General features: G+C 66.5%; 38 protein-coding genes and 1 pseudogene. 26 read left to right on the forward strand and 13 right to left on the reverse strand.

Annotation, left to right across the window (positions count from 1 at the left end):
* Window positions 1–98: 98 nt before the first annotated feature.
* Window positions 99–1,406, forward strand: a complete 1,308-nt coding sequence (gene ltrA / locus ACIGKQ_RS22510; RefSeq protein WP_396575011.1) for a group II intron reverse transcriptase/maturase — start codon at window positions 99–101, stop codon at window positions 1,404–1,406.
* 227 nt (window positions 1,407–1,633) lie between these two features.
* On the opposite strand, the gene ACIGKQ_RS22515 is transcribed toward ltrA, so the two are convergent.
* On the reverse strand, window positions 1,634–2,326 hold the full coding sequence (locus ACIGKQ_RS22515; RefSeq protein ID WP_235723476.1) for a TetR/AcrR family transcriptional regulator: 693 nt from the start codon (window positions 2,324–2,326) through the stop codon (window positions 1,634–1,636).
* Between the two features lie 110 nt (window positions 2,327–2,436).
* On the opposite strand from ACIGKQ_RS22515, the gene ACIGKQ_RS22520 reads away from it, so the two are divergent.
* A complete protein-coding gene (locus ACIGKQ_RS22520; protein WP_266061671.1) occupies window positions 2,437–3,900 on the forward strand; it encodes an MFS transporter in 1,464 nt (487 codons plus the stop codon).
* A 55-nt stretch (window positions 3,901–3,955) separates the two neighbouring features.
* Here ACIGKQ_RS22520 and ACIGKQ_RS22525 read toward each other — a convergent pair whose 3' ends face one another.
* The 4 genes from ACIGKQ_RS22525 to ACIGKQ_RS22540 all read right to left on the reverse strand — a co-directional run bounded on the left by ACIGKQ_RS22525 (window position 3,956) and on the right by ACIGKQ_RS22540 (window position 7,796).
* Window positions 3,956–4,846 carry an ATP-binding protein gene (locus tag ACIGKQ_RS22525; protein ID WP_266061670.1) on the reverse strand — a complete coding sequence of 297 codons (891 nt, stop codon included), beginning with the start codon at window positions 4,844–4,846 and terminating at the stop codon, window positions 3,956–3,958.
* A gap of 26 nt (window positions 4,847–4,872) precedes the next feature.
* Window positions 4,873–6,015: an amidohydrolase family protein gene (locus tag ACIGKQ_RS22530; RefSeq protein ID WP_396575012.1), complete on the reverse strand. Its 1,143-nt coding sequence runs from the start codon at window positions 6,013–6,015 to the stop codon at window positions 4,873–4,875.
* Between the two features lie 4 nt (window positions 6,016–6,019).
* Window positions 6,020–7,357 (reverse strand): glutamine synthetase, encoded by a 1,338-nt coding sequence (locus ACIGKQ_RS22535; protein WP_396575013.1) that lies wholly within the window; start codon window positions 7,355–7,357, stop codon window positions 6,020–6,022.
* A 64-nt stretch (window positions 7,358–7,421) separates the two neighbouring features.
* Window positions 7,422–7,796: a VOC family protein gene (locus ACIGKQ_RS22540; RefSeq protein ID WP_235723481.1), complete on the reverse strand. Its 375-nt coding sequence runs from the start codon at window positions 7,794–7,796 to the stop codon at window positions 7,422–7,424.
* Between the two features lie 163 nt (window positions 7,797–7,959).
* On the opposite strand from ACIGKQ_RS22540, the gene ACIGKQ_RS22545 reads away from it, so the two are divergent.
* From ACIGKQ_RS22545 to ACIGKQ_RS22570, 6 genes are all read left to right on the forward strand, one after another.
* On the forward strand, window positions 7,960–9,621 hold the full coding sequence (locus tag ACIGKQ_RS22545; protein ID WP_396575026.1) for a flavin monoamine oxidase family protein: 1,662 nt from the start codon (window positions 7,960–7,962) through the stop codon (window positions 9,619–9,621).
* Window positions 9,622–9,626: 5 nt separating this feature from the next.
* On the forward strand, window positions 9,627–10,424 hold the full coding sequence (locus ACIGKQ_RS22550) for a carbon-nitrogen hydrolase family protein (RefSeq protein WP_396575014.1): 798 nt from the start codon (window positions 9,627–9,629) through the stop codon (window positions 10,422–10,424).
* Between the two features lie 367 nt (window positions 10,425–10,791).
* Window positions 10,792–11,478 (forward strand): hypothetical protein, encoded by a 687-nt coding sequence (locus tag ACIGKQ_RS22555; RefSeq protein ID WP_396575015.1) that lies wholly within the window; start codon window positions 10,792–10,794, stop codon window positions 11,476–11,478.
* A gap of 412 nt (window positions 11,479–11,890) precedes the next feature.
* Window positions 11,891–13,015, forward strand: a complete 1,125-nt coding sequence (locus ACIGKQ_RS22560) for a DNA polymerase IV (RefSeq protein WP_396575016.1) — start codon at window positions 11,891–11,893, stop codon at window positions 13,013–13,015.
* Between the two features lie 47 nt (window positions 13,016–13,062).
* The gene (locus ACIGKQ_RS22565; RefSeq protein ID WP_396575027.1) at window positions 13,063–13,986 is read left to right on the forward strand and encodes an esterase/lipase family protein; all 924 of its coding nucleotides are present in this window, start codon (window positions 13,063–13,065) and stop codon (window positions 13,984–13,986) included.
* Between the two features lie 166 nt (window positions 13,987–14,152).
* Entirely contained in the window at window positions 14,153–15,658 is a 1,506-nt protein-coding gene (locus ACIGKQ_RS22570) for a transposase (protein ID WP_396575028.1), read from the forward strand.
* Window positions 15,659–15,766: 108 nt separating this feature from the next.
* On the opposite strand, the gene ACIGKQ_RS22575 is transcribed toward ACIGKQ_RS22570, so the two are convergent.
* Both ACIGKQ_RS22575 and ACIGKQ_RS22580 read right to left on the reverse strand, forming a co-directional pair.
* The gene (locus ACIGKQ_RS22575; protein WP_396575017.1) at window positions 15,767–16,252 is read right to left on the reverse strand and encodes a SixA phosphatase family protein; all 486 of its coding nucleotides are present in this window, start codon (window positions 16,250–16,252) and stop codon (window positions 15,767–15,769) included.
* Window positions 16,249–16,545 (reverse strand): hypothetical protein, encoded by a 297-nt coding sequence (locus ACIGKQ_RS22580; protein ID WP_396575018.1) that lies wholly within the window; start codon window positions 16,543–16,545, stop codon window positions 16,249–16,251. The genes ACIGKQ_RS22575 and ACIGKQ_RS22580 overlap by 4 nt, the downstream gene beginning before the upstream one ends.
* A 105-nt stretch (window positions 16,546–16,650) precedes the next feature.
* On the opposite strand from ACIGKQ_RS22580, the pseudogene ACIGKQ_RS22585 reads away from it, so the two are divergent.
* Window positions 16,651–17,466 (forward strand): annotated as a pseudogene (locus ACIGKQ_RS22585) (DMT family transporter); the annotation flags it as partial.
* A 36-nt stretch (window positions 17,467–17,502) separates the two neighbouring features.
* Here ACIGKQ_RS22585 and ACIGKQ_RS22590 read toward each other — a convergent pair.
* A complete protein-coding gene (locus tag ACIGKQ_RS22590; protein WP_396575019.1) occupies window positions 17,503–17,964 on the reverse strand; it encodes a flavodoxin family protein in 462 nt (153 codons plus the stop codon).
* A 197-nt stretch (window positions 17,965–18,161) separates the two neighbouring features.
* On the opposite strand from ACIGKQ_RS22590, the gene ACIGKQ_RS22595 reads away from it, so the two are divergent.
* From ACIGKQ_RS22595 to mmsB, 3 genes are read left to right on the forward strand one after another with little or no spacing between them, the layout of a single operon-like run.
* Entirely contained in the window at window positions 18,162–19,700 is a 1,539-nt protein-coding gene (locus tag ACIGKQ_RS22595; RefSeq protein WP_396575020.1) for a CoA-acylating methylmalonate-semialdehyde dehydrogenase, read from the forward strand.
* 38 nt (window positions 19,701–19,738) lie between these two features.
* Window positions 19,739–20,905: an acyl-CoA dehydrogenase family protein gene (locus tag ACIGKQ_RS22600; protein WP_160900524.1), complete on the forward strand. Its 1,167-nt coding sequence runs from the start codon at window positions 19,739–19,741 to the stop codon at window positions 20,903–20,905.
* Window positions 20,906–20,932: 27 nt separating this feature from the next.
* Entirely contained in the window at window positions 20,933–21,802 is an 870-nt protein-coding gene (gene mmsB, locus ACIGKQ_RS22605; RefSeq protein WP_396575021.1) for a 3-hydroxyisobutyrate dehydrogenase, read from the forward strand.
* Between the two features lie 257 nt (window positions 21,803–22,059).
* On the opposite strand, the gene ACIGKQ_RS22610 is transcribed toward mmsB, so the two are convergent.
* Both ACIGKQ_RS22610 and ACIGKQ_RS22615 read right to left on the reverse strand, forming a co-directional pair.
* A complete protein-coding gene (locus tag ACIGKQ_RS22610; RefSeq protein WP_235723491.1) occupies window positions 22,060–22,563 on the reverse strand; it encodes a MarR family transcriptional regulator in 504 nt (167 codons plus the stop codon).
* A gap of 135 nt (window positions 22,564–22,698) precedes the next feature.
* Complete coding sequence (locus ACIGKQ_RS22615) at window positions 22,699–23,346, reverse strand: TetR/AcrR family transcriptional regulator (protein WP_235723492.1); 648 nt, start codon at window positions 23,344–23,346, stop codon at window positions 22,699–22,701.
* Between the two features lie 240 nt (window positions 23,347–23,586).
* Here ACIGKQ_RS22615 and ACIGKQ_RS22620 point away from each other — a divergent pair, with 240 nt between their 5' ends.
* The 9 genes from ACIGKQ_RS22620 (at window position 23,587) to ACIGKQ_RS22660 (ending at window position 34,124) form a co-directional block, all read left to right on the forward strand.
* Window positions 23,587–25,128, forward strand: coding sequence for an amino acid permease (locus ACIGKQ_RS22620; protein WP_396575022.1), 1,542 nt, complete (start codon window positions 23,587–23,589; stop codon window positions 25,126–25,128).
* A gap of 40 nt (window positions 25,129–25,168) precedes the next feature.
* A complete protein-coding gene (locus ACIGKQ_RS22625) occupies window positions 25,169–26,023 on the forward strand; it encodes an urea amidolyase associated protein UAAP1 (protein WP_396575023.1) in 855 nt (284 codons plus the stop codon).
* A 96-nt stretch (window positions 26,024–26,119) separates the two neighbouring features.
* Window positions 26,120–26,782: an urea amidolyase associated protein UAAP2 gene (locus ACIGKQ_RS22630; RefSeq protein ID WP_235723495.1), complete on the forward strand. Its 663-nt coding sequence runs from the start codon at window positions 26,120–26,122 to the stop codon at window positions 26,780–26,782.
* Between the two features lie 38 nt (window positions 26,783–26,820).
* A complete protein-coding gene (locus ACIGKQ_RS22635) occupies window positions 26,821–28,845 on the forward strand; it encodes a 5-oxoprolinase/urea amidolyase family protein (RefSeq protein WP_235723496.1) in 2,025 nt (674 codons plus the stop codon).
* On the forward strand, window positions 28,842–30,494 hold the full coding sequence (gene atzF / locus ACIGKQ_RS22640) for an allophanate hydrolase (RefSeq protein WP_396575024.1): 1,653 nt from the start codon (window positions 28,842–28,844) through the stop codon (window positions 30,492–30,494). Before ACIGKQ_RS22635 ends, atzF begins: the two co-directional genes overlap by 4 nt.
* A 138-nt stretch (window positions 30,495–30,632) precedes the next feature.
* The gene (locus tag ACIGKQ_RS22645) at window positions 30,633–32,318 is read left to right on the forward strand and encodes a hypothetical protein (protein ID WP_396575025.1); all 1,686 of its coding nucleotides are present in this window, start codon (window positions 30,633–30,635) and stop codon (window positions 32,316–32,318) included.
* 90 nt (window positions 32,319–32,408) lie between these two features.
* Complete coding sequence (locus tag ACIGKQ_RS22650; RefSeq protein WP_235723498.1) at window positions 32,409–32,603, forward strand: hypothetical protein; 195 nt, start codon at window positions 32,409–32,411, stop codon at window positions 32,601–32,603.
* 76 nt (window positions 32,604–32,679) lie between these two features.
* Window positions 32,680–33,582 (forward strand): DUF3558 family protein, encoded by a 903-nt coding sequence (locus tag ACIGKQ_RS22655; protein WP_235723499.1) that lies wholly within the window; start codon window positions 32,680–32,682, stop codon window positions 33,580–33,582.
* Complete coding sequence (locus tag ACIGKQ_RS22660; RefSeq protein WP_235723500.1) at window positions 33,579–34,124, forward strand: DUF3558 domain-containing protein; 546 nt, start codon at window positions 33,579–33,581, stop codon at window positions 34,122–34,124. The genes ACIGKQ_RS22655 and ACIGKQ_RS22660 overlap by 4 nt, the downstream gene beginning before the upstream one ends.
* 10 nt (window positions 34,125–34,134) lie before the next feature.
* Here ACIGKQ_RS22660 and ACIGKQ_RS22665 read toward each other — a convergent pair whose 3' ends face one another.
* From ACIGKQ_RS22665 to ACIGKQ_RS22675, 3 genes are read right to left on the reverse strand one after another with little or no spacing between them, the layout of a single operon-like run.
* Window positions 34,135–34,527, reverse strand: a complete 393-nt coding sequence (locus ACIGKQ_RS22665; RefSeq protein WP_328714834.1) for a PIN domain-containing protein — start codon at window positions 34,525–34,527, stop codon at window positions 34,135–34,137.
* Window positions 34,512–34,760 (reverse strand): type II toxin-antitoxin system Phd/YefM family antitoxin, encoded by a 249-nt coding sequence (locus ACIGKQ_RS22670; protein WP_235723502.1) that lies wholly within the window; start codon window positions 34,758–34,760, stop codon window positions 34,512–34,514. Before ACIGKQ_RS22670 ends, ACIGKQ_RS22665 begins: the two co-directional genes overlap by 16 nt.
* 41 nt (window positions 34,761–34,801) lie before the next feature.
* Window positions 34,802–35,611, reverse strand: coding sequence for an acyl-[acyl-carrier-protein] thioesterase (locus tag ACIGKQ_RS22675; protein WP_235723594.1), 810 nt, complete (start codon window positions 35,609–35,611; stop codon window positions 34,802–34,804).
* 120 nt (window positions 35,612–35,731) lie between these two features.
* Here ACIGKQ_RS22675 and ACIGKQ_RS22680 point away from each other — a divergent pair, with 120 nt between their 5' ends.
* The 5 genes from ACIGKQ_RS22680 to ACIGKQ_RS22700 all read left to right on the forward strand — a co-directional run bounded on the left by ACIGKQ_RS22680 (window position 35,732) and on the right by ACIGKQ_RS22700 (window position 41,450).
* Entirely contained in the window at window positions 35,732–37,408 is a 1,677-nt protein-coding gene (locus ACIGKQ_RS22680; RefSeq protein WP_266061651.1) for an FAD-dependent oxidoreductase, read from the forward strand.
* A gap of 3 nt (window positions 37,409–37,411) precedes the next feature.
* On the forward strand, window positions 37,412–38,689 hold the full coding sequence (locus ACIGKQ_RS22685) for a glycosyltransferase family 4 protein (RefSeq protein ID WP_266061650.1): 1,278 nt from the start codon (window positions 37,412–37,414) through the stop codon (window positions 38,687–38,689).
* A gap of 57 nt (window positions 38,690–38,746) precedes the next feature.
* Window positions 38,747–39,487 carry a class I SAM-dependent methyltransferase gene (locus ACIGKQ_RS22690; protein ID WP_235723505.1) on the forward strand — a complete coding sequence of 247 codons (741 nt, stop codon included), beginning with the start codon at window positions 38,747–38,749 and terminating at the stop codon, window positions 39,485–39,487.
* Window positions 39,484–40,530 (forward strand): prenyltransferase, encoded by a 1,047-nt coding sequence (locus ACIGKQ_RS22695; RefSeq protein WP_235723506.1) that lies wholly within the window; start codon window positions 39,484–39,486, stop codon window positions 40,528–40,530. The genes ACIGKQ_RS22690 and ACIGKQ_RS22695 overlap by 4 nt, the downstream gene beginning before the upstream one ends.
* Before the next feature lie 65 nt (window positions 40,531–40,595).
* Complete coding sequence (locus ACIGKQ_RS22700; protein ID WP_287015351.1) at window positions 40,596–41,450, forward strand: LLM class F420-dependent oxidoreductase; 855 nt, start codon at window positions 40,596–40,598, stop codon at window positions 41,448–41,450.
* Window positions 41,451–41,725: the final 275 nt, after the last annotated feature.

Raw genomic sequence — 41,725 nt, forward strand, 5'->3', positions numbered from 1 at the left:
ACGCGCCGGTGGTCCCATAACTGGCAATCCAGGTGGTCCCATCCCCATGGCAAACAATCAGCCCAGGGTGGTCCCTTCACGGTGGCAAATGACAGGCTGTGCGTAGTGGTCGTTCGGCGGGTGCTGGGAACGATGTCAGGGATGGCCAGGGGCTGTGGGAGCAGGTGTTTAGCCCACAGAACCTGGGTGTTGCGGTGAAACGTGTCGAACGTAATCGGGGCGCGCCCGGTGTGGATGGCATGACCACGGAGCAGTTGCGTGGGTGGTGTCGGGAGCATTGGGGTGAGGTCACGGTGGCGTTGGATGCGGGCACGTATCGTCCGTCGCCGGTGCGTCAGGTGTTGATTCCCAAACCTGATGGTGGGCAACGGAAATTGGGGGTGCCTACGGTGCTGGATCGGCTGATCCAGCAGGCTATCGCGCAAGTATTGACCCCGATCTTTGATCCGGGGTTCGTGCCGGTCTCTTATGGGTTCCGGCCGGGCAAGAGCGCCCACTCTGCGGTCAAGGTCGCCCGTACGGTGATCGAGCAGGGGTATCGGTGGGTGGTCGAGGTCGATCTCGATGCGTTCTTTGATCGGGTCAACCACGACATCCTCATGTCCCGGGTTGCGCGGAAAGTGAAGGACAAGCGGCTGCTGAAGCTGATCCGCGCCTATCTTGAGGCGGGGATCATGGTCGATGGGGTGCGACAGCCGACGGCGGAGGGAACCCCGCAGGGGTCGCCGTTGTCGCCGTTGTTGTCCAACATCATGCTCGACGATTTCGATCAGGAGATGTGGGCGCGTGGGCATCGGTTTGTCCGGTATGCCGACGATATCCGTGTCTTCGTGAAATCCAAGCGGGCCGCTGAACGGGTGCTCGAGACGAGCACCGTGTTCCTAGAGCGGCGGATGAAGTTGAGGGTGAACAAAGACAAGTCCTCGATCGCTCCGGCAACGACAGCTGTGTTGCTGGGGTTCGGGTTCTTCTTCACCACGGCGGGAGTCAAGATCAGGGTGGCGCCGAAGGCGTGGTCGCGGGCCAGGGCCCGTCTCCGGGTGTTGACGTCTCGGCGGTGGAGTGTGTCGATGTCGTATCGCATCATGCGGCTCAACCAGTATGTGCGGGGTTGGATGGGGTATTTCCGCTTGGCGGACACGCCACGCAAGCTCTCCGACCTCGATGAATGGTATCGCCGCAGGCTGCGCCAAATCCGGTGGAAGGAATGGAAACGTGGCCGTACACGGGTCGCGAATCTGCGTGACCTCGGGATTCGGGCTGATCTGGCCTGGCAGTGGGGCATGACTAGTCGTGGCTACTGGCGGATCGCGAAGTCGCCCATCCTGCACCGGGCTCTCCCGACGAAGTACTGGGAGGGCTTGGGCCTGATCTTCTTTCACTCTGCCTGGGCCAGGTTTCACTGACTCAGCGAACCGCCGTATGCGAGGTCCGCACGTACGGTGGTGTGAGAGGAGGGCCGGGAAACCCGGCCCTCCTACTCGATTCACCCGCCGATCGATCTCGATACGCCACTCACTACGTTCGCGGCTACTCGATCCACGGAGTAGTCCGAGGCGCTAGCCGAGGGCGTATCGAGATCACGCAACCCTCATCGCCAACGGCCTCCGGCGACTGCGGCCGGAACTCGGCCCTACCCCTCGGCTTGTAGCCGGAGCCCCTCCAGCAACAGCTCCAGTCCGGCTCGGAACTGATCGATGTCGCGGTGACCGTCGAACTCGTCGACGATGTAGTGCATGAACGGGAAGCGCTCCGGGTCGAGTGCGCGCCAATTGTCGGCGACGCCGTGTAGATAGGTCTCCGCGGCGACCGTGCCGTCGAGGACCTCCTGCGGTGGGTCCTGTCCGAGGTCGGCGGCCACGCCGATGACATAACCGAGAATCGCCGATACCGCGTGAAAACACTCCCGGGGCGGAAGGCCCAATCGCATCACCTGTTCGCCGATGCGTTCGTAGAGCAGTAGCGCGTTGGACTGAATGGTCGTGTTGCGCATGAAGTATGCGGCCAGCCAGGGCCGCTTCTCGATAGCCGTGAAGACGGCCACCGCGATACCCCGGGTGTTGTCGATCGGGTCCCCGTCGGCGGCGAGATCCTCGGTGTCCGACAGCATTCCGGCAACCACATGGTCAGTCGCGCGGTCGAGCAATTCGTCCTTGTTGGACACATACCAGTAAATGCTGCCGACCCCGCCGCCCAGACGCGCGGCCAGCGCTCGGAAGGTGAGGGCCGGTTCGCCGGCCTCGTCGAGCAGTGCCACCGCCGTCTCGACGACGGCCTCGAGTGAATGCGTGACGCGACGCCGGGTCCCACGCGCTCCAGGTGCCATTCGTCTATCCCATCACATTGCCTCTCGCTGTCTTGTCACGGATCGAACGCCGTTCTAGTATCGAACTATGTTCGAGAACCGAACAACGTTCGACGAAAGGAGGTGCTGCGATGACCGCCGCTACCCAAACTTCCCCGACCCGCACCTATGGGTCACTGAGCGCCGCGTGGATTCCGCTCGCGGCGCTGTGCTTGGCCTTCTTCGTGGAGATGGTCGACAACACCCTGCTCACCATCGCCCTGCCGACGATCGGCCGTGATCTCGGCAGTGGAACCACTGCATTGCAGTGGGTGACCGCCGCCTATTCGCTGACGTTCGGCGGACTGTTGCTCACCGCGGGCTCCGCCGCCGATCGCCTCGGCCGACGACGCGTGCTGCTTGTCGGCCTATTCGCTTTCGGCCTGATCAGTCTCGGCGTCGTCCTCGTCCATTCCGCCGGTGAGCTGATCGCGCTGCGCGCTGCGCTCGGTGTTGCGGCGGCCGCGATGGCGCCGATCACCAACTCGCTGGTATTCCGGCTCTTCGAGAGCGACAGACTGAGGATGCGTGCGATGACGCTGATGATCATCGTCGGCATGAGCGGCTTCATCCTCGGGCCGCTGCTGGGCGGCACCGCATTGGTCCACCTCAGCTGGGAGTGGCTGCTGGTGGTGAACGCGCCGATCGCACTGATCGCGTGGATCGGGGTGCGCCTCGGTGTGCCGGCCGATCGTCCCGAGGACCTCACCGACGACCGGCTCGACCTGCCCGGGGCCGTGTTGAGCATCGCCACCATCGGCCTCGCCTGCTACATGCTGACCAGCGGCGTGGAACACGGATGGGCCTCGCTCATCACAATCGGGTGTGGGCTGGGCGCGGTGCTCGCCCTGGCAACCTTTGTCTGGCACGAGCGCCGCACGGCCCAACCGATGCTGGATCTCGGCGTGTTCACCTCGGGCACCGTGCGTGGCGCTGCCATCGCTCAGATCGGCACCTCGATCGCCATGGCCGGCGTGATGTTCGGTCTCATCCTGCACTTCCAGTACGCCTACGGGTGGAGCCCGATGAAGGCCGGCCTGGCGAACCTACCGATGATCATCACGATGATCGCTGCGACGCCGATCTCCGAGGGGTTGGCCAAGCGGTTCGGGCATCGGATCGCGTGTCTGGTCGGTGCGGTGCTGCTGGGCGGTTCACTGGCCGGTCTCGCCTGGGGCGTCGACCACGGGTACCTCGCGATCGCCGTCTTCATGGTGACGCTGACCATCGGGCTGCGCACGGTGATGACCATCTGTGCGGTGGCTCTGGTCGATGCGATGCCGGAGAACCGCACCTCGATCGGCGCCGCCCTCAACGACACTGCCCAGGAGGTGGGGACCAGCATCGGCACCGCAGTCGTCGGCACCTTGATCGCGGTGCTGGTGACGGCGACGTTGCCCGCAGGGGTGTGGAGCACCGATCTGGTGACATCGTTCTTCCACGGTGAGCGGATCACCTACGCGGTGCTGGCTGTGGTCGTCGGTCTGATCGCCGGATTCGGCGCGCTGACTCTCACCAATTCGCATGCGACCGAAGAGCCGCAACCGATTTCGTAGTATGAAGCGGCTCGACGTGCCGCTTCATACTACGAATCCACAGAACAGGGCAGGCTCAGCGGTCGATCGAGAACCGCACCGCCGCCCGAACCTGCGCCGCGATCGCCGACCCGGCACCCAGCGGCCAACGACTCATGATGTATTCGGCAGCCTCGTCGATGGTGAGTTGGCGAGTGGAATTGCCGCTGCGCACCCAGAACTCGGGATCGGCCTTCTTGCCGGGCCGCAGATACACCGGTCTCGTCGACGGCGAGCAGATGATCCGGCACACCGGTCGTTGACCGTCGTCGGCTGCAACGTCCTCGATCGTGACCCCGATGGCCGCGGCCGCGTTCTGCCCGAACGACGTCGAGAACAGGTCTCGCAGCCACAACTCGAAGCGGTCGGCGTCGGGCACCTTCATCGTCGCGTAGTCGCGGTCGAGGCCCAGTGGCCGGCCGTCGTCGTCGACACCGATCAGCAGGGTGCCCCCGCCGGAGTTGAGAAACCCCGACACCGTCTTGACGATCACATGCTCCATGCGGGCGTCCTTCTCGCCGGTGTGCATGTTGACCCGCGCGGTCGATTTGAACTCCAGCCGATCGGACTCGCCTGCGGCCATCAGTTCGGTCAGAGTGGCGCGCGGCGGATGAACCCGTGCGATCACCGCGGTGTAGGTGAACACGGCGGCGATGGACCCCACCAGCCCGAGGATCACGGTCAGCCCGCTCCACAGCTTCAGGTTCGAGTCCAGCGCGCCGGCGATCAACAGTCCGATGGCGGTACCGACGATCGACAAGACGATGGAGGTCGTCACGTTCATCTTCGCCCGATCGCGAAGGGTCCAGCGGGCCACGCCGCCGAACGCCCAGGCGATGATCAGTACCACGACCAGCGCTATCGCTGTTGCCCACACCGGCACGGCAAATTCAATCGGGCCGACGGCCGCCAGATTCACTGCATGCACAGCAGACAGTATGGCGAAGGGGTCGGTCAGCGGGCTGATGCGGTCAATCGCACATCGCCAGTGAGCCCGTACACCCGCCGCGCATTCCCGGACCCGATCAGCTCGGCCACCCGTAGCGCGTCGTCGAGTGCCCACGCGTCGGAGTCGACGAATCGTTGCAGGACCTTCGCCAGGCCATGCCGCCACAGCTGCGCGCCCAGGTAGTGGAGCTCGGCCGGACCGTACGCATCCGACGAGTAGAGCACCTTGCGGAAGGGTGCCAACTCGAGCGAACGTGCGATCAGTTCGGGGGCGCGGGCGCCGAGATGGTTCACCGCGAGCCCGACGTCGACGTAGACGTTGCTGAACGCCTGGGCCAGATATCCGGCTTCGCGTTCGAACGGATAGCAGTGCAGCAGCATGACCGGCGTGGTGCCGCTGGTGCGCAGAAAGTCGAGAAGCAGTAGGGGATTGGTGCGGTGCAGGTCGGCATCGCGATCACCGAGTCCCACGTGCAACTGCAGTGGCTTGCCCAGCCGTAGCCCGCGATGCAGTCCGAAACGCAGCAGCGTGCGATCGGTGAGTCGGGTGCCGCCGACCTCGCGCCAGCGTCGGGCGGCGTCCTCGACCTGCGCCGGCGCCGGGTCGGTGAGATCCCCGTCGAACCCGCCGCGATAGGCGATGATCGACTTGGTGCCCACCGCATCTCGGGCTCGTTCGGCGAGGATCTCGTCGAAGGCATCCGCGTAACTGCCGCCGCGCGTGACCGCATCCTCGGCGATCGATTCGAGCCGGAGCACCTCGTGCGCGGCAGACCCCGACCACCGGGCCAGCAGGTCGACATCTGCCACGCCCGGCAGCCCGGTGTCGACGACCCAGTCGGACACACCGGCGGCACGCAAGAACCGATGTGCGACGTCGACCTCCGCCGACTCTGCGCGCCGAGCCCAGTAGACGTCCGCCGGTGCGTGCACCGGCAAGCCGAGAATCGGCGCACACCAGCGGCGCAGCGCGAACCCTATCTGCGTATCGAAGGGCGCATCGTCGGCGGACACCGGCTCGGTGTTCGCCTCATTCAAGGCATTCTCGAAGCGGGTGCGGTCGACGCTGTCGATCCAGCAGCCGTGCACATGGTGATCGATGAGCGGCATCGTCGCGACGTGTTCGGCGATCGGCCCCGGCGACGCCATCGGGTCACACGCTCCAGGCGAGGCGGAACCGCTCGGTCAGAGTGTCGGCCGTGTGGTCGGGGAAGTTGTCCACCTCATAGCCGCGCACGGCGACCAGGGCATCGACCGCCGGGTCGCCGAGAATCGCCCGCACCGTTGTCGAAGCATCCAAGGTGTCGACGATCGCGCGTTGATCCGCGGACAGCGGTGCGATGTCGGCTTCGGCGCGCTGCTGGTCGGTCAGCGTGGCCGGGTCCACGGTGACCTCCGGTGGCAACGGCATCTCCAGTGCGATGCCGAGAGCCGCCGCACCGAGGATCGCTGCGGTCGCGAAGTACACGTTGGCAGACGGGTCGATGGCTTTGACCTCGACGTTCGCGCCGCGCGGGGTGGCCGGACCGGAACGGATGAGGCGGACCGCAGCTTCGCGGTTCTCCACGCCCCAGCACGCGAACGCGCCGGCCCATTGTCCGGGCAGCATCCGCAGCCCCGAGACGACCGAGCCGCTCAATACGCCCTGCAAGTCGACCATTGCGTCGACGAGCCCGGCGATCGCGTTCGCGCCCAGCGCCCTCAGCCCGGTTGGCCCGGGCCCGCCGGAGAACAGCGGTTGATCGTCCTGCATCAGCGAGATGTGTTGATGTGCTCCGCATCCAACGCCGTCGGCAAACGGCTTGGGTGAGAAGCTGACGCGCAATCCGTGCCGTCGGGCGACGCGACCGAGAACGATCCGCGCCAACACCACCTGATCGGCGGCGGCAACCGGGTCGCGGGGTTCGATGGACAGTTCGAACTGCGAGCGGCCGTACTCGGGATGAAATTGCTCGACGCCGAGGCCCGCCGCATGACAGTCCGCCAACACCTCACGGACGAACTGTTCGTGTTCCAGGACACCGGCCGCGCCGTACTGGGCCCACAGGTGTGCCGGCAGTTGCTGTCCGTCCGGGCCGGTCAGCATGAACTCGAGTTCATGCCCCACCATCGCGCGCAGACCGGTGCGGCCCAGGCTGTCGACGACCCGGCGCAATGTTCCGCGCGCACACTGCGGCACCGGAGCGCCGGCTTGGTCGAAGAACTCGCCGGGCGCCCACACCAGGGTCGCATCGAGAGTGTGCATCGCTTCGAGGTCGACACGGATGCGCTGATCGCCGACGACGCCGATGGCATCGGTGAACGCGATACCGACCTGATCGGCGGCGAACGCGTGCCAGGTCGGACTGGCACCGAGCCCGGGGGAGGCAAACGCCGGCACCCGGACCTGTGGCACGGTTTTGGCGAGGATCAGACCTGCGGGGTTGACGATCGTGCCGAGGAGAACGGTCGGATCGGTACCCTTTGTGCCGCCCGGTGCGCCCGATTGCATACCTCTCAGTGTCGTGCCCGCGCGCGTCCGCCGCACGGGAAACGGCGGACGCGCGTGCCGGCGGTCAACTCTCGTAGCGATACGGCAGGTACTGCACGTTCCAGTGGTTTCCGTCCGGGTCGTCGAAGTAGACGAAGTGTCCCCACGGCTGCACATCGACTTCGCTGGCGTCGACCCCTGCGTCCAGGAGTTGGGTACGTGCCGCGTTGATATCGGACACGCACAGCATCAACTGGCCCACGTTGGGTCCGGGGTCTTCGACGATGCCCTTGCCGAAGGCGATGGAACAGGCGGATCCGGGCGGGGTCATCTGCACGAATCGGATGTCGTCGCTGGGCGACTGGTCGTGGTCGGGATGGAATCCGATCCGGGTGTAGAAGTCCTTGGCGCGGTCGACGTCGGTGACGGGGAGAAACGCGACTTCGAGTGTCCAGTCCATGACGATGCCTCTCGTGTGTGGTCAGTGAATGTGGGTGAGTTCAGTGTGACCGGCATCGAGGACATATTCGGTCCTCGATGCGCGAGCCGAGAAGATTCCCCTTCGGCGCGTCTTTTCGGCGGTGTCCGACGCATGCCGCGCCCACGCAATATCCTTGAGCGTTGTGCACCCCGATCGGCCGGTGACCATCTACGGTCCGGATTTCCCGTTCGCCTACGACGACTGGATCACGCATCCGGCCGGGATCGGGTCGGTGCCCGCCGACGCGCTCGGCTCGGAGGTCGCCGTGATCGGCGCCGGGATGGCGGGGATGGTGGCCGCCTACGAGCTGATGAAGATCGGCCTGCGCCCGGTGGTCTACGAACCCGAACGCATCGGTGGTCGCCTGCGCAGCGAGCACTTCGTGCCCGGTGAGCCGGAAGTCGCCGAACTCGGCGGCATGAGGTTCCCGATCTCGTCGTCGACGTTCTTCCACTACGTCGACACCTTCGGTCTGCGGTCGCGGCCGTTCCCGAATCCGTTGACGCCGGCGGCCGGCTCCACGGTCATCGACCTTGGTGGCGAGACGCTCTATGCCCGCACCCTCGCCGATCTTCCGCCCATCTACACCGAGATCGAAAAGGCCTGGGACAGCGCACTCGAACGCGTTGCCGGGTTCTCAGCGCTGCAGGATGCCATCCGCAACCGCGACACCGGTCGGCTCAAGGACCTGTGGAACCGGTTGGTGGTGGATTGGGATGACCGCAGCTTCTACGACTTCCTGGCCACCTCCGACGAATTCGGGTCGCTGACCTTCCGGCATCGCGAGCTGTTCGGGCAGGTCGGATTCGGCACCGGCGGATGGGATTCCGACTTCGCCAATTCGATGCTGGAGATCCTGCGCGTGGTGGTCACCAACTGTGACACCGAGCAGCACCTGATCGTGGGCGGGGTCGAGCAGGTGCCCCGGCGGCTCTGGTCGGACAGTCCGGCCCGCATCCGGTACTGGCCGGTCGGGACGAGTCTGTCGTCGCTGCACAGCGGAGTGCCGCGGGCAGGTGCGGCCGCGATCCGCCGAGTCGCGCCGGGCCGGATCGAGGTCGTCGACCGCTGGGGCGACGCCCGTGAGTTCCCGGCCGTCGTGGCGACCTGTCAGGCGTGGTTGCTGTCCACCGAGATCGACTGCGATGAAAGCCTGTTCAGCCAGGACCTGTGGATGGCCCTGGATCGGACGCGCTACATGCAGTCGTCGAAGACCTTCGTGATGGTGGACCGACCGTTCTGGACTGAACGCGTCCCGGCGACCGGCCGCGATGTGCTGAGCATGACGCTGACCGACCGGTTGACCCGGGGTACCTACCTGTTCGACAACGGCCCCGACCGTCCTGGGGTGATCTGCCTGAGCTATAGCTGGATGAGCGACGCACTCAAAGTGCTGCCACATCCGGTGGAGAAGCGGGTGTCGTTGATGCTCGATGCCCTGCGCAAGATCTACCCCGACGTGGACATCGCCGAGCACATCGTCGGGCGACCGATCACCGTGTCCTGGGAGAACGAACCGCATTTCCTGGGCGCTTTCAAGGGAGCATTGCCCGGGCATTACCGCTACAACACCCGCATGTACGGACACTTCTACGGCCAGGAACGCCTGCCCGAGGCCGAGCGTGGCATCTTCATCGCCGGCGACGACGTCTCGTTCATGCCGGCCTGGGTCGAGGGGGCGGTGCAGACCGCGCTCAACGCGGTCTGGGGCGTGCTGAATCATTTCGGTGGCCGCAGCCATCCCGACAATCCCGGCCCGGGCGACCGCTACGCCGAACTCGGGCCGATCGACATCGGCGGGTGAGCGACGTGGCCGACATCGATGTACGAATAGCGCTGTGGCAGTGCGAAGCCCGGCCGCTTCAGGTCGAAGCCAACCTGACCCGCCTCGATGCGACGGCGGCTGTGTCGACGGCGCGCGGAGCGCAGCTGTTGATCGCCCCGGAGATGGTGGTGACCGGCTACGCCATCGATCCCGATGCGGCCGATCGGCTCGCCGATGCCCCGGACGGCCCAGTGGCCCAACGGGTCCGCGACATCGCGCGCAGCCACGACATCGCCATCCTGTACGGCTGTGTGGAGCGCGCCCCCGACGGTCGGCGGTTCAATGCCATCCGTCTCGTCGATCGGCTCGGGTCCGCGATCGCCACCCATCACAAGACTCAGCTCTTCGGCGACATCGATCGCCGCATGGTGGCCCCGGGCTCGTCACGCCCGCCCGTCGTCGAGTGGGCGGGGTGGCGAGTGGGTCTGCTGACCTGCTACGAGGTCGAGTTCCCCGAGTTGGTCCGGTCCTGCGCGCGGCGGGGAGCGGACCTGATCTGCGTGCCCACTGCGAATATGATCGACTACGACGTTGTGCAGGAAGTGTTGCTACCGGCGCGCGCGCTGGAAAGCCAGGTCTTCCTCGCCTACGCCAATTACTGTGGTGCAGAAGGCGATCTGGTCTACGGCGGTCGCAGCACGGTGGTGAGCCCGACGAGTGCGGTACTGGCGCAGGCCGGACGCGACCCGGAGCTGCTCGTCGTCGACCTCGATCGCCTGACCCTCGAGGAGTCGCGCGAGACGTATCCATATCTGCGTGATCTGAGGACGGACGTGTGCTGATCGGGGTGGGCGCCGAGCGTCAAATGCGTTACACCTGAGGGGAAATTGACTCTGGACAGTCGGCCGTCCGTACCCTGCGGTAGCGATACGCATCGAACCTACTGGCCAGTAGCGTTCGGTGTGCAGGGGGTCGGTAGCGGGGTCGGTCGGCGGTGGTCGACGGGTTCCGTCATCTCCGGCAAGCGGTTTGAGATTGTTCGACGTCGACGCCACTATGCGCGTCGACCGCCGTTCGGGTCGTCATGCTCCTGGTGTCGGGGCTGGGTATGACGCAGGCATCTGCACGTCCGATGAGGGGGATCATGCCCGACACACTTTCCACACGTATCCGCGGCCGGGTCGATGGCTCGGTGCGCCGGCATCAGCGTTGCTCGAGGCGGTCGAGGTCGAAGAGCTCATCGTCATTCCCGGCCTCGATGCGTTGCTCGATGCTCCGCAGGAGTTCGCGCTGAGCTTTGACGCGTCGATCGCGCTGTCGGCGATGCTGCGCAAGCATGCTTACCGGATCGGCGTCCTGAAGCAGATGGCCGCCGACGAGATCGACGAGAACAATTGTCGAGCAGAAGATCTGAGGGAAATCCCCGCTTCGCTTCCGGTCCGGGCGCTCGAGGTCATCGCCGGGCAGTCGCGTTGGGCGGCGGATCCGCAGGGGCTCGCGATCGTGCGCGTCGCGTTTGCGTTTGTCGCGGTGTATTCGTTGACCGATCCGACCAACTGTCACACCGCCTCGCGTGCACTGCATCTGCGTCCGCGACCACTCCACGACGACCGCGCGCTGCTGCGTGCGGTGCTGAGCGCGGCGGTGCCGGTGCTCGACGGCCGGTGCGCGGGATTGCTGCCGATCTATCTGAGCAAGGCGAGTGCCTTTTTCGCCGATCCGGACCATACCCGATGGTCGGCGCCATTCGACCGACGGTGCGCTGATGCCCGCTCGTCGTCGCTGCTCGATTACAACCCGGATGCGTTGGGTGAGGGCTGCCGGGCGATCGGCCTGGCGCACTCCGCGCTGCGCCTGGCGGGCCGAGCGTCGAACTGGCCTGCGATGTTCTCGTGATCGTGGTTCGGGTCACGAATGTTCACTCAGTGTGCCGCGAACCACTTTACAAGTAGGCGGCTTTACCCTAGCGTAGGTTACGCGGCGGTAAGCTACTTGCCGGTAGGTGGGTTGAGGATGGCATCTGCGCATGTCAGAGGGTTTTACTTGTCCCGTCAGAGTGCGATGGACGCACCGACGGGGCGTCGCTGCGCAGCGTGTCGAGCGCTCTGCTGACCGCGGATCGGTCGATTTCGGTGGACGGGCGTGCTGCCGCGTCCGACGGATCTCGACCAGCACACGTCGACGCAGGGGAGGGCGTCGTTCGAGGGGTCGGGTCGGGTCGATCGTGCTGCCGTGGCAACCGGTCGCCCCGACCCGACGCAGTCGCCGAACCGGGTGTGCAGCCCAGGTGGCGCAGTAGGCTGAACGGGTGGTCGATGCAGCACGACGTCATCGATGGCTGATCCATGTGGACCTCGATCAGTTCCAGGTCTCCGTCGAGCGACTGCGCAGTCCGGAGCTCGTGGGCGTGCCGGTGATCGTGGGCGGCAACGGGGACCCGACCGAGGCACGCAAGGTCGTCACATGTGCCTCCTACGAGGCGCGCGCGGTCGGCGTGCGAGCGGGGATGCCTTTGCGCGCAGCGCATCGCAAGATGCCGGACGCGGTCTACCTGCCGCTCGACGTACCCGCCTACGATGTGGCCTCCGCCGACGTCATGGCTGTACTGCGGGCCTCGGGCCATCCGCTCGAGGTGTGGGGCTGGGACGAGGCCTATCTGGGTGTCGAGCCGATCGACGGACCGGCCGTGGCCGACCGCAGGTCGATCGGCGAACTGGCCCGGCGCATCCGGGCCGACGTGTTCGAACGCACCGGCCTGCAGTGCTCTATCGGGATCTCTGATAACAAGCAACGCGCCAAGATGGCCACCGGTTTCGCGAAGAAGCCGGAACCGGCGTCAAGGGCACTCGCATCGTTCGACATCGACAAGGTCTACCTGCTCGACGAACAGAACTGGCTGGCCCTGATGGGCAACCGGCCCTGTCGCGACCTGTGGAGCGTGGGGCCCAAAACCGCCGCCAAGCTCGGCTCACACGAGGTGGAGACCATCGAGCAACTGATCGCCACCCCGCGCGAGCAGCTGATCGAGATCTTCGGTCCCCATCAGGGCAACTGGCTCTACGTGCTGTGCCGGGGCGGTGGTGACGCCACGATCACCGAGGAACCCTGGCTCGCCCGCTCGCATTCCAAGTCACGCACCTATCCCACCGATCTCGCCGATCGTGACGAGATGCGCTCGGCAGCTCTGGAACTGACCCGCGACCTGTTGACCGAGATCCTCGCCGAGGAGCGCGTGGTGTTCCGGGTGGCCGTCACGGTGCGGACCACGACCTTCTACACGCGGACCAAGTCGCGCAAGCTCGCCGCACCCACCACCGGCTACGACGACATCGCGCCGGTCGTCGGCGAACTGCTCGGCAACTTCGAACTCGATCGTCCCGTGCGGTTGCTCGGCGTGCGGTGCGATCTGGTGATGCCGGAGGAGGACGACTGATGCGGGTATGGCTGTGGCCGGTGATGGTCCTCGTCGGCACGGCGGTCATGGCGGCCGCGGGAATCGCTGCGGTGTCCCACGCCCCGGCCGCAGCGACTCCACGCCCATTGCCGGTCGTCTACGACTTCACCGCCGGTATCGGTGCCGAGCTCTCCCACCCGGGCGGGTCGCTGCCGGGCACCAACGACTTCGGCTGCCGGCCGTCGCGGAGCCATCCGCGTCCGGTGATCCTGGTGCACGGCACCGGCGGCGGGCGGCAGACCAACTGGGCCACGCTGGCGCCGGTGCTGCACAACGCCGGCTACTGCGTGTTCGCACTCACCTACGGGTCGTTGTCGACGGCGTGGCCGGCCTCGGCACTCGGCGGACTGGGGCCGAAGGTCGACAGCGCCTGGCAGGTCAAGGCGTTCGCCGACCACGTGATGGCGGCGACCGATGCTCGTCAGGTGGACATCGTCGGTCATTCGCAGGGCACCGAGATCCCCACGTATTGGATGAAATACCTCGGGGGGCGCGACAAGGTCGCCCACTATGTGTCGTTGGCGCCGTACTGGCGACAGGATCCCGACTCCGACGACAGTCGCGGCGATGCCATCGACACGTTCCGCCGGGCGCTCGGCATCGGGCTGCCCGCGCGTCCGGCATGCCCCGAGTGCATCGCACCACCCGCCGACACGTCGTTCAATCAGGCAGTGCGGCAACCGACTCCCTATCTGCCTGGCGTCACCTACACCAACATCGTGACCCGCGACGACGAGATCGTCACCCCGTACAGCAACGGGATTCTCGACGGCCCGCCCGGCACCGACGTCAGGAACGTCGTCGTGCAGGACGGCTGCCCGATCGATCGTTCCGACCACGCCTCGATCACCTCGAACCGACGCAGCGCGGCGCTGGTACTCGGCGCCCTGGACCCCACCCACGCGCCGCCGGTGCCGTGCGTGGCGGTGCCGCCCTTCACCGGCGCCTGAGTCCTCGAATCTGTAGTACCAACAGTTGTGTGGCGGGCTGTTTCGAAATGCCAGCGGATTTTCCGCTGGCATTTCGGCTTGTCGGCGGTGTTGGTAATGGTTGCTGGTCGATAATGTGTTGGTGGCCAAGGGTTATCGTCCGGTGCAGCGTGATCAGCAGTTCCTGATGCCGCCGAGTATGCGTGAGTGGCTGGCAGCTGATGATCCGGTGTGGCTGGTGATCGAAACAGTCGCTGCGCTGGATACCTCACACTTGCACTTGAAACGTAAGACCGGTGGTGTCGGTCGGGCCGGGTATGACCCGGACATGTTGCTGACCTTGCTGGTCTGGGGTTGGGCGCAAGGGCAACGTTCCTCACGGCAGCTGGAACGGTTGTGTCAGCGTGATGTCGCCTACCGGATCATCTGCGCCGGTGACGCACCGGATCATGTGACGATCTCGCGGTTTCGCGCCGAGTGCAGCGACGTCGTTGAGGAACTGTTCACCCAGGTCCTCACATTGTGTGCCCGGGTGGGGATGGGGCAGCTAGGGGTCGTGGCCCTTGATGGGGTCAAGATAGCCTCGAACGCCTCGACCAGCGCGAATCGGACCGAGGACGGGCTGCGCAAGGCGTTGGCAGCCGAAGCGGAACGCGCGAGCGCCGAGCATTCAGCTACTGATGCCGCCGACGACGACGAACACGGGGGTGATCGCGGTGATCAGCTGCCACCGGAACTGACCGACCGGTCGTCGCGGCAAGCGCGTATCGCCGCGGCACTGGCCGAATTGCCTGCCGTCGGCAAGGATGCTGAGGCGATCGCCGAACAGACCCGTCGGGTCGCCCGCGGAGAGGGTGGCCGCTATCCGATCGCGTCCCGTGTTGAGGCGCTGACCGAGAGTTGGCATCGAGCACGAGCCACCCAGCAAGCCAAGATCGATCGCTATCGGCCCGGGCAGAAGGGCCCCAAACCGGTGGCCGTGGACGATCACTTGTTCGTACGACGTGCCCGAGCCAGGCTGGACCATGCGATCGCTGACCGGAACCGACGCGAACAACAGGCGGCGCGCACAGCCGATGCCGGGGCTCCTCGACGAAATATCACCGACCCGCAGTCCCGGTTAATGCCGTTGCGTGGGGGTGGGTGGGTGCAGGGATACAACTGCCAGGCCGTGACCAGCGAAGACGGGCTGATCATCGCCACCGGGGTGAACAACAACAACGCCGATGTCGTCGCGTTCGGTGACATGGTCGGTAAAGCCGTCGCTGCCGCTGCACTCATCGACGCCGAGCACCACCGCCACAGCGGGATCGGGGTGGTACTTGCTGATGCCGGGTATCTCAGCGACGCCAACCTCACGATGCCAGGACCTGATCGGTTGATCGCTGTCGGCAAAAGCCGCGACGTGCACAACGCTGCGCGAACTGCCCCGACCCAGGGCGACCCTCCCCTCGGGGCCTCACCGGTGGCGGCGATGGCGCACCGGTTGGCCACCGAGGAAGGCCACCGGCTCTACAGCAAACGCAGCCATATCGCCGAGACCCCATTCGGGCACGCCAAGCACAACCTCGGATTCAAACGATTTACCGGACGCGGAATCGATCGAGCCACAGCGGAATTCAGCTTCCACGGCCTGGTTCACAACCTGATGAAGGCCATCGGCACCGGACACCTCACCCCGGCAACCACCTAGGAAAGAGGGCAGCGGTCGCTTCCGCGGCCACCGCCCTCACTTCCACCCCACCGGCTATCAAACCGAAACAGCCCGGTGGAGTCGCTTGGTACTACAAAACGCGCGATGTCACTCGCGCGGTATGCGCACGCCGACGAGTCGGGCGTCGGGGTCGACGTCGAGGCCGACGCGATCCCAGTCGGTACCCACGGTGACGACGGCGTAGGCGGATGTGGGGAAGCGCTCGATGGAGCCGTCGGCATCGAGGGTCAGTGCCGTGGCCGGCATTCCCGGCTCGTGGCCCACCACCAGCACGGTGGACGCATCGGCGGGTGCGTGCACCCGAACGGCCTCGAGTACTTCGTCCGGCGACCCGCCGTAGACGTCGTCGACGTAGATCACCGGAGCGTCGACGCCGGTACGGTCCAGGGTCTGCCGGGTGCGGGTGGCCGTCGAGCAGATCACTGCGTCGATGCGTAGGCCCTCGTCGGTCATCCAGCGTCCGGCCAGAGCCGCCTCACGCCGGCCGCGCTCGGCCAGTGGCCGGTCATGGTCGCCGACGTCGGCCGGATATCCGGACTTTCCGTGTCGCAAAAGCACCAGCGTTCGACTCATGCGGCACCGTTCGCGGTCCGGCGCGTCGCGGCGTCACGGGTGGCGCCGGCATCGTGGGCGATGGTGCGCAGCAGCGTCACCGTGGCACGCCACGCGGCGGCCTCCTGACGGAAGTAGGCCGCCTCGTCGTCGGCGCCCGCCGCCAGGTGCTCGTCGGCGAGCTCGTCGTATTCGATGCACTCGTCGACGGCATCGTCGATCAGGCCGCCCACGGCATCGGGCGACGCGCACACCGCGACGATGGTGTCGCCGTCGAGGGTTGTCAGGCGTTCGAGATCGGACTGGTACCGCATGATCCCAACTTACGACGCGGCGCCGACAAGGTGCGGTATCCACACCGTGAGCAGCGCAATTCCAGGATGGTTGAACCGTGGGACGCGATCGCTAAGGTGGGCCGGGTGCATACCTGGGTTCCCGCGCTGCTGTCGGTGACGGCGGCCGTTCTGATCGCGGGTGGCACCGTGATGCGTCAGCGGGCCTCCTATGCCAGCGGGGCGATTGCGCGCGGCTGGTGGTTGGGTGCGGTCGTGGCGGTGACCGGATTCGGCGCACAGGCCGCCGCGCTGGGCCTCGGGTCCATCCTGCTGGTGCAACCGCTGGTGGTGCTCGCCATCCTGTTCGCGCTGCCGATGGAGGCCTGGGCCGACCATCGGTGGCCGTTGCGGATCGAGTGGGCGTGGGGTGCGGTGCTGGTCGCCTGCGTGACCGTGTTCCTGGCCATCTCACGACCCGAGCCGTCGGAACGACGGCCCGACGAGCTGTTGGTGGTGGTGACCGTTGGGGCGGTCATCGTCGGTGTGCTGTGTTGTGTGATCGTGGCCGAGCGATCCAACCGGCACTACAAGTCGCTGTGTTACGGGATCGCGGCGGGCAGCCTGTTCGGGGTGTCGGCGCTGTTGGTGAAGGCGGTCGCCGTGCGGTTGATCCATGACCTCGACCGCGCTCTGCTGTATCCGGAGCTCTATCTCTTCGCACTCGTCGGGGTTGCGGCGATCATCATGCAGCAGCGCGCATTCGGTGCCGGTGAGCTACAGACCTCGTTTCCCGCTCTGACCGTGATGGAACTGGCGGTGTCCATGGCACTCGGGGTGGCGCTGCTCGGCGAGAACCTCAAGGTCTCCGTCCCGACGGCATTGTTCCTGGGCGCGGTGCTCGCCGTGATGGTGCGTGCGGTCCTGGAACTGACAAAGCTCGCCGCGGTGCGCGCGGAGGAGATCGCGCACCGCGCTCACCGGCCGACGGGTCGAGCCTCAGCTGACCGACACCGGGTCGATCAGGCCGCTGATACCCCGGGCCCACTCCTCGGCCAGTTTCGCCGGCTTGATCGCCGACGAGTTGTCGTGCCGCGCATGCTCGCCGACCTGGGTGGCGCCGCGGGAGGAGAGCATGCCGGCGATGATCTCACCGCCGCGATTGAAGGTCTCGCCGTAGACGGTGTCACCGAGGCCGAACAGTGCGAATCGCAGGCCGGTCAGGTCGGGGTTCACCTCGTCGAGCTCGTCGGCGAACGGCTCGGCGCCGGTGGGTAGCTCGCCTTCGCCATAGGTGGAGCAGACGGCGATCAGGAAATCGGCCGGGTCGAGATCCTCGACCGCGAACTCGCTCATGTCATAGATCGACGGATCGTGCTCGGTGGCGAGCACATCGGCGATGGCATCGGCAACCAATTCGCAGTTGCCGGTCTCGGTGCCGTAGAGGATGACGACGGACATGACTGGTACCCCTTTCGATGTCGCTTTCGGGAGACACAATTCCAAAGCCAGACTGCCTAGGTGAGGCTACCCTAACCATCTGGGAATGGACAACCCGCAGGTGGGAGGGGGTTGCGAAAATACTTGGATGTCCTACTATTAATGCGGAAGCCGGTCCTGCCGGCATTGCCCCGACTCTCGAATCAGGTGATCTCCTCGTGTCCACTACAGACGCTGCCGTCCGTTCCATCCCGCATTACCTCAACGGTGCCGCGGTGCCGGCCACCGACGGCCGCTTCGCCGACGTGTTCAACCCCAGTACGGGGCAGGTCGCCGCCAAGGTGCCGCTGGCGACCACCGCCGAGGTCGACGCTGCGGTGGCCACCGCGGTCGAGGCGCAGCGGGAGTGGGCCGCGTGGAATCCGCAGCGCCGGGCGCGGGTGTTGATGCGCTTCGTCGACATCGTCAACCAGAACGCCGACGAACTCGCCACCCTGCTGTCGATGGAGCACGGCAAGACCCACGCCGACGCCAAGGGCGACATCCAGCGCGGCATCGAGGTCATCGAGTTCGCCATCGGTATCCCGCACCTGCTGAAGGGCGAGTTCACCGAGGGCGCCGGCGCGGGCATTGACGTGCACTCCGTCCGGCAACCCCTGGGTGTGGTCGCCGGCATCACGCCGTTCAACTTCCCCGCGATGATCCCGCTCTGGAAGGCCGGCCCCGCGCTGGCCTGCGGCAACGCGTTCATCCTCAAGCCCAGTGAGCGGGATCCCTCGGTGCCGGTGAAGCTTGCCGAGTACTTCACCCAGGCGGGACTGCCCGACGGTGTCTTCCAGGTCGTCCACGGTGACAAGGAATCCGTCGATGCCCTGCTGAACAACCCCGACGTCCAGGCATTCGGCTTCGTCGGCAGCTCCGACATCGCGCAGTACATCTACTCGACCGCCGCCGCCAACGGTAAGCGGTCACAGTGCTTCGGCGGCGCCAAGAACCACATGATCATCATGCCCGACGCCAACCTCGACCAGGTGGCGGACGCACTGATCGGCGCCGGCTACGGCAGCGCGGGCGAGCGCTGCATGGCCATCAGCGTCGCCGTGCCGGTGGGAGAGCAGACCGCAGAACGTTTGCGCGCCAAGCTCGTCGACAAGGTCAACGCACTGCGGGTGGGCCACAGCCTCGACCCCAAGGCCGACTACGGGCCGCTCGTCACCGCCGCGGCGCTCGAGCGGGTGAAGGGCTACATCGCCAAGGGCGTCGAGGAAGGCGCCGAACTCGTCATCGACGGCCGGGAACGCACCAGCGACGACCAGTCCTACGGCGACGAGGACATCTCGAATGGCTTCTTCATCGGACCGACCCTGTTCGACCACGTCACCAAGGACATGACGTCCTACACCGATGAGATCTTCGGGCCGGTGCTGCAGATCGTGCGGGCCGGCGACTACGAGGAGGCGCTCGCGCTCGCCTCGGATCACCAGTACGGCAACGGTGTCGCGATCTTCACCCAGGACGGCGACGCCGCCCGCGACTTCACCGCGCGGGTCAACGTCGGCATGGTCGGCGTGAACGTGCCGATCCCGGTTCCGGTGGCCTACTACACCTTCGGCGGCTGGAAGCGTTCCGGATTCGGTGACCTCAACCAGCACGGCCCGGCGTCGATCCAGTTCTACACCAAGACCAAGACCATCACCTCCCGGTGGCCGTCGGGCATCAAGGACGGCGCAGAGTTCGTCATCCCCACGATGGACTGAGTCCCTCGGTACCCGCGACGTAAGAGAGCATCCTTCGCATGACGATCATCACCGACAGCGGTCTCGACGCGGACGAACGCGTCATCGTCGAGACCGCCGCCGGGTTCGCGGCCAAGAAGTTGGCGCCTTTCGCCCTGGAATGGGATGAGGGCCACCACTTTCCGGTCGACGAACTCCGCGAGGCCGCCGAACTCGGCATGGCCGCCATCTACTGTTCCGAGGACGTCGGTGGCAGCGGTCTGCGCCGCCTCGACGGCGTCCGCATCTTCGAGCAGCTGGCCTACGCCGACCCCGCGGTCGCGGCCTTCCTGTCCATCCACAACATGTGCACGTGGATGGTCGACAAGTACGGCACCGCCGAGCAGCGCGAACAGTGGGTGCCGCGCATGGCCTCGATGGAGGCCGTCGCCAGCTACTGCCTCACCGAACCGGGCGCCGGATCGGATGCGGCCGCGTTGGCGACGCGTGCGGTGCGCTCCGGTGACGACTACGTTCTCACCGGCGTCAAACAGTTCATCTCCGGCGCCGGCGCCAGCGACGTGTACGTCCTGATGGCTCGCACCGGCGACAGCGGCCCTCGTGGCATCTCCACGTTCATCGTCGAAAAAGACACGCCCGGACTGAGTTTCGGCGCACAGGAGCGCAAGATGGGTTGGCATGCCCAGCCCACCGCGCAGGTCATCCTCGACGAGGTACGGGTGCCGGCCGCCAACCTGCTCGGCGGGCAGGAGGGGATCGGCTTCGGTATCGCCATGAACGGACTCAACGGGGGGCGGCTCAACATCGCCGCGTCGTCGTTGGGTGGGGCACAAGCCGCCTTCGACCGTGCGGCGAGCTACGTGGCCTCGCGCAAGGCGTTCGGCGGCGCGCTGATCGACGAACCGACGATCCGGTTCACCCTCGCTGACATGGCGACGTCGTTGGAGGCGTCGCGGTTGATGCTGTGGCAGGCCGCTTCGGCGCTCGACAACGACGCACCGGACAAGGTGGAGAAGTGTGCGATGGCCAAGCGCTTCGTCACCGACAACTGCTTCACCGTGGCCGACCAGGCGCTGCAACTCCACGGCGGCTACGGGTATCTCAACGAATACGGTCTGGAGAAGATCGTCCGCGATCTGCGGGTGCATCGGATACTGGAAGGCACCAACGAAATCATGCGTGTGGTGGTCGGCCGATCGATCGCCACGCGCTACCGGGACAACTGAACTCACAACCTCTCAGGAGATTCGACAATGACGACGATCGCCTTCCTCGGCCTCGGCAACATGGGCGGCCCGATGGCCGCGAACCTCGTGAAGGCCGGTCACACCGTGCACGGATTCGATCCGGTGCCCGAGGCGGTGAAAGCGGCGCAGGGCAACGGAGTCGACACGTTCCCGACCGCCGTGGAGGCGGTGGCCGCGGCCGAGGCGGTGATCACCATGTTGCCCAGCGGCGCCATCGTGAAGAGCCTCTACACCGAGATCCTGCCCGCGACCCAGACCGGTGCGCTGTTCATCGACAGCTCCACGATCTCCGTCGACGACGCCCGCGCCATCCACGAGCAGGCCACCGAGCACGGGTTCGCCCAGCTCGACGCCCCGGTCTCGGGCGGGGTGAAGGGTGCCACCGCAGGCACGCTGGCCTTCATGGTCGGTGGCGAGGACGAGGTGTTCAGCGCGGCTCGACCCACGCTGGAACCGATGGCCGGAAAGGTGATCCACTGCGGTGCGGCCGGTGCCGGGCAGGCGGCGAAGGTCTGCAACAACATGGTGTTGGCCGTGCAGCAGATCGCCGTCGGCGAGGCATTCGTGCTCGCGGAGAAACTGGGCCTGTCCGATCAGGCGCTCTACGACGTCATCACCGGCGCCACCGGCAATTGCTGGGCCGTGCAGACCAACTGCCCGGTACCCGGACCGGTCCCGACCTCGCCGGCCAACAACGATTACAAGCCCGGATTCGCCACCGCGCTGATGAACAAGGACCTCGGCCTGGCGCTCGACGCCATTGGCAGCACCGGCTCCCGCGCCCCGCTCGGCACCCACGCCGCGCAGATCTACAAGTCGTTCGCCGAACAGCACGGCGACCTCGACTTCAGCGCCATCATCAAGACCCTGCACTAGTCTTGATGGCGCCGGGCCCGCTCTCGCTCCGGGCCTCCTCGCTGCGCTCGTCGATCCTCACTCGGCGACCCGGACGCTTCGATGGCGCCGGGCCCGCTCTCGCTCCGGGCCTCCTCGCTGCGCTCGTCGATCCTCACTCGGCGACCCGGACGCTGGATCAATGTCCGTGAGCATCACCGCTCGTCGCCGTCGGCTGGATAATCCATCCGAGCAGGCTCAGCGGTGATCCGGATGGACACCGAAAGCAGATCCTGTCGTCAGAAGTCACCCGCGTTGTGCCGCAGCGACTGAATGGCTTTCACCATCGAGTCCATCTCGTCGTCGGTCATCCCGACCGCACCGAACACTTCCACGTTGAGCGTCGCGGTGGCATCCTCCACCGTGGAACGACCGAGATCGGTGATCTCCACCAGGGTGGTGCGTCCGTCGGTGGGGTGGGGGACGCGCCGGACGAGTTTCGCCTCTTCCAGCCGACGGATCGCGTGCGTCACGCTGGTGACGTGCACCTGCAGCCGATCACTCGCCTTGGTGATCGGTAGCGCGCCCTGTCGTGAAAAGGCCAGCAGGCGAAGAAGTTCGAAGCGCGAGAAACTCAGATCGTACGGACGCAGCGCTCCCTCTACGCGCGCCAGCAGGATCTGATGCGCTCGCATGATCGAGGTCACCGCGACCATCCCGTCGGCCACGTCCCCCCACCCGGCGTCCGCCCAGTTCTGTCGTGCCTCGGCGATCGGGTCGAAACGCATGCTGCGGCCTGCCATGCTCACACCCTATCGGCGATCGGCGCATCGGTAGGTCGCGGTTCCTCCCCCGGGTATCGTTTCACTCGCCAGCTGCCGCCGGGGAACGAACTGATACCCGGGGGAAGAACAATCGAGCGCGCGGTCCAGCGGGTCTCAGTGGCTGGGTGTGTGCTCCATGAGCATCTCGATGGCGCCGACGATGGTGTCGACCAGGCCGGCCACGGTGTGGTCGCCGAGCTCGCCGCGCTGCTCGTCGGATCGCATCATGATCACCGACTCCACCAGCCGGAACGGCAGCAGCGCGCGGGTGTCCGAGGCGGTGCCGAGCGCCGCCGTGGCCAGTGACTCGTACGCGCCGGCGAGTTCCTGGCGGGCGGCGCGGAACTCGCCGAACCGATCGTCGGCCAGCTCGGGTAGCAGATACAGGGCGCCGAGGTTCCAGCGCGCGGCGGCCAGCTGGGTGACGTCGTATCGGGCGAGATCCAACAGTCGGTGAAGCGGCGCCTCGTCGGCCTGCAGCAGCTCGCGGGCCCGCTCCACCGAAGGATCGACGGTGGTGGCGAGCAAAGCGGCGAGGATGTCGTCCTTGGTCTTGAAGTAGTGGTATAGCGACGCCTGCCGTACCCCGACCGCATCGGCGATCATCCGCGTCGACGTTCCGGTGTAGCCGTGTCGGGTGAACAGTTCGGCAGCCGCGTCGAGGATCTCCTCGCTGGCGGAATCTCCGTGCCGTCGTGGCTTGACCAGACGCGGTCGGCCCGGGCCGGCGGTGCCCGACGATGCTGACGGCCGCGACGCCATGAGGTCCTCGATTCTGCCTGTGTCGAGGTCTCGACACCCGACTGCATTCACCCTAACGCACCCATATTGCGGAGCCGACAGGCCGCTGACCTGCGCGATGTAACACACTTGTAGCGCGCGGTTGCATCTACGAAATAATTCTGTCACTTGATAGAAATTCGCGGAAGGTTATCTATCACCTGACAGATACGCCGCTCATCGTGGAGCCGACGCACAGACCTCAGCAGAGAGACGACGACAATGACCTCCACCGCCATCACGCCGCCGCCAGTGCCGCCCGAACCATCGGGAGGCGACGCCGACGACCTGTCGGAGTTCGGCTACGACCAGCAGCTGCATCGGTCGCTCGGCAAGTTCGCCTCGTTCGCCGCCGGCTTCTCGTTCGTGTCCATCCTGACGACGATCTTCCAGTTGTTCGGACTCGGCTTCGGCTTCGGCGGACCGGCCTTCTTCTGGACCTGGCCCATCGTCTACGCGGGCCAGTTCCTGGTGGCGCTGTGCTTCGCCGAGATCGCGGCGCGGTACCCGATCTCCGGCGCGATCTACCAGTGGTCGCGGCGGATGGGCGGCGAGGTGATCGGCTGGTTCGGCGGCTGGTTCATGATGATCGCCCAGATCGTCACCGCATCGGCCGCGGCCATCGCGCTGCAGGTGGTGTTGCCGTCGGTCTGGAGTGGGTTCCAGATCATCGGCGACGACCCCACCCTGACCAGCACCAGCGGCGCGGCCAACGCGGTCCTGCTCGGTTCGATTCTGCTGGTCATCGTCACCTCCATCAACTGTGTGGGCATCTCGTGGATGAGCCGTATCAACAACATCGGTGTCACCTGTGAGCTGGTCGGCGTGGTCGCCGTGGTGCTCGCACTGTTCACTCACGCCCAGCGCGGCCCCGACGTCGTCTTCGACACCGGCGTCCCCGGCCAGCAGCCCGGTTACATCTGGGCTTTCATCGTCTCCGGCCTGATGGCCGCCTACGTCATGGTCGGCTTCGGTTCGGCCGGCGAGCTCGCCGAGGAGACCCGCAACCCGCGTCGTGTCGCCCCGCGCACCATCCGGCTGGCGCTGACCGTGTCCGCGATCGGCGGCGGTCTGATGCTGCTCGGTGCGCTGATGGCGGCCCCGACGCTCGACGAACAGCTGGCCACCGGCGGCCTGCCCTACGTGCTCGACTCGGTGCTCGGCAGTTTCTGGGGCAAGGTGCTGCTGTGCGACGTCGCGGTGGCGATCTTCATCTGCACCCTGGCGATCCAGACCGCGTGCTCGCGGCTGATGTTCTCGATGGCCCGCGACGGTCGGCTGCCGTTCTCCAAGACGCTGGCGCATGTCAACGAGCGCACCGGAACCCCGATCGCGCCCGCGATCCTGATCGGGGTGCTGTGCATCGGCATCCTGCTCGTCAACGTCGGCAACTCGGCGATCTTCGCCACCCTGGCCAGCGTCTGCATCATCCTGATCTACCTCGCCTACCTGGCGGTGACCGGACCCATGCTGTACCGCCGGTTCCAGGGCTGGCCCACCGATCGGGCGGCCGTCGACGCAGAGGGCAAGAAGCTGTTCACCATGGGATGGTTCGGAATCGTCGTGAACCTGTTGGCCGTGCTCTACGGCATGCTCATGGTCATCAACCTCGCCTGGCCCCGGGCCGAGGTGTTCGACCCCGCGGGCGACATGCCGATCCTGCGGTGGGCCGGTCCGATCTGCATCGCCATCACCGTGCTCGTCGGCATCGCATGCTTCCCCCGCGGCAAGGAACATCCCAAGCCCGTCACCTCGCCGGTCTGAGATCCCGCGACCCGACCGCATCCCCTCAAGGAGTCACATCATGAGCACCATCACCCACGACGACGGCACCGCCACCACGGCGGGTGCCCGCGAACACGCCCGGTCGCAAGCCGGCACCATCACCGACTCGATGCCGGTGGTGCCCGCCGCCAACTGGCCCAACCCGCCTGCCGGTGTCGACGCCGACCGGCTGACCTGGGCGGAAACGGTACCCAGCGGTAGGTACACCAGCAAAGTGCTCGCCCGGGGTACGCGCCTGCGGCTGCGGGACATCACCGGCTCGGCCTGCGCGCACCTCTTGCTCTGGCGCGTCGATGCCCCCTGGGAGCGGCTCAATGTCGCCGACACCGTCAAGGTGCCCTGGCAGGCCTACCTGTCGACCGGCCACCCTCTGCTCAGCGACCAGGGACGTGCGCTGGCCACCGTCGTCGCCGACGACTCCGGTCACCACGACGCCCTGTGCGGCACCAGCACACTGGCCGGCAACATCGCGAAATACGGTGACGGACTGGCACATTCGGACACCCCGGCCGGACGCGAGCTCTTCACGCTCGCAGCGGCCAAACACGGACTCGCTGCCGCCGACGTGGCGCCGTCGCTGTCGTTCTTCCACGGTGTTGTCGTCGAATCCGACGGCACCCTGACCTCGAAGGGGTCGGCGGGGCGGGACAAATCGGTCGAGTTGATCCTGCACCTGCCGTGCGTGGTGGCCGTCGTCAACACCGCCCATCCACTCGATCCGTCGCCCACCTTCGACACCGGCCCGCTCGAGGTCGTGTCCTGGCGGGCCACCGGCGACCTCGACGACCTGTTGCGCAGCGTCGCCGACACCGACCCCGAATATCAGCGGGCGGTAGCGAACTCCGAAGACGTCTGGGCCGCAGCCCATTTCTGATCCGATACCCACCGTCCCGTCCGCTGGTCGAGTAGCCCACAGTGAGCGCAGCGAGTCCGGGACGTATCGAGACCAACCACCTGAACGGAAAGTTGCATGACCACCACCGAAATCCCCACCGACCCTCACGAGCTCGCCCTCGTCCCGGGAGAGATAGTCTCCGACGCTGTCATCGGTGACCGCGCCCCCTGGTCCGGCGTCGTCGCCGCCGGCGATGTGCTGACCATCGTCGACCTCTACGGCAACCAGGCCGTGGACACCCTGTTCTACGGCGGCCACGATCACACCGTCCGGTACTCGGCGCAGGCCACCATCGCCGCGCAGGGCAACATCTTCCTGACCACGGGCACCGTGATCCGGGACCAGGAGTCCAACGCGCTGATGACGATTGTCGACGACGAGGTCGGCAACCACGACACCCTGGGCGGAGCCTGTTCGCAGGAATCCAACACACTGCGTTACGGCCACCACGCCAAACACCAGCACGCGTGTGTCGAGAACTTCCTCATCGGTGGTGCGAAACACGACCTGGGTAAACGTGACCTGGTCGGCAACGTCAACTTCTTCATGAATGTGCCGGTGGACCCGGACGGCTCGCTGGGCATCGTCGACGGCCTGTCGGCGCCGGGCAAACGTCTCGCGCTGCGCGCCGAGGTCGACACCTTGGTGTTGATCTCCAACTGCCCGCAGATCAACAACCCCTGCAACGGATTCGATCCGACCGCGGTGCGCGTCATCATCACCCGTCCCTCGGCCTGACCGCCGAACTGCCTTCCAACACGAGGAGCTCGAAACCCATGGCCACCATCACCGTTCTCCGCGCGGGGCCACAGACAACGATCCAGGACTGGCCCGGTCGGATCGGCTACTGGAAAGTCGGCGTCCCGCCGTCCGGGCCGATGGACGACCTCTCGTTTCGGCTCGTCAACCAGGCGGTCGGCAACGGCGACACCGCCGCCGGTCTGGAGGCGACGATGATGGGACCCGCCCTGCGGTTCGACGCCCCTGCCATCGTCGCGGTGGGGGGCGCGCCCGCCCCGGTCACCGTGTCGGGACGTCCGGTCGCGCAGTGGGTTCCGGTACGACTCGACGCGGGTGATGTCCTCGATGTGGGTGCGGCCGCCGACCTCGGAATGCGTATCTACATCGCGGTGTCCGGCGGTATCGAGGCCGAGGACTACCTGGGGAGCCGATCCACCTTCACGATGGGCCGATTCGGCGGCAAGGACGGCCGCAAACTCGCCGACGGCGACGAGCTCACACCGGCCGACACCCCGACCGGGCGGTCGCGTCGCGTCCTGACCGACGAGCAGCCTGCCTTCACGCACAGCTGGGAACTCGGCGTGACGGTCGGACCGCACAGTGCGCCAGAGTTTTTCACGGCCGAGGACATCGACGACGTCTTCGCCACCGCGTATGAGGTGCACTTCAATTCCGACCGCACCGGTATCCGCCTTATCGGACCGAAACCGCGGTGGGCGCGCGACGACGGCGGCGAGGCCGGACTGCATCCGTCCAACATCCACGACAACGCCTACTCGGTTGGGGCGTTGGACTTCACCGGCGACACCCCGATCCTGTTGGGACCGGACGGCCCCAGCCTCGGCGGATTCGTTTGTCCGGTCACCGTGGTCGCCGCGGAACGCTGGAAGTTGGGTCAGCTCAAACCCGGTGACACCGTCCGCTTCGTCGCCGTGCGCAGTGAGCATGCGGCATCACCGTCCACGATCGGCCCGGGCCGACGGGCCGGGATGGTGAACGTGCTCTCCGCCGGCGGCGACCTCGACGACGGCATACTCGGCACCACCACGACCGCCGACGGGGCCACCACGGTCACTTATCGCCGCAGCGGCGATGACAACATCCTGGTCGAATACGGCGACATGCGGCTCGATCTCGCGTTGCGGGCCCGCGTGCACGCACTCAGCGAGCGCATCGCCGCCGAGCGGCCGGCCGGTCTCATCGACCTCACCCCGGGTATCAGGTCCCTGCAGGTCAAGGTGGACCCCGATGTGTGGTCGCAGCGCGACGTGCAGCACTGGCTGACCGAGTGTGAGAGCCAGTTGCCGGCCGCCGAGGACCTCGTGGTCCCGAGTCGTGAGGTGTCGTTGCCGCTGTCGTGGGACGACCCGGCCACCCGGGAGGCCATCGAACGTTACATGCTCGGTGTGCGCGCCGATGCGCCGTGGTGCCCATGGAACATCGAGTTCATCCGTCGGATGAACGGACTCGACTCGGTCGACGATGTCCACCAGATCGTGTTCGACGCGAGCTATCTGGTCCTGGGGCTGGGCGACGTCTATCTCGGTGCGCCGGTGGCGGTTCCGCTCGATCCGCGACATCGGTTGGTCACCACCAAATACAATCCGGCGCGTACCTGGACGCCGGAGAACGCGGTCGGCATCGGCGGTGCGTACCTATGTGTCTACGGTATGGAGGGGCCGGGCGGCTACCAGTTCGTCGGCCGTACCACGCAGGTGTGGAATCACCGCCACCCCGAGCCGGCACCCGGTTTCGACGCCGAGCACCCGTGGCTGCTGCGGTTCTTCGACCGCATCAGTTGGTACCCGGTGAGCGCCGACGAGTTGCTCGACATGCGTGCCGACGTGGCCGCCGGTCGCGGCGACAGTATGCGGATCACCGAGGGCAGCTTCTCGTTGGCCGAACATCAGGCTTTCCTCGATGTCAACGCCGGCGCCATCTCGGCCACCCGATCGGCGATGGTGTCCGCTCGCGACCAGGAGCGCGAACGCTGGTCTCAGCAGGGAGAATTCGCGGCACGTGGTGGCGCCCAGAACATCGAACAGGGGAAGGTCGCATGACTCGCATCGACGACATCTACCGCCGGATCGCCGACGCCGACCGGCCCGAGGTGTTCATCACGCTCCGCCCGCGCGAGGAGGTGGCTGCCGAGTTCGCCGCCTCGGCGGGCAGCGGTCTGCCGCTCGCGGGCGTGGTCCTCGCCGTGAAGGACAACGTCGATGTGGCCGGGCTGCCGACCACTGCCGCATGTCCCGGGTATGGCTACCACCCGGACGTCGATGCGCCGGCAGTCGCCGCGCTGCGGGCGGCCGGGGCGGTGGTGATCGGCAAGACCAACCTCGACCAGTTCGCCACCGGACTCGTGGGAACCCGCAGCCCCTATGGCGCGGTGCGGGATTCCCGACGACCCGAACACATCTCGGGTGGTTCCAGTTCGGGCTCGGCGGTCGCGGTGGCGCTCGGCTTCGCCGACATCGCCATCGGCACCGACACCGCCGGGTCGGGACGTGTGCCCGCCGGGCTGCAGGGCATCGTCGGTGTCAAGCCGACGCTAGGGGTGGTCTCCACCGAGGGGGTGGTGCCGGCATGTGAGAGCTATGACACGGTGACCATCTTCGCCGCGTCCCTCGGCCTGGCCGATCGGGCGATGGCCGCGATGGCCGTGGGGACCGGGCCCCGGCCGTACGGCCCGGCGAGCCGATTGGCTGCACCGGAACAACCGACCATCGCGGTTCCGGCCGAACTGCCGGAGCTCGACGATGCCTGGCGTGCAGCGTTTGCCGATGCCGTTGCCACTGCCGAGGCGGCCGGACTGCGGATCAAGCACATCGACTTGACGCCGTTTCTGGCCGCCGCCCGACTGCTGTACGAGGATGCGCTCGTGGCCGAACGCGCGCACGCCGTCGGCGGGTGGTTGCGTGGCGCAGACGAGTCCGCCGGACTAGACCCAGTCGTCGCCGGGATCATCGGCGCCGCAGACAGGTTCAGTGCCGTCGACCTGCTGGCGGCGCGGTCCCGGCTCGCGACGCTGCGACGTGAGGCAATGGCCGAACTCGGTGACGCGGATGCGCTGATGGTGCCCACCGCGCCGGCCCACCCCAGTCTGGCCGAGGTGGCCGCCGACCCGGTGGGCGTGAATTCCCGGATGGGTACCTACACCAATTTCTGTAACCTCTTCGATCTGTGCGGTGTCGCCGTGCCTGCGGGAACCGTTGACGAAACAGACGGAACACAAGCGCAATTCGGCATCACGCTGCTCGCTCGTGCGCACGAGGATGCCGTCGTGATGGATCTGGCCAGGCGATTCGGCGCCGAGAATGCCTGTGCGGCATGGCCGGAGTCCGTTGCGCCGAGTGTGGAGCTCGCGGTGTTCGGTGCCCACATGCGCGGTGGCCCGCTGACGCATGAGTTGTCCGAGCGTGGAGCGCGGTGGGCTGGGGAGGTGACCACTGCGGACTGCTACCGGTTGGTGGCGCTGGACACCGTTCCCGCCAAGCCGGGATTGGTGCGGGATCCGGACGGCGGATACGAGATCGCCGGCGAAGTGTGGGTGATGTCCCCGAATGCCCTGGGCGAGTTTCTTGCTGCGCTGCCGGCCCCGATGATGCTGGGCAGCGTCGAACTGTCCGACGGCCGATGGGTCGTGGGATTCGGATGCGCCGCCGACGCCGCCGAGCGAGGGGAGCGCTTGACCCGCACCCGGTGGTAAACGCGCGGCGTGTCGGTCCCGGCCCAGGTGATGGCCGCTGTTTGAGTCCGTTGAACATTTCTTTGAAATCGCACACCGCACGATTCGGACATGGTTCAATGAGCGCGCTCACATCTGGTGGACAGGGGATTGGGACGGATGACCAACATGGGCGGCAACGGAATTCGGCGTTCGCAGAAGGTGGAACGACGACGCAACCGCAAGCAGAAACGCCACGGTGTCACCGCCGGGGTGGCCGCCTTGGCAACCGTCGCCGCGGTTGGTGTGGGGCAGATGGTGGTGCCGGCGCAGGCTCAGGCAGACATCTTCGACGATATTGACCTCATCGAGTCGATCAATTTGAATCCCGCGGCGAGCCTGGGTGAGGTCATCGGCACGATCGTCAACAACCCCGCATCGCAAACTGCGCTGGACCAATGGCGGATTCAGGGCTGCGCGAGCGGAGGAGTGAGCGGTGGGGCCGACTGCCAGGAATCCACGGGTACCGGTATCGCGATTGTCTTGCCGGGAGAACTCGAGCTGGCACCGCGTGTCGTGTTCGTACCGATCCAGAGCGCCGTGAACGATCCTTTCGTTCAGAGTCTGCTCGAATTTCTCGGAATTGAGAACGCGACGATCGACGACGCGCTCGAGCCAGAGGGCTCTGCGACGGTGATCGGCAGTGGATTCCAGTTCGCGATGGCGTCCACGGGCGGCAATGCCACCGCGGTGTCCTACCTACCGCTGAGCCTGGCGACCGCGGGCGCCAGCGATGGGCGCACCGCCTACGCGTTCGCGATCGTTGGAATGGCCAACGCGTGGACCACCGACGACATCCCGGTGACCATCCTCGGGCTCGACACCGGCGTCGACATCCCCGGTATCCAACAGGTCAGCTGCTACGGCGGCCTGACCGGTGCGTACGCAGAGGAGGTGGGTGCCTGCGCGAACGTACTGGGCACCTTCGACTTCCGGTGGTCACAACCAAACGGCGAGGTCCAGTTCGCGCTGACCGATCCGTCGGCGGTGCTCACCGATCCGTCGGGCGTCTTCTCTCAGGTCATCACCCAACTGCTCAACGGCGAACCCTTCACCCTCAGCAAGGACTTCGCCCGGCTGAGCTTCGCCGGGGACTACGACCTGCTCAGCGGCAACTTCGTCCGCTTCACCAGCGACTATGGGACGCAGGAATCGACCACCATCAACTGGCTCGGTCAGCAGCTCACGCTCAACCCGATGGTCACCGTCAACGGACAGCAACGGCCGAACCATCTGGGCTTACCGATCCTGGCCCTCGGTGAACTCGACACCGGTGAGATCGTGCCCGTCCTGCACATCCCTGACATCGAATTCCCGTTCGGTATCCCGTCGGCCGGTCCGTTCGTCATTCCCGACACCAGTTCGTCGATGACGTCGACCGCTACTCTCGCGGCGAGCGAGACCGAGGCGCCGACGATGCAACAGATTGCCGCGCTCAGCGAGCCGGCCCAGGTCGAGCCGGAGTCCGCTGCCGACGAGACCGAAGAGTACGTCGGCAAGCACCGGATCGCCGACGTAACGCCCGAGTATGTCGGCAAGCATCGCGCCGACGATGCTTCCGACACCATCGCCGATTCCGCCACCGCCGGGGCGCCAACGGAGTCGGCCGAACCCGGCGACGGTGCCGCAGACGATACCGACAGTGCGGAGGCCGACGCCTCCGACACCGACGCCTCAGACGCCGACCCGGCCGACACCGGGTCCGCTGATAGCACCGACGACACCGAGTCCGACGCGGATTCCGATTCCGGTGACAACTCCGCGGACGGAGGTGACGCGGGTTCGTCGTCGGTCGACGAGGGCTGACGCCGCGGCGTCATCGGGGATGGCCGCTCTCCTTGGCTACAGTGGAGGAATCGATCAGTTTCACCTGACCGGCCGCACCAAGGAGGAGCCATGGCGGTAGATCCAGCGAAACGTCAAGCGGTGTCGGAGGTCGTACGTCAGCATCCCGGGATGGCGGTGGCCGCGGTGTCACCGGCGATCGTGGTGTTCGCGGTGCTCTGGTTGGTTCTCGGGTTCTGGCCTGCGCTGATCATCGGCCTCGTGGCCGGGGGCGCCGGCTACTACTTCCTGACCCGTCAGCGGTAACCCCCGAGCAGCGACTGACCCCAGAGCGACCAAACCCGAGCAACGACCAACCCCGAGCGACCAACGCAGAGGAGCAATGGCCACCCGCGTCGACAGTTGGATCTGGGCGATCCGGCTCACCAAGACCCGATCAGCGGCGGGTGCGGCGTGCCGCGGTGGGCACGTCCGTGTCAACGGCGTCACCGCGAAGCCGGCACAACCGGTCACCATCGGCGACGAGGTGCGCGTCCGCTTGCACGGGCACGAACGGATCGTCGAGGTGACCAAACTGATCGCCAAGCGTGTGTCCGCGCCCGCGGCGGCCGAATGTTTCATCGACCGCAGCCCACCACCGCCGCCACGCGAGGTCCTGGCCAGTCAGCCCCGACGCGACCGCGGCGCCGGTCGGCCCACCAAACGCGAACGCCGTGAGTTGGACCGTCTGCGGATGCGCGGCGGCTTCCTCATCGCGACGGTGGCGATCGTCGCTGTCGTGCTCACCGGGTGCTCGGGTGGCTCCGGTGACTCCGACGACCCGGCATCGCCCAACACGCCTGAGGCGCCGGCGCAGGCCGGAGCAGGGCCGTTCTTCGGTGAGTGTGGCGGGCTGACCACCGAGGAGGTCACCCGGATCACGAAGTTCGCGGGCCTGTCCAACACGGTCAACAACCCATCGGTGTGCGAATGGGACAGCAGCGGTGACCGCACCGGCGCCGTCACCTCGTTCAACTGGTACCGCGGTTCGCCGATCGGGCGCGAACGCGCCACCGAGCAACTGTCCCGCGAATCGACCAAGGACGTCGAGATCGACGGGCACCGTGGATTCATCGCCTCCGACGTCGGCATCTGCGAAATCGGCATCGCGTTCGGCGCCGACTTCTTCGAATGGTCGGTGAGCGCCGGTACGCAGGCGCTCCTCGGTGAGCAGCCACCGCCGACCGAACAGATCTGCGACGCTGCCCGCGAGCTGTCGCGCCTGTCGATCGAGCGGGCGTCATGAGGCGCCGGCTTCTCGCGGTCCTCGCCGCGGTGCTGATGAGCCTGGGGATGGCGACCGGCTGCAGCGTCGACGGCACCCCGGTCGCCGTTGGCGCCGCCGACGATCAGCAGCCCGGCAACGTCGACACTGACCAGTTCGACAATCTGCTGCTCGAATGCTCGGTGTTGTCCCCGATGCAGATCGCCGACGCGGTGGGCGGGACGGTGGCCCGGGGCACCTTCAACGGCGCCATCTGCCGATGGATCGTCGAGGGCACCACCACCGCCGGTGTCACCTTCAACTGGTTCGAGTGGGGCGATCCGAACGTCGAGAAGGACACCGCCAAGGAACTCGGTTACCAGACCGAGAACATCAAGGTCGCCAGCCAGGCCGCGTTCACGCAGCGTGACCCGGATCGGCCGGCCGTCTGCGGGGTCACCGCACGCGCACCGAGCCGGGGCGTCTACACCTGGTGGGTCGAACCCCGCACGTCGGCGGTACCGGCCGACCCGTGCGCGGCCCCGATCAAACTGATGGAGTTGCTGCTCAGCGGTGGTCAGTGACGGGTGCGGCTCAGACCGGTATGACCCGGACCAACTCGTCGATACCGACGAAGTCCGCCGGATTGCGCGTGTAGAGATGCGCGTCGTGGGCATGTGCGGTGGCCGCGATGAGTAGATCCAGCGAGCGTGCGCGAGGTTGCCGGCCCGCCTCGAGTACGGCAGCAGCCACTTTGCCGTATGCGGCTGCAACCGCCTCGTCGACCGGCAGCGCATCGAAGGATCGCTCGATGATCAGTAGCCGCCGCAGTCGCTCGGCCCGCGACGTTGCGTCTTTGGCAACGAGCACACCGAAGTGCAGTTCTGCCACCGTGATGGCGCTCAACGCCAGCTCGCCTGCGAGCGCTCCAACATCGGGGGCGAGAACCACGCTGGTATCAAGAATCGCCCTCACCGAGGTAGCCACGGATCACCGACAGCGTGATCGATGGTCTCGCGGTCGGTAGCCCAGTCGGCGTCGGCGGGACCGGCGAACAGGTCGCGGATGTCGTGCCACCGGCGCCAGGCTCGCGGGGCCGCAGGGACGAGGCGAGCACTCGGACGACCTGACACCGTGATGGTGATCTGTTCGCCGGCCTCGACTCGTCGCACCAGCTCAGAGGCGTCTTGGCGCAGTTCGCGCAGTCCCACGGTCGTCATCAGTACAGTGTAGCGCTTGTGCTACCTCACCGTCCGGTTCTTCACCCCGGCGGCAGCTTCGTCACCGACACCGTCGCAGCCACCACCAGCTCGCCGTCAGCGTCGGGGATCAGCATCCACACCAGGAGACGGTCGGCCTCGCGCACGCGGCGCAGGGTGATGGACACACCCGGCGTGATCGGCCGAAGATATTCGATCACCGCGCGGTGCGGAACGTCGGCGAGGTCGGGATGCTCGACCAGCTCGTCTTCGACCGCCTCCAGATACGCCGCGTTGTTGAGGTGTTTGAACGGGTCGAAATCGGTGATGCGCAGGACATGGATGCGGTCGGGCAGGGAGACCTCGTCGGCCGCGGGCGCCTTGTCCGGGTTCATCGACCGCCAGCGCAGCCGGTGCTCGTCGGTCATCGACGACAACATCTCGAGCATCTCGTCGCTGATCCGCGACGGCATCCCCTGATCGTTGACGTTGATCCAGAAGGCCTCGGTCTCGATCAGGCCCGGTTCCCGTGGCTCCGGATTGAACCGATTCGTGTCGTGCTCGGCCGTGAGACGCACTCGCATGTTGGTCCAGCGAGTCGACAGCGCGCCGCACCACCGTTGCGCGGTGACCGTCGCGGGCCACGAGATGGGTCGGATGACGTCGATGACGGTGCGTCGCACGATCCAGAAGGGATCGCTGTGGCTGTAGTCGGTGGCCTCGATGTTGTCGTTTGCTACATCCTGCAGGTAGCGCGCCACCGCGTCGAGTCGTAGCCGCATCTGCTGGTCGATGTCGCCGGTGCGGACTCGGTAGGCGACTTCGAAGTGCCGTGCACCATCCTTTCGATCCCGCAGTGGTTGGCTGTCCATCCCGCTGGGTGAGGCGCTCACTCGGTCCCTACTTTCGGCCGCCGGTATCTTTACAGTTAAGATACTCAGGACGGAAAAACTAGAACACGTTCCACGTGTCGGATTTCGAGGAAACAGCAGATGGCGCATGTGATCACCCGACCATGTTGCAACGACGCCAGTTGTGTCAGCGTGTGTCCGGTCAACTGCATCCACCCCACTCCGGACGAACCGGAGTTCTTCACCGCGGAGATGTTGTTCATCGATCCGGAGACCTGCATCGATTGCGGTGCGTGCATCGACGAGTGTCCGGTCGAGGCGATACTGCCCGATGACCAGCTCGAAGAGCGTGACGAGCCGTACCTGCAGATCAACGCCGACTACTACAAGGACCACGACGTCGAAGGTGGGTTGGTGCCCCCCAAGAAGGCGCCGCAGTTGCCCGACGGAGAGCTGCATGTCGCGATCGTCGGCGCCGGGCCGGCAGCGTTCTATGCCGCCGAGGAACTCGTGCGCAAACCGCAGGTGAAGGTCGACATGTTCGATCGGCTGCCCACCCCGTACGGTCTGGTCCGCGCCGGCGTCGCGCCCGATCACGCCCCCACCAAGGGGGTCGAGAAGACGTTCGCGGCCACCGCGGCCAAACGGAACTTCCAGTACTTCCTCAACGTCGAGGTGGGCAAGCACATCACCCACGCCGAGCTCGCCGAGCGCTACCACGCGGTGATCTACGCCGTCGGCGCCGCGACCGACAAGCGGCTCGGCATCGAGGGCGAAGACCTCTCCGGTTCGATCCCCGCCACCGAGTTCGTCGCCTGGTACAACGGCCATCCCGATTACGCCGACCTCGACGTCGACCTGTCTTCGGAACGGGCGGTGGTGATCGGCAACGGCAACGTCGCCCTCGACGTCGCCCGCATCCTGGTGAGCGATCCCGAGGAGTTGGCAAAGACCGACATCGCCGACCACGCGCTCGCCGCGTTGCGGGAGTCCAATGTCCGGGAGGTCGTCCTGCTGGCCCGGCGCGGTGTCGCGCAGGCCGCCTACACCAACAGCGAGTTCCTCGCGCTCGGTGACGTCGAGGGCGTCGACGTGGTCATCGACCCCGACGACCTCGTTCTCGATGCCGCCACCGAGGCGGCGCTCGACGACGACACGCTCGACTCGACCATCGCCACCAAGATCCGGCTGGCCCGCGAGTTCGCCGAACGACCCACCGCCGACGGCAACCGTCGCATCGTGTTCCGCTTCCTGGTCTCGCCGGTGGAGATCGGCGGCGATGGACATGTCGAGTCGCTGACCTGCGTGCGCAATGCCTACGCGCCGGGCACCGAGCGGATCGCGGTCACGCCGACCGACGAGCGCTTCGAGTTGACGACCGGTGTGGTGCTGCGGGCCATCGGCTATCGCGGTGTGCCGGTGATGGACTTGCCGTTCGACGAGGTCAAGGGTGTGGTGCCCAATGCGGACGGGCGGGTGCAGGCGGTGGCCGATGGCGACGTCATGCCCGGCCTGTTCGTGACGGGTTGGATCAAACGAGGCGCGACCGGGGGGATCGGGATGAACCGGATATGTGGGCAGGAAACCGCGGAGGCGGTGCTGCGCGACTTCGTCGACGGCGCTCTGCCTGCGCCGACCGTGGTGCGTGACGATGTCGCCGACATCGTCTCCGATCGGGGTGCGCGACGAATCGATCTGGCGGGCTGGAAGGCGATCGACGCCGCCGAGCGCGACGCGGGCAAATCTGCCGGTCGCCGCCGCGTGAAGATCGTCGCGGTCACCGAGTTCGAGACCGCCGCCGGCATGGAACCGGTGTAAGGGATGCGCGTCGCACTGCTGTCGTATCGCAGCAAGCCGCACTGTGGCGGCCAGGGGGTCTACGTCCGGCATCTGTCCCGTGAGCTCGCGCTGCTCGGACACGAGGTCGAGATCTTTTCCGGCCAGCCCTATCCCGAGCTCGACCAGGTGGCCATCGACGCCGGGGTGAAGCTCACCAAGGTGCCCAGCATGGCGCTCTATGACGAACCGGACCCGTTCCGCACGCCGCGGCCCGGGGAGTACCGCGACTGGATTGACGCCCTCGAGGTCGGTTCGATGTGGACGGCGAGTTTCGGTGAGCCGCTGACGTTCAGCCTGCGGGTGGCGCGGATGCTCAGACAACGGCGCGACGATTTCGACATCGTGCACGACAACCAATGTCTCGGTTACGGTCTCCTCGACATCCAGAAGGCCGGTTTCCCACTGATCGCGACGATCCATCATCCGATCACCCGCGATCGCACGCTCGCGGTGAAAGCCGCCAAGGGCTGGCGCAAGATCACCGCATGGCGCTGGCATTCCTTCCTGCGGATGCAGGGTCGGGTATCTCGACGCATTCCGGAGCTGCTGACGGTGTCTCGCAGCAGTGAGGTGGACATCCGCAAGGCCTTCGACATCCCGTCGGGCCGCATCACCACGATCCCGCTCGGGGTGAACACGGCGGTGTTCAAGCCGGGTGTTGAGCGCGTGCCCGGTCGGATCGCCTGCGTCGCAAGTGCGGACGCGCCATTGAAGGGCGTCTCGTATCTCCTGGAGGCAGTCGCCAAACTCAGCGCCGAACGCGCCGTCGAACTCGTGTTGGTGTCCAAATTGGACCCGAACGGCCCGTCGGCCAGAATGATCGACGATCTCGCCATCCGGGACAAGGTGCGGGTGGTCTCCGGTCTCGAGGACGAGGAGATGGCCGATCTGCTCGCCTCCGCCGAGGTCGCTTGTGTGCCCTCGCTGTACGAGGGATTCTCGCTGCCCGCGGTGGAGGCGATGAGCTGCGCCACGCCGCTGGTCGCCACACGGGCGGGCGCGATTCCCGAGGTCGTCGGAACCGGCGAGGAGGCCGCGATGCTGGTGCCGCCGCGCGACTCGGGTGCGCTGGCGCAGGCGATCGAACGGCTGCTCGACGACGCGGAGCTGCGCAGTCGACTCGGTGAGGGGGGCCGCCGCCGGGTGGAGGAACGCTACAGCTGGGCGGCGGTCGCCGCGAAAACCGCGGCACACTATGAGACAGTGCTGCAGCGGGTCGGCGCCGAACAGAGCGGCTCGGGACTCACCACTGCGCGGTGACCTGGCGCGCCGAAGGCCGTTCGCGCGACACCGGATCGACACAAAGGAGAAGAACGCGTGCTGACAGTGGATTTCGACCGCCTGGGGGTGGGTCCGCAGACCAAGGCGATCGACATCGGGGCGGGACAGGGCCGGCACTCCTTCGAGATGTTCCGCCGTGGCGCGGACGTCATCGCCTTCGACCAGTCCGAGCAGGACATGGCCGACGTCGCCGAGATGTTCGACGCGATGATGGCCGAAGGCCATGTGCCCAGCGATGCCAAGGCGCGCGCCGAGGTCGGTGACGCGCTGCGGCTTCCATACGCCGACAACAGCTTTGACGTGGTCCTCATGTCGGAGATCCTCGAGCACATCCCGAGTGACGAGGCCGCGATCGCCGAGATGGTGCGCATCCTCAAGCCCGGCGGCGTCGGCGCAGTGACGGTGCCGAGGTACTGGCCGGAGAAGGTGTGCTGGGCGCTATCGGACGAGTATCACGAGGTCGAGGGTGGGCATGTGCGCATCTACAAGGCGTCCGAACTCGCCGGCAAGTTGACGCAAGCCGGCCTCGAGGTCACCGGTACCGATCACGCACATGCTCTGCACGCGCCGTACTGGTGGATCAAATGCGCTGTGGGCGTGGAGAACAACGACAACTTCCTGGTCAAGGGCTATCACCAGCTGCTGGTGTGGGACATGATGAGCAAGCCGTGGCTGACCCGAGTCGGTGAGCAGGCACTCAACCCATTCATCGGCAAGTCGGTCGCGTTGTACCTGCGCAAGCCGGGCAACGCCGGCGCCGACGCCGCGGGCAGGTGACACCGCAACCGGCGATCGCAGGGGTACTGACCGCCGAGCAGGTCGACGCCACGGGTGCCGCGATCGCGGCGATGCAGGAGGATTCCGGGGCGCTGCCGTGGTTTCCGGGTGGTCAGACCGACCCGTGGGACCATGTGGAGTCGGCGATGGCACTGTCGGTGACCGGTCGGATCGCCGAGGCCGAAGCGGCCTATGCGTGGTCGCAGCGGCATCAGCGCGAGGACGGGTCGTGGCCGATCCGGATGATCGAGGGTCGCGTGCAGGACCCGAACATCGACAGCAACTTCTGTGCCTACATCGCGGTCGGGGTGTGGCATCACTATCTGATCACCGGTGACACCGCGTTTCTCGACGAGATGTGGCCGACGGTGTGGTCGGCGATGGATCTGGTGATGAAGTTCCAACGTCCCGACGGCGCGTTCCGCTGGGGTGGCGATCATCGCACCGGCGCGATGTTCGACCAGGCCCAGATCACCGGTAATGCCAGTATCTTCCAGGCCATCGACTGTGCCTTGCGGATCGCCGACGAGATGGGGCAGCCGGAATCATCGTGGGCGACCGCACATGCCGCGCTCGGCAACGTCATCCGTGAGCGCCCGGAGAACTTCGAGCCGCCGTCAGATCATTCGATGGACTGGTACTACCCGATCCTCGGTGGTGCTGTGCGCGGACGTGCGGGTCAGGAGCACATCGCCCGCCGCTGGGACGAATTCGTGGTGGGGGGATTGGGTATCCGGTGCGTCGACCACCGGCCGTGGGTCACCGGGGCGGAGACGTGTGAGCTGGCGCTGGCGCTCGACGCGCTCGGGGACACCGCAGACGCCATCACACTGGTCGAATCCATCCAGCATCTGCGCGACCCCGACGGCTCCTATTGGACGGGACTGGTGTTCTCCGACGGGAAGCGCTGGCCGGTCGAGAAGAGTTGCTGGACGTCGGCGGCCGTGGTGCTGGCGGCCGACGCGATCAGCCGGACAAGCGCCGGCGAAGGAATTTTCCGCGACGTCCGGCAAACCCTGGTCCTCGGGCAGGAAGTCACCTAGACTGGTGTCCAGTCAGCCGTCCAAGGTGTGGGCGGCCGCGATCGCCACGTCGCGCGGGAGGGTCCATGGAATTCGGAATCGTGCAGTTCACCAGCGACCGTGGGCTGAAGCCCCAGGTGCTGGCCCCGTTGATCGAGGAGGCCGGCTTCGCGTCGTACTTCGTGCCCGAGCATGGACACATCCCGACGCGGCGCGATGCGGCCCACCCGCAGACCGGCGACGAGACACTGCCCGACGATCGCTACATGCGCACCCTGGACCCCTGGACCTCGCTGGCCGCTGCGGCCGCGGTGACCGAACGGATTCGGCTGGCCACTGCGGTTGCGTTGCCGGTCCAGTCCGATCCGATCACGCTCGCCAAGACGCTTGCGACGCTGGACCACATCTCGGGTGGACGCCTCACCTTGGGCGTCGGATTCGGCTGGAACCTCGACGAACTCGCCGATCACAACGTGCCACCGAAGCGTCGCCGGACGATGCTGCGCGAGTATCTCGAGGCGATGCGCGCGCTGTGGACCGACGAGGAAGCCGAATACCACGGCGAGTTCGTCGATTTCGGTACCAGCTGGGCGTGGCCGAAACCCCAACAGCACATCCCGACCCTGGTCGGTGCGGCCGGCAACGAAAAGAACTTCAAGTGGATCACGCGCAGCGCCGACGGATGGATCACCACTCCGGGTGAGGACGACATCGAGGGCTCCGTGACCCTGCTCAAGCAGATCTGGTCCGATGCGGGGCGGGCCGGCGATCCGCAGATCGTGGTCCTCGACTTCAAGCCGGTCGCTGAGAAGCTCGAGAAGTGGCGTGAGATCGGCGTGACCCAGGTGCTCTACGGACTGCCCGACGACAGCGTTGAGCGGGCGAGTGGGTACCTCGCGAAACTGGCCGGCAAGCTCGGGCTCACGTCCGTCGGCGTCTGATCCGGACCCCCAAGCCCTGCCTGGGGTTGCGTCCCAACCACTGGTCGGGTCGCGCTCTGTACTGCTGGTTGGGTCGCGCTTTGTACTGCTGGTTGGGTCGCGCTTTGTACTGCTGGTTGGGTCGCGCTCTGTTCTGCTGGTCGGGTCGCGCTCTGTACTGCTGGTCGAGTAGTCGCGAGGCGCTAGGAGGCTGCTGAAGAAGTGGTCTGTGTGCGGCTGGCCGTCGGTAATGCTGGGTCTGTTGATCACGGGCGAGTGTTGCTCGGGCGCTTGCC

Origin of the sequence: Gordonia sp. NPDC062954 (assembly GCF_044543825.1) — a bacterium.
GTDB classification, from domain to species: Bacteria; Actinomycetota; Actinomycetes; order Mycobacteriales; family Mycobacteriaceae; genus Gordonia; species Gordonia tangerina.

Bases quoted from the DNA above. Each gene is read 5' to 3' on its own strand.
- ACIGKQ_RS22515 (WP_235723476.1), bottom strand. From the start codon at position 2,326: ATGGCACCTGGAGCGCGTGGGACCCGGCGTCGCGTCACGCATTCACTC.
- ACIGKQ_RS22520 (WP_266061671.1), top strand. From the start codon at position 2,437: ATGACCGCCGCTACCCAAACTTCCCCGACCCGCACCTATGGGTCACTG.
- ACIGKQ_RS22530 (WP_396575012.1), bottom strand. From the start codon at position 6,015: ATGGCGTCGCCGGGGCCGATCGCCGAACACGTCGCGACGATGCCGCTC.
- ACIGKQ_RS22535 (WP_396575013.1), bottom strand. From the start codon at position 7,357: ATGCAATCGGGCGCACCGGGCGGCACAAAGGGTACCGATCCGACCGTT.
- ACIGKQ_RS22540 (WP_235723481.1), bottom strand. From the start codon at position 7,796: ATGGACTGGACACTCGAAGTCGCGTTTCTCCCCGTCACCGACGTCGAC.
- ACIGKQ_RS22565 (WP_396575027.1), top strand. From the start codon at position 13,063: ATGGCGGCCGCGGGAATCGCTGCGGTGTCCCACGCCCCGGCCGCAGCG.
- ACIGKQ_RS22570 (WP_396575028.1), top strand. From the start codon at position 14,153: ATGCCGCCGAGTATGCGTGAGTGGCTGGCAGCTGATGATCCGGTGTGG.
- ACIGKQ_RS22575 (WP_396575017.1), bottom strand. From the start codon at position 16,252: ATGAGTCGAACGCTGGTGCTTTTGCGACACGGAAAGTCCGGATATCCG.
- ACIGKQ_RS22580 (WP_396575018.1), bottom strand. From the start codon at position 16,545: ATGCGGTACCAGTCCGATCTCGAACGCCTGACAACCCTCGACGGCGAC.
- ACIGKQ_RS22590 (WP_396575019.1), bottom strand. From the start codon at position 17,964: ATGTCCGTCGTCATCCTCTACGGCACCGAGACCGGCAACTGCGAATTG.
- ACIGKQ_RS22600 (WP_160900524.1), top strand. From the start codon at position 19,739: ATGACGATCATCACCGACAGCGGTCTCGACGCGGACGAACGCGTCATC.
- mmsB (WP_396575021.1), top strand. From the start codon at position 20,933: ATGACGACGATCGCCTTCCTCGGCCTCGGCAACATGGGCGGCCCGATG.
- ACIGKQ_RS22610 (WP_235723491.1), bottom strand. From the start codon at position 22,563: ATGGCAGGCCGCAGCATGCGTTTCGACCCGATCGCCGAGGCACGACAG.
- ACIGKQ_RS22615 (WP_235723492.1), bottom strand. From the start codon at position 23,346: ATGGCGTCGCGGCCGTCAGCATCGTCGGGCACCGCCGGCCCGGGCCGA.
- ACIGKQ_RS22620 (WP_396575022.1), top strand. From the start codon at position 23,587: ATGACCTCCACCGCCATCACGCCGCCGCCAGTGCCGCCCGAACCATCG.
- ACIGKQ_RS22625 (WP_396575023.1), top strand. From the start codon at position 25,169: ATGAGCACCATCACCCACGACGACGGCACCGCCACCACGGCGGGTGCC.
- ACIGKQ_RS22630 (WP_235723495.1), top strand. From the start codon at position 26,120: ATGACCACCACCGAAATCCCCACCGACCCTCACGAGCTCGCCCTCGTC.
- ACIGKQ_RS22635 (WP_235723496.1), top strand. From the start codon at position 26,821: ATGGCCACCATCACCGTTCTCCGCGCGGGGCCACAGACAACGATCCAG.
- atzF (WP_396575024.1), top strand. From the start codon at position 28,842: ATGACTCGCATCGACGACATCTACCGCCGGATCGCCGACGCCGACCGG.
- ACIGKQ_RS22645 (WP_396575025.1), top strand. From the start codon at position 30,633: ATGACCAACATGGGCGGCAACGGAATTCGGCGTTCGCAGAAGGTGGAA.
- ACIGKQ_RS22650 (WP_235723498.1), top strand. From the start codon at position 32,409: ATGGCGGTAGATCCAGCGAAACGTCAAGCGGTGTCGGAGGTCGTACGT.
- ACIGKQ_RS22655 (WP_235723499.1), top strand. From the start codon at position 32,680: ATGGCCACCCGCGTCGACAGTTGGATCTGGGCGATCCGGCTCACCAAG.
- ACIGKQ_RS22660 (WP_235723500.1), top strand. From the start codon at position 33,579: ATGAGGCGCCGGCTTCTCGCGGTCCTCGCCGCGGTGCTGATGAGCCTG.
- ACIGKQ_RS22670 (WP_235723502.1), bottom strand. From the start codon at position 34,760: ATGACGACCGTGGGACTGCGCGAACTGCGCCAAGACGCCTCTGAGCTG.
- ACIGKQ_RS22675 (WP_235723594.1), bottom strand. From the start codon at position 35,611: ATGGACAGCCAACCACTGCGGGATCGAAAGGATGGTGCACGGCACTTC.
- ACIGKQ_RS22680 (WP_266061651.1), top strand. From the start codon at position 35,732: ATGGCGCATGTGATCACCCGACCATGTTGCAACGACGCCAGTTGTGTC.
- ACIGKQ_RS22685 (WP_266061650.1), top strand. From the start codon at position 37,412: ATGCGCGTCGCACTGCTGTCGTATCGCAGCAAGCCGCACTGTGGCGGC.
- ACIGKQ_RS22700 (WP_287015351.1), top strand. From the start codon at position 40,596: ATGGAATTCGGAATCGTGCAGTTCACCAGCGACCGTGGGCTGAAGCCC.